We start from the raw sequence: 45,440 nt of genomic DNA, 5'->3' as shown, positions 1-45,440 counted from the left end.
AATCAATCTTATTGTAATTCCCAAACGTGCCGTTTGGGCCGGCAAAACGTGCCGTATTGCAACACAGAACAGGCCGTTTGATGCCGCAAAACGGCACATTCTGAAAAGCCGCCGGCCGGGAAACGCTTGTTGCGGCATATCAGCAAGCACTCAGGCATGGGCATTTTCAGTCAATAAGAACCACACCACAGCACTTTTCACATATAACTTTTGGCTAATTGGGAACAAAGGACTAACTTTGCATGGAATAATCAAAAGACAACAATACATGACACCCAACTCCACTGTACGCCACCGCAGACTGGCCTCACTGGCGGCCATGATGCTCGGAGCGTGCGTAGCCCTCGCTCAAGGGCCCAACAACAGCGGCACTTATTACAGGCCGGCCGACGGCAAGTCAGGCAAAAGCCTGAAGACGGCCATGGCCGAAGTGATTGTCGACCACAGCGCAATATCGTATTCGGGCCTGTGGAAATGTTTCTACACAACCGACAGGCGCAGCGACGGCAAGGTGTGGGACATGTACTCAAGCGCCACCAACTACACCATGGGCGGCCCGCAGCAGGGGGCAAACTACAAGAAAGAGGGCGACTCGTACAACCGCGAGCACTCTATGCCAAAGAGCTGGTTCAACGACGCCAGGCCCATGTACACCGACCTGGTGCACATCGTTCCCACCGACGGATACGTCAACAACCGCCGCGGCAACTACCCCTTCGGCGAGACCAACGGCGAGCAATATCAGTCGGCAGGAGGCTTCAGCAAGCTCGGACGCTCAACCACGAGCGGATATTCGGGCACGGTGTTCGAGCCGGCCGACGAGTATAAGGGCGACTTCGCGCGCATCTATTTCTACATGGTGACGTGCTACGAGAAGCGTGTAGCCACCTGGCAGAGCGACATGCTCGACGGAACGGCCTACCCGGCCCTCAGCCGCTGGGCACTCGACCTGCTGCTGCGATGGGCCAAGGAAGACCCCGTGAGCCAGAAAGAGACCGAGCGCAACGAGGCCGTATGGGAGCTGCAGGGCAACCGCAACCCCTTCGTAGACTACCCGGGGCTTGAGCAATACGTGTGGGGAGACAAGACCGCCGTGGCCTTCAGCTACGACCACTACGACAGCGACGGCCCGTCGGCCATCACCGAGGCCACCGGCGGCCGGCCGGCTACGGTGTGCGTCTATACCATCGGGGGCACAATGGTGCGCCGCGACGTCGACAAGGCCGGCGCCCTGCAGGGCCTTCCAAAGGGAATATACATAATAAGCAGCGGCAACAGGGGCGGCATGGAGAAATCAATAGTCAGGTAAGGCCGCACGAAGCCCCACCAACAACAGGTGCAAACACAAGACAACAATAATCCCAAAACAAGGACTGACACTATGAACATACTACTGTTAGGAAGCGGCGGGCGCGAGCACGCCCTCGCATGGAAGATAGCCCAAAGCCCCAAGGTCGACAAACTGTACATCGCCCCGGGCAATGCCGGAACCACGGGTTGCGGCGAGAACGTGGCCATAGGCGTGAACGAATTTGACAAGCTGAAAGACTTTGCCGTGGCAAATGCCGTCGACATGGTCGTTGTAGGGCCGGAAGACCCGCTCGTAAAGGGCATATACGATGACTTCAAGGCCGACCCCCGCACGGCGGCCATCCCCGTGATAGGCCCGTCGAAGGCCGGTGCCGTGCTCGAAGGCTCAAAGGATTTCGCCAAGGCTTTCATGCAGCGGCACAACATACCGACAGCCCGCTACCGCACGTTCGACGGCACCTCGCTCGACGAAGGGCTGGCCTTCCTTGAGAGCCTCAAGGCTCCCTACGTGCTCAAGGCCGACGGCCTTTGCGCCGGCAAGGGCGTGCTGATACTCCCCACGCTCGAAGAGGCCAAGCGCGAGCTTCGCGAGATGCTCGGCGGGATGTTCGGCGTGGCGTCTGCCCGCGTTGTCATCGAGGAGTTCCTCAGCGGCATCGAGTGCTCGGTGTTCGTGCTCACCGACGGCCGCCACTACAAAATACTGCCCGAGGCCAAGGACTACAAGCGCATTGGCGAGCACGACACGGGCCTGAACACCGGCGGAATGGGCAGCGTGAGCCCCGTGCCGTTTGCCACGAAAGAGTGGATGCAGAAGGTGGAAGACCGCATCATACGCCCCACTGTCGACGGGCTGGCCGCCGAGGGCATAGACTACAAAGGCTTCATATTCTTCGGGCTGATCAACGTCGACGGCGACCCGATGGTCATAGAATACAACTGCCGCATGGGCGACCCGGAGACAGAGACCGTCATGCTGCGCCTTAAGAGCGACATAGTAGACCTGTTTGAGGGCGTGGCAGCCGGCGACCTCGACAAGCGTGGCATCGAGTTTGACGGGCGTTCGGCCGTATGCATGATGATGGTTAGCGGCGGATACCCGCAGGAATACAAGAAAGGCTATCCCATAACCGGCATCGACCAGGTGGAAGGCAGCATTGTGTTCCACGCCGGCACAGCCATCAAAGACGGCAGTGTGGTGACAGCCGGCGGCCGCGTCATAGCCGTAAGCTCATACGGCGCCGACAAGGGCGAGGCCCTTCGCAAGTCGTTCACCGAGGCCGAAAAGATACACTTCACCGACAAGTACTTCCGCCGCGACATTGGCCAAGACCTGTAACAAAACACAGAAGGCAACAACCAATGGCAAGACGACTGCAGAATAACGTGTCGGAGAGCCGCATGACTCTGCCCGCCGCAGCCATCTACGCCACACTCGTGTGGATGGCCGGCGGGCTTGTTTCAGACGGGCTGTGGATGCAGTTCGGCTGTTTCGCCGCGTCGACCTACCTCATGGTCGAGCTTAACAACGCCAACGCACTCATCAGGGTGTACAGCCGCATGGTGTCATGCGCATTCATCGCCCTGTCGTGCGCCGCCGCCTTCCTGTTCACTTCGGCAGGCGGGGCGGCCATGGAGCTGTTTGCCATCGCCGCATACGCAGCTCTGTTCCGCAGCTACCAGGACAGGCAGGCGGCCGGACTCACGTTCTATGCCTTCATGAGCATAAGCACCGGAAGCCTTTTCTACGCCGAGATGCTGTATTTCGCGCCGGTGCTCTGGCTGCTGATGGCGGCCTTTGTGCGCTCCGCCAGCCTGCGCACAGTGGCAGCATCGGTGCTGGGCCTGTGCCTGCCCTACTGGCTGGCAGCTGCCATTGCGCTCTATACAGGCCATCTGCCCATGCTTGCCGACCACCTCGGCCAACTGGCGGCCACCGGCCCGCTGTGCGACTTCAGCCTGCTATCCGCCAACCAAGTGGCCACAATGGCCTTCGTCATGGCAATGGCCGCAACCGGGATAATACACTACCGGCGGCAGAGCATCAACGACAAGATACGCACCAGGATGTTCTACAGCTGCTTCATCACAATGGACATAGCCTCGGCCGCACTTGCCATACTGCAGCCACAACACTACGAACTGGCCCTGCGCATGATGATAGTAAACACAAGTCCGCTGATAGCACATTTCATAACGCTCACCAACACCAAGGTGACCAACGTGGCCTTCTGCGCCATCGTGGTCGCCACATTGGCCCTGACAGCCTTCAACCTATGGATGCCCTCAACGAACTTCTGATAAACTACGGCTATATAGGCATACTCATAGCCTCGTTCCTCGCCGCAAGCATACTGCCGTTCAGCAGCGAGGTTGTGATGGTGGGGCTGCTTGCCGCCGGGCTCGACCCCGCCTGGCTCATAGCCTATGGCACGGTGGGCAACGTGGCCGGCAGCATGTTCAACTACGGCCTGGGCCGACTGGGCAAGCCGGAATGGATAGAGCGATTCCTGCGGATAAAGAAAAGCGACCTCGAACGGGCCGAACGGTTCATGGCCGGGCGCGGCGCACTGATGGGATTCTTTGCTTTCGTACCCGTAATAGGCGACGCCATAACCGTCATGCTGGGCCTGCTTCGGGCCAATGTCGGCGTGACGCTGCTGGCCGTGACGCTGGGCAAGCTGCTCAGATATGTGGCACTGGTATACGGTGCCGATTTCTTTATACACTGAACACAAGATGAAGAGAGTAATATACCTACTGCTTGGCTTGGCAATGCTTGCCGCATGCACAGATGGCACGCCGGAAAAGCCAACGATAACCGTGACTATCGAACCCCTGAGATACTTCGCCGAACAGATTGGCGGCGACAGGTTTGACGTCGTGACTATGGTGCCCAACGGCGCCAGCCCCGAGACTTACGAACCCACGGCACAGCAAATGGCCGCGCTGGCCAAAAGCGAGCTGTACATAAAAGCCGGCAACCTTGGCTTCGAGCGCACATGGATGAAACGCCTCGGAGCCAATGCACAGCACCTTATTGTGGTCGACTCGTCGGAAGGCATCGAACCGCTGCAAGTATCTAAAGGCAGCGCAGCCGACCCGCACACATGGACGTCGCCGGCCAACGCCCTGCGCATTGCCCACAACATCTGCAAGGCCATGAGCCGCATCGACTCGAAAGACTCGGCCTATTTCAGGGCCAACCTCGACTCATTGACATGGAAAATCATCGACCTTGACGCCAAGATAAGCGCCAAGACCGACGAATGCACCAACCGCTCGTTCATCATCTACCATCCGGCACTCACCTATTTCGCCCGCGACTACCGCCTCGAGCAAATGGCAATCGAGGCCAACGGCCACGAGCCATCGGCAGCCTCGCTGGCAAAGCTGATCGACTCGGCCAGGCAAAAAGGCACCAGGATAATGTTCGTGCAAAAGGAGTATGCCAACCGAAACACAGGTGTCGTGGCCAAGGAAACCAACGTCAAGACAATTGAGATAAACCCTCTGAGCTACGACTGGGAGGCCGAGCTACTGAAGATTGCCGACGCCCTATGCACGAAATAATATGCCTCAACGGCGTAACCGCCGGATATGAAGGCCGCGCACAGATAACAGACATGTCCATGAGCGTTGCCGAGCGCGACTTTGTAGGCATCACCGGCCCCAACGGCAGCGGCAAGACAACGCTGCTGAGGGTCATCCTGGGCTTGCTGAAACCTATGTCCGGCACCGTGGAATACTACAGAGGCGGCCACAAGGTGGCACACCTGAGGATGGGATACCTGCCGCAATACAACGCCATCGACCACGATTTCCCAATCTCCGTCTACGACACGGTGCTCTCGGGCCTGTGCGGCACCAAGCCCCTGTGGGGCCGATTCAAGCGCGAACACCGCGACATGGCAGACAGGGCCATAAGCGCCATGGGCATAGACGACATAAGCCAACGGCCCATAAAGGCGCTCAGCGGAGGCCAACTGCAACGGGTGCTGCTGGCAAGGGCTATTGTGGCCAAGCCCGAAGTGCTCGTGCTCGACGAACCCGACACCTACATCGACAGGCAGTTCAAAGACCAGATGCACAGCCTTCTGGCCGGAATCAACAGCGACTGCGCCATTGTCATGGTAAGCCACGACCGCGAATACATAGCCTCGGCAGCCAGGCATGTAATCACGATGAACCGATAGCCGATGCCACGCTGCCCGAAGGCCGACACTCCGGCACACAAGCAGCATGCCGAAAAAGTTTTCTTTACATGGCAGCCACGTCCCCACTGCCCAACAATGCCACCATTGACAAGCGACAAACAGGCCACAATTGCCGTTGTGGCCCTTAGTCGCAAGCATGCCAACCACAATGTGCAACAAGCCCATAGGAAGAAAACCCATGAGTTAAAAAAGACAAAACACACACTATCTACTCATTTTTGTACTAACTTTGCAGCTGTTAAAAACATGAACTTAGAACAACAACACATCAACCAATGAAACAATTCAGGCTTGTGGACAACATCCTCGGATGGCTGGCGTTTGCCATTGCCGCCGTAGTCTATTGCTCCACCATCGAACCGACAGCCAGTTTTTGGGACTGTCCTGAGTTTATAACAACAGGCTACAAACTTGAAATAGGACACCCGCCCGGAGCCCCGTTCTTCATGCTGACAGCCAATCTTTTTTCTCAGTTCGCCAGCGACCCGTCGCAAGTTGCACGCATGGTCAACATAATGAGCGCATTGCTGTCAGCCACAACAATCATGTTCCTGTTCTGGAGCATATCACACCTGACACGCAGGCTGCTCGTTGGCGGCAGCAACGAACTCACCACGGGCAAGCTGATTGCCATCGAAGCGTCTGCAATGGTTGGCGCCCTGATATACACTTTCAGCGACACTTTCTGGTTCAGCGCCGTCGAAGGCGAGGTTTACGCTTACTCCTCGGCATTCACCGCCGTTGTGTTCTGGCTCATACTCAAGTGGGATGAGCACGCCGACGAGCCCCACAGCGACCGCTGGCTGGTGCTCATTGCATACATGACAGGCCTGTCCATAGGTGTCCACCTGCTCAACCTGCTCTGCGTCCCGGCCATAGTGCTCGTATACTATTACCGCCGCTTCCCCAACCGCACGGGCAAAGCCGACCTGCGCGGCTCACTGGCTGCATTGGCAGTGTCCATAGTCATCCTCGCCGCAGTGCTCTACGGAGTGGTTCCCGGCATCGTCCAAGTGGGCGGATGGTTCGAGCTTTTCTTTGTCAACGTGCTTGGATGCCCGTTCAACACCGGAGAGATCATCTACATCTTCCTGCTCATAGCATGCATCATCTGGGCCATCTATGAGACTTACAGCGACCACAACGAGAAGCGAAGCAACATTGCCTTCCTGCTCGCAATTGCCATGCTCGGCATCCCGTTCTACGGCCACGGCATCAGCTCTGTGGTGATTGGCGTGATAATACTCGTTGTGCTGTGGTTCATCATACAGCGGAAGCGCAAAGGACAGCCGCTGGTTTCGTCGCGCATAAAGAACACTTCACTGCTCTGCATGCTCATGCTCATGATAGGCTATTCATCATACGCCGTGATTGTGATACGCTCTTCGGCCAACCCCCCGATGGACCAGAACTCGCCAGAAGACATATTCACGCTTGGCGAATACCTCGGACGCGAGCAGTACGGCGACCGTCCGCTGTTCTACGGGCGCGCCTACACATCGCAAGTGGCCCTCGAGCGCGACGGCAACTACTGCCGCCCGGTGATGAAGACAGGCGACCCTGTATACCAGCGGAAGGAGAAAGCCTCGAAGGACGAGAAAGACTCATACTTCGTGGTGCGCACCAAGGACTCTTACGAATACGCCCAGAACATGCTGTTCCCAAGGATGTACAGCGACCTCCACGCCGGTGCCTACGAGAGCTGGATGGGTGGTGTCGACGGCACCAACGTGCCCTACGACCGCTGCGGAGAAGAGATCATGGTCAAAGTGCCCACACAAATGGAGAACATACGCTTCTTCCTGTCTTACCAATGCAACTTCATGTACTGGCGTTACTTCATGTGGAACTTCGCCGGAAGGCAGAACGACCTGCAGGGCAACGGCGAACTGGAGCATGGCAACTGGATTACCGGCTTCTCGTGGTTTGACAACTGGCGCCTGGGCGACCAGAGCAAGCTGCCCGACGAGCTAAAGAACAACAAGGGGCACAACGTGTTCTACTGCCTGCCGTTGCTGCTGGGCATCATCGGTCTGTTCTGGCAGTCACTGCGCCGCGGGCACAAAGGCATCCGCCAATTCTGGGTTGTGTTCTTCCTCTTCTTCATGACGGGCCTCGCAATCGTGATATACCTCAACCAGACGCCGATGCAACCGCGTGAGCGCGACTATGCCTACGCTGGCTCGTTCTATGCGTTTGCAATATGGTGCGGCATGGGCGTAGCAGCCATAATAGACGAAATCAACCGCAGGCTCAAGGGCCACGAGACCGTGCTGGCAGCCATTGTGAGCGTTGTTTGCCTGCTTGTGCCTATACAAATGGCATCGCAGACATGGGACGACCACGACCGCAGCGGCCGATACACCTGCCGCGACTTCGGCCAGAACTACCTAATGTCGCTTCAGGAAAGCGGCAACCCGATAGTGTTCACCAACGGCGACAACGACACCTTCCCGCTGTGGTACAACCAAGACACCGAAGGAGTGCGCACAGATGCACGCGTATGCAACCTGAGCTACCTGCAGACAGACTGGTATATAGACCAGATGCGCCGCCCGGCCTACGACTCCCCATCGGTGCCGATAAGCTGGAGCCGACTCGAATATTGCAGCGGCACCAACGAGTATGTGCAGGTTGACCCGAGCCTGAAGGCTTCCATCAGGGAGCTTTACAAGACATATCCCGACGAAGCAAAGAAGATGTTCGGCGACAATCCGTTCGAACTGCGCAACATACTTACCTACTGGGTTCGCAACAAGATGAGCAACGAGCAGCGCGAAGTGGTGAAGCTGCTCACCGGAAGCGACAATGTGCACGTCATTCCCACCGATACCGTCTACATGACAATCGACAAGGAGGCGGTGAAGAAGAGCGGCATGATGATGGCAGCCGACAGCATACCCGACCGCATGGTCATCTCGCTCAAGGGGAAGAACGCCCTCTACAAGGGCAACCTGATGATGCTCGAGATGATTGACCGCTGCAACTGGACACGCCCCGTGTATGTTGCCACCACCGTGGGCCAGGAAAACTACATGAACCTCGGCGACAACTTTGTGCAGGAAGGCCTTGCCAACCGCATCACACCGTTCACCACCAACGCTCCCGGAGCCAAGAACTTCGACACGAAGCGCACGTATGACAACATGATGCACAAGTTCAAGTACGGCGGGCTGGACAAGCCGGGCCTCTATCTCGACGAGACCGTGATGCGCATGTGCTACACCCACCGCCGCCTCTTTGTCCAGCTGGCGATGAACCTTATGGGCGAGGGCGACAAGACCAAGGCTGCCGAGGTGCTGGCCTATGCCGACAAGATGATACCCGAGTACAATGTGCCCGTAGACTTCAACTCCGGCTCGCTCGACCAGGCACGCCTGTACATCGAGCTCGGGCAGAAAGCCAAGGGCATGGACATACTCAAGAAACTGTGGACGAAGTCTGAACAGTACCTCAAGTGGTATTGCAGCCTCGGCGGAATGAGGTTTGCCAGCGCCCAGCGCGACTGCATGCTCCACATATTCATATTGCAGCAGGCAGCCATGGACGGCGCTTCGGCCGACCGCGAATGGAGCGAGAAGAAGCTCAAGGAACTCGACGGATTAGTAAATATGTACCGCAGCAAGGGCGGAACATTCCAAGGCCAATAATCGAGATGTTCATAGAGCAACCTTCAATATGGCTCCGCTGGCTGTACCCAAGGGCTACATGGAGAATGGACCGTCATGAGAAGTCGGTTTACCTGACTTTCGACGACGGCCCCATTCCCGAAGCCACACCGTTCATACTCGACACTCTGGCAAACTTCGGAGTGCACGCCACGTTCTTCATGGTGGGCGACAACGTGCGCAAGCACCCCGACCTTTACCGCAAGGTGGTGGCTGCCGGCCACAGGATTGGCAACCACACGTTCAACCACATGGGTGGATTCCGCCACACGGTGGCCACATACAACGCCAACGCACAGAAGGCCGACGAGCTCCTGCACACCAATCTATTCCGCCCGCCGCACGGCTGGATGCGCCCCGACCAGTATTTCTGGCTTGGCCGCCGCTACCGCATCGTGATGTGGGACTTGGTCACCCGCGACTACTCAAAGTGGATGACGGCAGAAGAAGTGCTCAACAATGTGAAGCGTTACACACGCAACGGGTCAATCATAACGTTCCACGACTCGCTACGAAGCATCGACAAGCTGCACTACGCACTGCCTGAAGCCATAAAGTGGCTCAAAGAACAAGGATATGAATTCAAGACTTTCGACTGAACAACAGCTCAGCAGCAGCATCAAAGCCGAGGCGCTAAGCCTCGGCTTTTTTGCTTGCGGCATAGCCAGGGCTACGCCTGTCGACGCCGAAACCGCCTCGGCCTTCCGCTCATGGATTGGCAACGGGTGCCATGCCGGCATGGAATATATGGCCCGCCACACCGACATAAGGCTCAACCCCGACCTGTTGTTGCCCGGGGCAAAAAGCGTGGTGTGCGTTGCCATGGCCTATGCCCCACAGCGCACCATGCCAGCCGACGAATACCAGATAGCCGCCTACGCCTATGGCAAAGACTACCACGACGCTGTGAAAGCAAGGCTCAGGGCGCTTGCCGCCCACATGGAACAGGCCGCGGCCATGGCCGAGCCACAACCGGGCGGCGCAACCGGCGGTGGCGTGGCTGTGACAAGGGTGTGCTGCGACACGGCCCCCGTGCTCGAACGCTACTGGGCCATGCAGGCCGGACTGGGCTGGACGGGGCGCAACCACCAGCTCATCATACCCGGGGCGGGCAGCATGTTCTTCCTCGGCGAGGTGTTCACCACCTTGGCCCTGCAGCCCGATGCCCCCATAGCCGGACATTGCGGCTCGTGCCACGCATGCACCAAGGCATGCCCCACCCACGCCCTGCGACCCGACGGCACGCTCGACGCCCGCCGGTGCCTGTCGTACCAGACCATTGAAAACCGGGGCCCAATACCGCCCGGCATAGCTTCCGCCATGGGCAACAGCATATACGGCTGCGACAGGTGCCAGGCCGCATGCCCCCACAACGCAAGGGCGCCAAAGGCAACTGCCGCCGAACTGCAGCCTGACGACGAGCTGATGGCAATGCGCAAAGCCGACTGGCACGCGCTGACGCCCGACAGATACCGGCGCCTGTTCAAAGGAAGCGCCGTGAAACGCTGCAAATACGAGGGGCTGATGCGCAACATCAAGGCTGCAGCTGGCGAGGACGATGCCAGCGGCCAAGGCGAGTCCAAAGCCCACGGCGCCAACGAACAAGGCCCGACGGGCACGTGACAAAACATGGTGACATGCAGAAAATATCTTTACGCCACCGATGACTCGGCGCCAAACGTGCCGTTCTGCCGTGCGGAACGGCACGTTTGGCCAATCAATACGGCCCGTTTCAGACTGCAAAACGGCACATAGCCCAAACCACCGCTGCCCGGGCCGAGAGCTAAGGCCAATGACGGCATTGACAAAAACCATACATTTTCATCAACAGAAGCCACATCCACGGCAAGCCTGACCATACATGGCGTGGTGCAGGCGAACACCCGCCAAAGCCCAAACTGCCGCCAGGTGGCAAAACAAATAGGCGCCATTGGCAGACAGATTGACCTGAGCCATTGTCAAAGGCCAACAGGGCCAAGCCGAAACAAGGCAGCCGGCACGAGGAATGATAGTCGATCAGGGTGCCTGAAAAGCATTATACAAATATAAGGGATGGCATTCGCCGGGCAAAAGGCTGACTGTGGTGCAAGCCCCCTCGCGGCGGCAACGTAAGCACCGCGCCGGGCCGGCATGACGGCAAGCGGCCCAAAGCCATGAGCAAAAAAAACGCCACAGCCAGCCTGGCTTTGGCAAATAAGCCCACCGGGGACGCAGTTATTCCGGCAATATTTGGTAACTTTGAAATCGCAAACCAACTGGCGGCCCACACGCCAACCGGCCGATGGCGCCCCGAAAGCCATGGACAGCCATAACCACAGACACATTACCATTAACTAAAATTATATATCAATGAAGACAACACCATCAACACGAAGGGCAGCCATGGCAGCCGTGGCAGCCCTGATCAACACCGCCACGCTGGCCGCAGCCAGCGCCAACGGGGTGTTCAACGCCGTTGTGGCAACCAACGGAACGGGCCAGTATGCCACCATACAGCAGGCCATCGACGACGCCCCTGCCGGACGCACGTCGCCATGGCTCATATTCGTGAAAGCCGGGTCGTATGAAGGCTCGGTGAAAATACCTGCGAACAAGCCGTTCATCCACCTGATAGGCCAGGGAAAAGAGCTCACCACAATACACCGTAGCCTCAACGTGGGCGGGCGCCCGGAAGACGGCAAGACGGCCGGCGAAACAGCCTACTGGGCCAGTTCGGTGCACAACCCGCAGGCAAGCGTATACAAGGCTGAAGGCAGCGTGGTGACAGTAGAGGCTTCCGACTTCTACACCACAGGCATATCCTACGTCAACGACTACGGCGTAGAAGCCCAGAAGGGGCCGCAGGCACTGGCCATGAAGTCGCGCGGCGACCGCGCCGCTTTCTTCGACTGCGCCTTCCGCTCATTCCAAGACACATGGATGACAACACAAGAGGACGCCTACCGCCACTATGTGAAGGACTGCTACATTGAGGGCGCCGTAGACTATTTCTATGGAGGAGGCAACGTGCTGCTCGAAAACTGCACCCTATACAATGTCAGGCGCGGCTCGGTGATAGTGGCGCCGAGCCACGACAAGGCACCGTGGGGATATGTATTCCGAAACTGCACCGTGGACGGCAACGCCGAGGCACGCCGCGACGCCAAGACCAAGCTGGGGCGGCCGTGGCACAACTCGCCCAAGGCTGTGTTCATACACACCACCATGAACATACCCATAGCCCCCGAAGGATGGACAGACATGGGGGCCATACCGGCTCTGTTTGCCGAATACGACAGCCGCGACGCGCAGGGCAACCCCGTCGACCTGAGCCGGCGCAAGAGCACATACAAGGGGCGTGGCGACAACCCGCCTACGGGCAGTTGTCCTACAACGGTGACAAAAGCCGAGGCCGACCGCATGACCTACGACAACATAATACCCGGAAAAGACAATTGGAACCCAAAGGCCATGATGGAGCGGCTGCCCGAACCGGAGGGAGCTAAGGCCGACGGGGGCACCATAACGTGGCAGCCTGTAGACGGGGCCATAGGCTATCTGGTGATGTCGGGCGACAGGGTGATAGGCATCACTGCCGACACTAAGCTGCAAACCGGCAAGACAGACGGAGCTGCCAACCTGCGCATACGCGCCGTCAACAAGTATGGCACGCCGGGCAAATGACCAGCCTTGCCTGACGATGCGCGCCGCACGGGCAGTGCCGTGCGGCGCGCAACCGTTTCGCCTGCGGCCCGCCATGCCGGCACAGAAGCCAGGCAGCAGCCTGTCAGCGGTGCTTGCGGGCACACTCGGGGCAAATGCCCTTGATCATGTAGTTGACCGAAACGGCCTCATATCCACCCGGCAGCTCCACCTGCGGCACGGCAATGTCTTCCAGGCAAAATGTCTGCCTGCAACGTTCGCAATAGAAGTGAGCGTGCAAATCGTCGTCGGCATCGTCGCTGTGGCTCCGGCAGAACTCGTAGCGCACGCCGTCGCCGCCATCCTCGAGCACGTGCACGAGATGGTGCTCCTTGAAAACAGACAGTGCCCTGAATATTCCCGACTTGTCGATAGACAGTATCTTGTACTCAAGCTCAGTCAACGACATTGGCCTCTCGGCGCTTGTCAGCTCGCGGAGCACAACAATGCGGTTTGACGTGGGCTTTATGCCGTGGCCCTGCAATATCTCTTCTATCTTACTTACATCCATACTCTCTGGTAATGCTTTACGCCGTGGCTCACAGCCTGCCCGTCTCGCGGAAGCGCTCGTAACACTTGTCCTTGATGCGCTTCTCTACCTCGGCAGACGACTTGGCGCCCGCTGTGACCGACTTTATCCATACGCACAACACAAACACCGCCACCACCACGGCCGCGCAAGCCAGCCATCGCAGCAGCTCGTGCTCTATCGGCGCCATGTCCATGAACACCACACCGACCAGCAGCGGAATGCCAAACAGCAGGAAATCGGCACCGGTAGTCATCTTGTAACTATCGGACAGCTGCCTGTATTCCTCATCCTCGCGCAACAGGCGGTAGCCTTGCTCGCGCCAAAGCGCCTCGAAACGCTCACGGCTTCTGTCTTCCATAATTTAATGTACTAATATGTTGCAAAATTAACCACGATGCCGCAAACATCAAAATAAAACGGCTTCCGATCGGCTTTGTTTACATATTTTTTGCTATTTTTGTAACCGAATATGGACAAAATAGACAAATACAAAGTGGTGGCAGCCTTGGTGCGCAGCTTCTTCGAAGCGTTCTCGTCGGGCATCGTCGACTGCCACATAAAGACAGAAGCCGACAGGTTCCGCCCGCTATCGGTGAAAAAAGCCATGCTCAACCACTATGAGGCTGTGGGCGAGGTGTTCAACGACACCCTGTTTTACCCCCTCTCTTGCATCAACTACACCATGGACGAGATTGAGGGCGAGCTCCGCAAGGCCGACATGCGCCACGCCACAATGACCGACCTGGTGAAGCTGGCCTGCCGCTCAGACGCCGTCTACGCCGCCATGGTGGCCGAATACAAGCGCAACTTCATGGCCCTGCTGGGCGGACGGGTGCCGGCCATTGCCGACCACCTGCGACTGTACACACGCGGCGAGGGCGCCGGCAGCGTAGACACCGACACGGCCATCTCGCTGACGGTGCGCACGGTGATGCTCGCCTACGCCAGGGGCATACGCCAAGCCGGCACGGGCAAGGCATCGCTACACCAGGCCACGGTGTTCAGGCTGTTGCTCGAGGCAATGACGGTGCTGCTGCACGACAGGCAGATGTCGCTCACAGGAATCGACGAGACAGACGGCCTCGACGCAATATTCGTAAAGGCGTGCCGCTCTGAACACAACTTCCACGTACTTACCCGCGAAATGGACCGCACATACGGAGAGCTGGTTGAAAGCGAAGGCATCATATCGCAAGACGACAAGGCCAACTGAAGGCCACTCACCAAACCACAACAGCAGGGAGGGAACTCCATGCGGCAATATGTGACAAGTAGTTGCATGGCTACTAAAAACTTACTGACAGACCAGAAAAAATTAAGACTATGACTACCATAAACAACTATCGCAAACAGCCAACCCTACACCGTAGAAGGTTGGGGATGGGCCTTATGCTCGTCTTTTTCTTCATCTTTTCGCTTGCTGCCTCTGCCCAGTTCTCAAAGCCCAGGCGCCAATACGTGGAATACTTGGTAACGGCCAGCCATCCCGACCGAAACTACAAGACCGGCGAGCACGCCTCGCTAACCATCGAAGCCTACAAAGGCGGCAATGCGCTCGAAGGCGTAACGGTATACTACCGATGCGGCGACGAGATGTTTCTGCCCTCTGCCGAAGACTCGGTGACGTTCAGCAAGGGCAAGGCCGTAATACCCGTCGGCACACGCCGCCAACCGGGTTTCATGGCCTGCAGCCTCAGGTTCTCGGTTTACGGCAGTGAATACAAAGACTTGGTCAAGGTGGCGTTCAGCCCCGAGAGCATAGAGCCGTTCACTGTAATGCCCAAAGACTTCGACAGTTTCTGGCAGAAGACGCTTGAAAATGCAAAGTCTGCCGACCTGCAACCGGTGATAACGCCGCTGCCCGGGCGCTCGACCGACCGCGTGGAGGTGGCTTTGGTAAAACTGACCGTAGGGCCCGACGGCCGCAACATGTACGGATACCTTACCAAACCCAAAGACGGCAAGAAGCACCCGGTATTGTTCTGCCCGCCGGGCGCAGGCGCCAAGAAGATAGAACCGACCACTTACTATAGCGAACAGGGCTACATCTACCTAAACATCTGCATCCACAGCGGGTGCAACCCCGAACTGAGCGACGACCTGTATGCCACCGCACGCAAGGTGGCCGACAAGTATGAACGCAACGGCATTGCCGACAAAGAGTCGTTCTATTACCGCAGTGTGTACGCCGGATGCTCGCGGTGCATCGACTTCCTTTGCTCGCTGCCCGAGTGGGACGGCAAGAACGTCGGCGTCACCGGAGGCAGCCAGGGAGGTGCCCTCACCATCGTAACGGCAGCGCTCAACCCAAAGGTTACTTTCTGCGCCCCGTTCTACCCCGCCCTGTGCGACCTGACCGGATTCTGCCACGGGCGGGCCGGAGGCTGGCCCAAGTATTTCCAGAAAGGCAAAGAAGCCGATGGGGCCGAAAAAACACTACAGTATTATGATGTGGTAAACTTCGCACGAAAACTCAAATGCCCGGTTTTTTTCTCCTTCGGGTACAACGATGACACATGCTCACCAACATCGACATACAGCACTTTCAACGAAATAAAGGCGCCAAAAAAACTTGCCGTCACACCGACAAGCGGCCACTGGAGGTTTCCCGAAACCAACGACGAGGCCATGGAATGGATGGGGCAACAGGCCAAACAGTAAACATTTTCATACCTGAAACAGCATGACAAAGTCGAACATGACCAGCAACGCATTGGCAAAAACCAACGACAATGGTCATTTCGGCTTTTTTATAATCCCAGCCATCAGCCATTTCTCGTCACAAGCGTCATTATCTTAAAAAGTTTTCATTATGAACCATTATGGACTTGACAATCATTGCAATTTACATTATCTTTGCACTTGACAAGCAATAGTTAGCGGATCAATGGCCATAATACTCCAAACAAATACCTTGTCTGAAGCGAATGTATTCTATCAATAACAAATTAAAGCATGGTATAATTATGAAAACGAAAGATATTATTAAGCTATTGTTAGCTTCTTCCATTGCATGTGCATGCTCATCAGGAGGCGACGACAATGTGTCCGATGGCCAGGAGCCTACCCCTCCGACCACTCACACGAAGCTACCGATAAACATCAGCACCGAACTCATGGAGCCCAACGGCACCCGTGTGACCGACTACAGCTTTGAATCAGGAGACAAGATAGGCCTCTTCGTGGTAAACCGGACGTCTGACGGTTCTGCCGCGCAACTGAAACCTACCGGCAACCATGTCGACAACATGCCGTTCACTTACAACGGGACGTGGACTCCGGCAACCCCCATCTACTGGCTTGACGACAAGACCCACGCCGATTTCTACCTTTACTATCCCTACACACCAAGCCTGCCTAACGTAGAGAACATGCCGTTCAAGGTGAATTCAGACCAAAGCACAGAGGGCGCATACAAGGCAAGCGACCTGCTTGCCGGCTCATCAAAGGACATTGCCCCGACAGACAAAGCCATCACCATATTGGCAAAGCACTTGCTTAGCCAGATGATAGTGAAGATTGTGCCGGGCAACGGGTTCACCGCCGAGTCGCTGGCGGCAGCAAACGTAAGCGTAAGGATAAACAATGTGAAGACCAACGCCACCGTCAACATAGCCAAGGCCACCGTGAGTGCAAGCGGGGCCACGTCGAACATCACACCGCTCAAGACCGCCCAATTCACTTACAAGGCGCTCATCGTTCCGCAAAGCGTGCCCGACGGCAACCTAATATCGGTGACCGTAGACGGAAGGGAGTTCAACCTGCCAAAGGCTTTCACGTTCATCAGCGGCAAACTGCACCGGTTCACCGTCACCCTGAGCAAGACCAGCAACGGCATCAACGTAAGCATCGGCCAATGGGAAGACGACGGCACTGACAACGGAGGCACTGCAGAATAGGCCCGAAGCCGCCACCGGCCCACACCGCAGGCGCGGCAACATGGCATACGAAGGCAGGCAATGCTTTGCCGGCCCTGCCATTCGAAATATCATTTATGGTAACAACTAAATGAACTTCATCATGAACAGTACTAACAAAAAATACTACATAAGGCATTCAGCCACCACCCTTCCGCCACGGAAGGGAACCGGTGCCGGCCTGACAGCATGCCTGTTGCGCCAAGGACTGATTGGGACAGGCTTCTTGCTCGCACTGTTGCTTACGTCATGCTCCGACGACTTGTTCACCGGAACGGCTGCCGACGAGGCGGCGGGACGCATAAACCTCTCGGGAGAGATAGACCAACTGGCCGTCACCCGGGTAAACGACAACGGCTTCTGCGACGGCGACGTGATGGGCGTATATATCGTTGACTACGACGGAAACACACCCGGCACACTGCAGGTGAGCGGCAACCGTGGCGACAACGTGCGCCACACGTTCGACGAGGCCGCCTATAAGTGGTCGTCGGCCTACGACCTTTACTGGAAAGACAAGCACACCCACATTGATGTCTACGGCTATTATCCGTTCGGTTCTCCCGAAAGCATCGATGCCTATCCGTTCATAGTGCAGCGCGACCAGAGCACCACGACCGACGAGAATGGCATGGGAGGCTATGAGGCCAGCGACTTCCTTTGGGGCAAGGCAGCCGATGTGGCACCGACAAACAGCGTAATCCGCCTGCCCATGCAGCACCGCATGGCCAACGCCCGCGTCACCCTCGTTGAGGGCAGCGGCTTTGCCGAAGGCGAATGGGGGCAGACCGAGAAGATAGTCTTGGCCACCAACCTCATCCGCGAGGCTGCAATCAACCTCTCGACAGGCGAGGTCACACCCACAGGCAAGGTGGAACAGACCGCAACCATGCCCAGCCGCAGGGGCGACGAATGGCGCGCCATCGTGGTGCCACAGACCGTGCAAGGCGGCCAGACGCTATTCAGCATCACCATAGGGGGCGTGCCCTACAAGTTCAAGAAAGACGAAGCGTTCACCTATGTGGCCGGCAAGATGAACAACTTTGCCATCCGCGTAGACAAGAAAGCCGCGTCGGGGCAGTATGCCCTCACCCTTATCAGCGAGAGCATCACGCCATGGGAGAACGACTTAGTGAGCCATGATGCCAACGCCCGCGAGTATATCGTCATCAACTCCACGGCAGGCCATCTCAAAGACTCAATCGTTGCAGCCAACAAAGACTACACCCAGGTGAAGAACTTGAAGCTGACCGGCCGCATCAACACGAAGGACTTTGAGTTTATGCGCGACTCGATGGACAACCTGCAGTCGCTGAACATGAAGGAGGTTCGTGTGAGTGGATTAATGGGGCGCAAGCCTTGGGGAAAAGGAGATGCAGCTAATGACTTCGACGAAAAGGATGACATAATAACTGGTGGCGCTTTCGATGAAAAGAAATCGCTGCTCCGCGTTGTGCTTCCCGACACTTTGAAAGGAATCGGCGAACGCGCTTTCAGAAACTGCGTCAACCTTACTGGGTCTATCATCATACCAGAAGGAGTGACCGAGATTGGCCCGAGTGCTTTCCTTTGGTGCAATTCTCTGACCGGCACTCTGTCCTTGCCAAGCACACTCGAATATATAGGAGGAGGTGGTGCGGTTGATATCGGAGGCGCATTCAACGGATGCAACTTCACTTGTGAATTAAAACTGCCCAACAAACTGAAGTATATCGGACATCAGGTCTTTAGCAGCAATACCGGTTATTACGGTAATCTCATACTTCCGGAAAACCTTGAATTCATCGGCGATGCCGCTTTTGCAGGGTGCAAGAACCTGACGGGCGACTTGAAAATACCACAGGGTGTGACTTTCATATCACAGGGAGCGTTTGAAAATACCGGGCTGAACGGCACCTTGCAGCTACATGATGGAATAACGGGAATACTAACAAATGCCTTTGCCTACACGCAACTGAAAGGTGAGTTGATACTCCCCAAGAATCTGACGACACTGGGTGAAGGGGCATTTAACGGGTGTGATTTCTCTGGCGAACTTAAGCTTCCGAAAGACATTGCGTCCATAGGCAACAACGCATTTGCAGGCAACTGGCGAATGATGGGAATAATAGAATTCCCCGAAGGGCTGCAAACCATTGGCGCAGGAGCCTTTGCCAACTGCCGAAGCATTGAAGGGCTGGTATTCCCCGAAAGCCTCGAAAACATACGCTATGAAGCTACCTGGGGCGACAACGGTGGGGCTTTTGCCAATTGTTTCGGCATAGGCAGCATCGTCTGCAAAGGCTCTGTGCCTGCAAATGTACAGGAAGGCGCATTCAACGGCGTGGCCAAGGACAACTTCACGCTCGAAGTGCCTGAATCATCCATTGCCCAATACCAAGTAGCAACGGGCTGGAAAGACTTCAAGCGCATTGCCGCCCACCACGAACTGGTGTGCCGCCCGTCGGTGGCCTGTGCCCTTAACACAGAGCACAAGCAGACGCTTGTGGTGGATGCCGAGGGAGAATGGGAGGTAGCGAGCAAGCCCGACTGGTGCGAACTGTCGCAGACAAGCGGCGGAAACAAGGCCGAGGTGACGTTGACCATAAAGGCGATGGCCAAGGGTTCGGCCGACCGCACAGGCGAGATTGTGTTCCGTCTGAAGAGCAAAGACTACACCCACAAGTGCACCGTGACGCAGTATGACTACCAGTATGGCGAAGACGAGTGGCTCACGCTGCAGAAAGCCAAGCGCGGCAACAACGGCGGCATAAACATAGTGATACTCGGCGACGGCTACGACGGCAAGAACATATCCGACGGCGACTACCTTGCCAACATCAAGCAAGAGGTGGAATACTTCTTCGGCATAGAGCCTTACACCACCTACCGCGACTATTTCAACGTCTACACCGCATTCCCGCTCTCCACGGAAACGGGCGTAGGAACAATCAACACCATACGCTACAACCGCTTCAACACCACCTTCACGGGCGGAGTGGGCCTCAGGGCCGACTACGACGAGATATTCAAGTATGCGCTCAACGCCCCCACGGTGACAAAGGAGAACCTCAACCAGACGCTCATCATCATAGTGCCAAACAGCACCGACTACGGCGGCATCTGCCAGATGTGGGAAGACGGCTCGGCCATAGCCTTCTGTCCGCAGAGCACCTACGGCTATCCGCTCGACTCGCGCGGCGTGATACAGCATGAGGCCGGCGGCCACGGCTTCGCCAAGCTGGGCGACGAGTACATCTACCACAACGAGTTCATCGACTTCTGCCAATGCACCTGCTGCGGCCACGTGCGCGAGTTCAACTGGGCCAAGGGCCTCGGCTGGTACGACAACCTGTCGCTCACGGGCAAGATGCACGAGGTGCCATGGAGCCACCTCATCTTCGACGACCGCTACAGCGACATTGTCGACATCTTCGAAGGCGGCTTCATGCACAACCGCGGCGTGTTCCGCTCGGAGCAAAACTCATGTATGAACAACGACATACCGTATTACAGCACCATCAGCCGCGAGAGCATAGTGAAGCGCATCAAGCGTTATGCCGGCGAGACTTACTCGTTTGAGGAGTTTGTGGCCAACGACAAGCGCGACGCAGGCAACGTGACCCGCAGTGCCGACGTGCCCTCGAGCACTGTGCGCAGCTTCCAGATGCCGCCCAGGATACACAAAGGCAGCCCGCTGAAGTGACACCCCAAGCGACATGAAACGAAATAAAGACAACAACCAACCGCCCCGCCCAACGTGCAGCGCCCCGTCAGGGGGCACTGCCGCAGGGGCACTAAAACCGATAGGAAGATGAAACGACATACATTTATCTGCGCAAGCCTGGCACTGGCAATGGCCGTGCCAATGGCTTGCTCACAAGACGACAACGCCGGAACAGGGCCCGCCAGCCCTGCCGACGCCAAGCACACCCCGATGACGTTCAGCGTGGCCCATCCGGCCGACAGGACGCGGGCCACCGACGCGGGGTTTGAGACGGGCGACACCATAGGGCTGTTTGTGGCTGCTACCGACGCCCCGCTGGAGATAGGCGGCAACCTCGTGAACAACGAACCGCTGACGCTCGCCGCCGGCACATGGACGCCACGGCGCTCTCTCTACTGGGATGACGGCACCTACAACGCCTACGCCTACTATCCGTACACCACGCCGGTGAGCTCCATCGACAACATGCCCTTCAGCGTGAGCCGCAACCAGGGCGCCATGGCAACCGACGGGATGGACGGCTACGAGGCCAGCGACCTGCTCTATGCCCGCACTTCTGGCGTGAGCGCATCGGCATCGCCGATAAGGCTCACGTTCCGCCACATCATGAGCAAGATAACCGTCAGGCTCATAAAAGGCGAGGACTTTGAGGGCGAGATGCCCACCGATGCCAAGGTATACGTGCACAACACCGTGCCAACGGCCACCATCGACCTGGGCGTAGGGGTGGCCACCCGCGATGTATACGGCAAGCGCGCCACCATCACCGCCAAGCAACAGGGTGCTTACACCTATTCGGCCATCATCGTGCCACAGCGCATCGACAACCGCACTCCGCTCATAGAGGTGATAATGAAAGGCGTGTCTTACATCTTCGAGAGCAAGTTCCAGTTCAAGCCCGGCACCGAGCACCTTGTCAACCTGGTCATATCCGACAACCCGGACAAGGTGAAGATAGAGGTTGGAGGCGAGATACAAGATTGGCAATGACTATTAACCGATGAATAATGACAGATTACGAATCTGAGTAAATGACATGAGTGATGGCAGGCCGCTTGCCCGCGGCCTGGCATGGTCGCACAAAAGACTGCTGACAACAATGACGAAAGGACTGATCATATTATCTACATTGACTCTCATACTCGGGGGCGTGGCGTTGGCTTTGAGGCTGACACCCGCCCCCGTTCTGTCTGGCGGCCACGGCATGGCGGGCTACGGCGTGCATGAAGGGCGCCAGCTGGTGGTCATGGCCGACGGCAGCGGCAACAGCCATTTCGCCGTATGCGACGCCGCCGGCAACCACCTGTTCAACATACCGCTGCGCGACTGCACGCTCGACGTGAGGTTCAGGGGCGGCCGGCTGCGCTTCCGCGAGAACGCCACCGGGCGCGAGGGCTACATAGACAGGCTGGGACAGGTGTGTTTTGAAGCCGGCGGCAAGGCCGAGCCGATGCCCGACGAACGCGCGGGCAGGGCTGCCGAGCCAACGGAGACGGCTCAAGGCCAACAGGCAACAGCCGGCGACGGCCCCACCAACAGCAGCCAGGAACAAAGCGACCAGGCCTCCGACCTCAGGCGCATGGCCCGCAGCAACCCTTTTTACGCCGAGGCCGCCAAGGTGCTGTCGGGCAAGCTCACCGAAGAAGACGCAGGCCGCAGGAGCATGATATTGAGATACTGCGAGCACCTGCGCACGGCATACACCACCAAAGACATCGACTTCATAAGCCAAGTGTTCAGCGACCGGGCGCTCATCATCGTGGGCAACGTGGTCAGGACGGGGCCCAACGACACCAAGGCCGCCCTGCCGCGGCAACGCACCGAATACTTCATACGCACAAAAAAAGAATATATCATCAGGCTGAAGCGAGCTTTCGATGCCTCGCGAACCATCGACGTGAGCTTTTCGGCCTTCAGAATAATGCGCCACCCCACCGTCGACGGAATATACGGCGTGAGCCTCAGGCAGGGCTACCGCAGCGACCGCTATTCCGACGACGGCTACCTCTTCTTGCTTTGGGACTTCAGAAACCCGTCGATGCCGCTCATCCACGTGCGCACATGGCAGCCGGCGGCATCGGTTGAAGCCCCCGACGACGTAATGGACATAACCGACTTCAACCTCAACTAATGGCAAACAGAACCCTCAAGATGCGCATTGCAGCCTTGGCGCTGCTATTCATCGCGGCACAGGCGGCACGGCTGTCTGTGGCCGAAGCACAAGACTTCGCGGTCAAACAGTTCCGACAGCTGCCCAACGACGTGAGCGCTTTCATCGCCCCCGTGCGCGACCTCAACGACGAGCCATGCGCCCTCATCAAGGTGGCTGCACCCGAGGAGTTTGCCTTCTCGTCGCCGCTGGGCATAGTGGTGCGCCGCGACGAGGTGGGCGAGATATGGCTCTACATGCCGCGCGGGTCGAAGATGCTCACCATAAAGCACCCGCGATGGGGCGTGCTGCGCGACTACAGGTTTCCCCAACCTCTCGAAAGCCACGTCACCTACGAGCTGACGCTCGACCTTCCGCGCCAAGACGACACGCTGCGGACAGACACCATAATACTCACCCAGACCATAGTAGACACCGTGACCATTGGCCGCCGCAAGCCCAGGCTGCCCCTGGCGGCAAGCGCCCTGCTCACGGCGTCATTCCACGACAACGGCCCCTCGTGGGGCATCATGGCCGTGGCAATGCGACGCCACGGCGCGTTTGTGCATGCGCGGACCGACTTTCGGCACACAGACCCCACCAACGCCGAATGCAACGAGGAGGGCCTGATAGGCAACAGCGGCGTCATGCCCTATTACACCGGGGCCACGCGCCACTCGAGCTATGCCGTCACGGCAGGGCCCATCCACCGCCTGTGGCCGGGCATCAACCTGTTTTACGGAGCTGGCTACGGCCGCACGGCCACGGCATGGCAACTGGCCGAGAGCGAGGGCGGCGGGTATGCCCTCAACAGCGGACTGACCCACAGCGGCGTGGCTGCCGAGGCGGGTGTCATGGTGAGCCTTGGGCGCATCTGCCTTTCGGCTTCTGCCATTACCATTGCCGGCAAAGCATGGCAGGGTAGCGTAGGCATAGGCATACGTCTGTATAAAAGCCACAAATGAGCCGCCACGCCGCCGACGGGGCGCAAGCGCCGCGTTGCGGCACACCGGGTGTAAAGAAAAAACGGCCAACGGCGCCCGGCGTGCAACAGCCTCTGGCCCAGCCGATTGCACAACGGGCCGGATGGCACTGCAAAAAGAGCCGTTTCGCAGCCCCGAAAGGGCCGTTTGGCCATGCAACGAGGGCCGTTTGGCAGGACAATGGCCACACTGGGCCGCAACGACAACGGCCGTGTAAGAATATTTCACGGCAACGGCAGCATACTGCCACAAATATTTAACAACAACCGAATATGGACAAAAAGACAATGACCATGCTGATGATGGCTGCCGCCACGGCTTGCGCTTGCACCACCGACGACATGCCGGGCAGCTTCGAACCGAGCCTGAGCGTGGGCGAAGCCACCGGCGTGATGCACACTGAAGCCACGCTGCACGGCGCGGTGGGGCTGAGGGGCAACACCGCCATGCCCAGGCTGAACTTCACACTGGCCACTGGCGGCGGTGCCGACAGCATAATAAGCGACATCACTCTCGACGGCAACGAGGCCAGCCGGAGAATAACCGGACTGACACCCGGCACGACATACCGCTACAGGCTGCAAGCCACCAACGGCAGGGTGACGCTGACAAGCAGCACCATGAGCTTCACCACCGTTCCCAGCAGCGTGCCGGCCGTGGGCGAGGCCACCGACATCACGCGCACCGAAGCCACCCTGCACGGCCAGGCATCACCCCTCGACAACGGCAGCCTGCCCGAGCTGGAATTCCTCATTGGCACGGGAGGCAAGATGGCGGCTGCAAGGCAGCCTTTGACCCTGGGGGCCGACAACGTGACGACAAGGCTCGACAGCCTGACGCCGGGCACGGCCTACAGCTACTGCCTCAAAGCCTTCGACGGCCACAACAACACCTACAGCGACACCATGACATTTGTCACCCTGCCAAACAACAAGCCGTCAGTGACGCAACCTAAGCTGTACAGCCAAGGGCCGACAAGCATGATTGCCAGCTACAGCGTCACCGACAATGGCGGCGAACCGCTCACGGCCACGGGCTTCTGCGTGACCAACACCGCAACGGGAGGCCAAAGGCGCATCGAGGCCGACGGCGACATCAACGCCGACACCACATTCACCCTGCACATCAGCGGACTGCAACAGAACACCGAATATGAAATCAGGGCCTACGCGGCCAACACCGTGGGCGAAAGCCAAGGCCCGGAGTTAGAGATAACCACCGGCAACGCCGTCACGCTGACCGTAGCGGGCTCGCTTGAATACACCCTGGGCGAAGACATTTACTCATTTACCACCCTGTCGATAAAGGGGCCGCTCAACGGCGACGACCTGAAATGCCTGCGCAAAATGCTGGGCATAGGCGCCGACGGCAAACCCACCCGGGGGCAACTGGCACGGCTCAACATGGCCGAGGCGCACATAGTGGAAGGCGGAGGGGCCTACGACAACTCTCACTTCACCCGCAACGGTGTTGTGGGCCAGGGGCTTTTCGCCCTCTGCACCGGGCTGGTTGAACTGAAACTGCCCGACGATGCCACTGTCATCGAGAAGGATGCGCTGAAGGGATGCACCGGACTGAAGCAACTGCAAATACCGTCGGCCACGACAGACGTCACCCCGTCTGACGGATGCACCGCGCTGTCGGCCATCAGTGTGCCGCCGAACAACAGTGCCTACACTGCCGACAACGGAGTGCTGCTGTCTGCCGACGGCAGTCAGATAGTATGGTTCCCGATGGGCAAGACAGGCGACTACGCCCTGCCGGCCACCGTAACGTCGATAGGCGACTATGCCTTCCAGGGATGCTCCATAACCCGCTTCACACTGCCCGACGGGCTCAAGGAAATCGGACAGGCGGCATTTTTCGGCAGCATGGTCGAAGAAGTGACCATGCCCGACAAGCTGAGGCTCATACCCACGGCCACCTTCCAGCAGTGCAGCCGCCTGCGCATACTGCGACTGGGAAGCATGACCGAACTGATATCCGACTATGCCTTCGACGGCTGCCCGCTGCAGCACATTTACTTGGACGCCCAATACCCGCCAGTGTGCAACGACAAGGCGTTTGCCACATCATACGCCGAACTGCTGCAGTCGTGCACGCTACACGTGCCGGCGGGGCGCTCAGGCTTCTACAAGGCCGACAGGAACTGGGGCAAATTCAAGCACATCACCGAGAAATAACAACCAGAATAAAAACATAACAGACAACAGCCAAGGCGGCCGCCAACCAACAGTCATGAAGCGGCCCCAGGCAAAACAAGACACAACGACTATGACAACTCCTGAAATAGAAGAACTGAAAATCCTGCTCGAACAAGACTTCGGCAAGACACTGAGTACAACAACCGACTTCGAGGTGTTCTCCTTGTACATACAGAAGAAGACCAACGAAAGGGTGTCGCCATCAACGCTCAAACGCCTTTGGGGCTACGTAAGCGACAAGCACAAGCCCCGCATAGAGACATTAGACCACCTGTCGATGTGCCTGGGCCACAAGAACTATGCAAAGTTCATACAGTGGCTCAAGACAAGCACGCGCTACAACTCGTCGTTCTTTGCCGCCGAGCAACTGGCAAGCAACGAAATCCAGAAGGGGTGCACGGTGGAAATAGGGTGGTCGCCCAACCGCATTGTCACGCTGAGCTATCTCGGCGAGAGCCAATACGAAGTGGTCAGCTCGGCAAACAGCAAGATGCAGAAGGGCGACAGGTTCACTACCGGGTGCTTCATCAAGCAGCAACCGCTCTACCTGCCGTTCATAGAGCGCAATGGCAAACGCACGGCGCCATTCGTGGCCGGGCGCAACGGCGGACTGACCATCATCAACATGAAATAGGAAAGCAGCTACATGACATGAACCAACGGCCGACAACAAACACTGAACACGAAGCCGCCGACGCCTCGTCGGGATATACCGAGGACATAAACGACGAGATGGCCGCGGCTAACACCGGCAGCATGGACAAAAGCTTCAGCAACATACGCGAGCGCTATGTGTCGGCGTCGGGCCACACGCGGCTGCTCACCGCCACACGCTATGGCAAGGTTTACATGCTGAAGTGCCTGAAGCCCGACTACCTGTACACGCCGGTCTACCGCCAGGCGCTGGCCAAGGAGTTTGAGATAGGGCTGCTGCTCGACCACCCGAACATCTGCCGCACCATCGACATGGAGTATATCGAGGGGCTGGGACAGACCATAGTGATGGACTACATCGACGGCGACACGCTGCAGCAGCTCATCAACAACGGCACGCTCACTGCCGAAATGGCCCACAAGGCCATACGCCAACTGGCTTCGGCGCTCGACTATATGCACAGCAAACAGATTGTGCACCGCGACCTTAAGCCGGCCAACATCATGGTGACCCACCATGGCAGCAACATAAAGCTGATTGATTTCGGGCTGGCCGACAGCGACTCGTTCAACGTGCTCAAGCTGCCCGCCGGCACGTCGGGCTACATAGCGCCCGAGCTTCTCTTGCCGGGAGCAACGGCAGACGAGCGCGCCGACACTTACTCGCTGGGCATGGTGATGCGCGACATGGCCGAGGCCACCGGTGACAAGCAGCTGATGCGCATGGCCAACGCTTGCACCCGGCACAACGCCGACGAACGCCCCACGCAGCTGTCAAGCCTGCTCGGCAAGCAGAAGCCACGGCCATGGCAGCATGTGGCCTTAGTGGTGATGGCCCTGACAGCGCTGGCCCTGGCGGCATACATAGCCAAAGAACTGGCCGTACGCTACGGCGCTGAAAGCGGCAACAGCATACAGGCGCCTGCGCAAGGCACCGCCGGAGACGGCAACAGGGCCATCGACTACAGCCAATGGCCCCGCTGACGGGCGCCGGCGACATGACTGCCGGCGCCGAAAAGTGACACCCCTGCCCTACTGCCCAAGCTTGAACACAAGCACACCAGCCGTGGGCAGGTCTTCGCTGCCTATCAGTATGCGGCTCCCCCGGGGCACCGTGAAATGGTAAACGCTGTCTGAGTAGTTTAACACTATGCCGAACCCGTTGCGGTATTCGAGCGTGATGCCGTAAAGCAATGACATCACCCCTATGCCAAGGCGGGCGTAGAGCTTGTCGAGAACACGCCGCTCCAGCAGCCCGTCTTCAGTGTCCACGCCCACGTAAGTGACCGTTCCCTTGCCCAGGCGCCTGAAAGTCACGGCCGGTTTCCCCGCATAAAACTCGTCTTTATAAGTAGCCCAGACCTCGCTGTCGGCCCCCGGCGACAACACATCGCCCCACGTGCACCACCTGTAGTCGGCGCCGTCCATGGCCACTATGCCGGGTTCTGCCGGCAACAGCAGGTCGTAGAACTCGAGCTTGTTGCCCGTCAGCGGCTCAATCATCGAACCGAAAGGCAGCTCAGGAAACCTTCCGTTGCGGTCTTTGTTGCCCGTGCGGCAGGTCAGCACCAGGTTGCCGCCGTTCTCAACGTATTCCTTCCAGCGCCCCACGAGCACGCTGTCAACAAGCTCATAGGCCGGGGCTATCACCACCGGGTAGCTGCCGAGGTCCTTGTCTTCGCCAATGAAGTCGACCGGAGCGCCGTAGGCCTTGAGCGAACGGTAGTAATGGCCGAGGTGGCGGAACGTATCCCACGCCCGGTTTTGCTTCTGGCGGTCAATGCTCCAGTAGTTTTCTGGGTTCCACATTATTGCCGTCGTGCGCTTGAGATATTCGTCAGGCTTGCTGTCGAAGGGGCGGGCTTCCTTCCGCAGCATCCTTATCTCACCCATGAATTGCTCATATTCACGGCCTCCGGGGGTAAGCGTCACACCGTCTGTGCCCACTATGCCATAGTGATACTGCTCCATTCCAAACAAGGGCTGGCGGTAACGGTAGGTGCAAATGAAGTCGGCACCGCCCGCAAACACGCTCCACAGCCACAGGCGTACGGCCCCGGGCATCGGCTGCGGGTTTACCGCGCCCCAGTTGACCTGGCCGGGTTGCAGCTCCATCACGCCGTAGGTGTCGCCCAGCGGCCTGAAATAGTCGTTTGCCATGGGTATCCTCAACGGGTTGCCCACGCGGTATCCGCGGCGCCCTATGCCCTCGTTGTCGCCATAAACCATATACCTTGTGTAGCTCACAAAGTCAAGTTCCTTGCTGCCACCTATTATGCCACGGTCGTAATCAGGTATGTAATTGGTGGTAATCCACTGGTTGCGCGCATGCTTTCTTATCAAACGGCACTGCTCATCCATAAAATCGTTGGTCACCTTTGCGGCATAACGCCTGTAATCGAGTATCTGGTGAGGGTTCATAAACTGCTGCCTTGTCTTCGGGAGCGTTATCTCTTCGAATGAGGAATACACCTCGCTCCAAAACGAAGTGCCCCATGCCCTGTTCAAGGCAGCTATGTCTCCGCCGTACTTGCCGCGCAGATAGTCGCGGAAGCCGGCCTCGGCGGCATCGCCATAATCATACTGCACGTTGGGCTCATTGTCGAGTTGCCACCCCACTATGCGCGAGTCTGCACCATAGTGGCTGGCCAACGCCTCTATCATCCTGGCCGCAAGCCTGCGGTATACGGGCGAAGCAAACGAGGCATGTTGCCGCGCCCCATGGTCGAGCACGGTGCCATCCTCTTCCCGAACGAGTATTTCGGGGTACTTGCGGCTCAGCCACACGGGCGGGGTGGCGGTCGATGTGCACATGACAACCTTCATTCCGTACTTCGCCGCGAGCGCCACGGCACGGTCGAGCCATGCAAAGTCGTAGACACCCTCGCGCGGTTCTATCTGCGCCCAGGCAAATTCGCCGAAGTGAGTAAACTCAAAGCCCAGCTCGTGCATGCGCTTGAGGTCGCGCTCCCACTGGCTCTCATCCCAGTGCTCCGGGTAATAGTAGGCGCCGGTCAGCGTCAGGTCTTTATCCTGGAACCACTGCGATTTGGCTTCGGCAGAGCCCAACGAGAGCATACAACCCAACAGTCCGGCAATCAATCGTTTATTCATCATAATCAGTCGTTAATGGTTTTGCATCGATGCAAAGCTAAAAATAAAATCCGCAAAAGCGCGTCATGCCCCGTCAAGTTAACATTATTTTCATGACAAAACTCAAATATTGCATGCTGCAAACGCCATAAAACCATTACTTTTGCATCACGACAGCCATAATGAACAACTTTAACAACAACATGAAAGGAATGACAATAGCCATAGCCTGTGCAGTGCTCAGCATCTCGATGCACGTCTACGGGCAGACACCGAGGGCCTTTGCGCCGGCCGAGGGGGCCGGTGGCGTGCTGATAGGCGTGGCCGGAGGCGGCACAGACCAATGGGTGTGCCCCGGCGGCGACAATGCTTTTGACGGACAAATAGCCGTAAGACACATACAGACGGAGGACAAACGGAGCCTTGCAATAGAGGTTACAAACCTCTCGCTCCCCGACAGCACGCGCCTCATCTGGGTGATTGGAGGGTTCGACGCCCCCGCCCCGGCCGCGCACATCGAGCCTGAACACTGCGCCGACAACGTGTTCAGCGTGGAAGGAAACCAAGTGGCCATATACCACGGAAAGGTGATGCACCTTCGATTCTCGAAGGCATTGGTACCCCCCGGCTCCGACGTGAGACTGTGTGACGGCAAGAAACAGGACAGCCCCACGGCCACATTCAACTCCGGGAAGAAAACCGACGCACCCGTACTGGGCGGTTCTGTGACCATGGAACGCGGCAAGCCGGTATACATAAGCATCGGGCGACCACGCCAAAAGGAAAGCTACACATACTCGGAACTGCCAAGACTGTTTGGCCGGAAAAACAACACTGCACGATGAAAAAGCTCGCAACAATCATTTTAATGGCCATCGCCGCACTGGCAACGACGCCATCGCTGGCCGACACTTACAACGTCAGGGACTTCGGCGCCACCGGCGACGGGGTGCACATCGACTCTGAAGCCATAAACAAAGCCATAAGGGCAGCCGCCGGGAAAGGCGGAGGCACGGTCTATGTGCCCGCCGGTCGCTACGCATGCTACTCAATCAGGATGGCAAGCCACGTTGAACTGCACCTCGAACAGGGTGCTGCCATCATTGCGGAGTTTTCCACCGACTCTGCCGGATACGACCCGCCAGAGCCCAATCCGCACAGCAAATACCAAGACTTCGGCCACAGCCACTGGCAGAACTCATTGATATGGGGCATAGGGCTCAACGACATCACCATCAGCGGGCCGGGCTACATCATAGGCAAAGGGCTGACCCGAGAAGGCGACCGGCGCCCTGGCATAGGCAACAAAGCCATCGCCCTGAAGGAGTGCAGCAACGTTGTGATCCGCGACTTGGGCATGGTTCAATGCGGACACTTTGCGTTGCTGGCCACTGGGGTGGACAACCTGACCATCAGCAACGTTAAAGTAGACACCAACCGCGACGGCTTCGACATTGACTGCTGCAAGAATGTGCGCATCAACTCGTGCAGCGTCAACTCGCCATGGGACGATGCCATCGTGCTGAAAGCATCGTTTGCGCTGGGCTACTTCAAGGACACTGAGAACGTGACCATATCCGACTGCTTCGTAAGCGGGTACGACCGGTACACCATGACAGACGCCTCGTGGCAGCTCGACGAGCCCCAAGCGCCCGACCACGGAGGGCGGACAGGGCGCATAAAGATTGGAACAGAATCGAGCGGTGGCTTCAAGAACATTGCCATAACCAACTGCCTGTTCGAGCACTGCCGCGGCCTGGCCATCGAAAGCGTTGACGGCGGTGATGTAGAAGACGTGGTGATAAGCAACATAACCATGCGCGACATTGTGAACGCGGGCATATTCTTGAGGCTGGGGGCGCGGATGCGGAGCCCCGAAGGCACCCCGGTAGGAAGCATGAAACGCATACACATAAGCCACGTCAATGCCTTTGGGGTTGACTCGCGCTACTCTTCCATCATCAGCGGCGTGCCGGGCCACAAGATTGAAGACGTGAGCCTGAGCGACATCTCGCTGCATTACAAAGGGGGATTCAAGCCTGAAGACGCCTCAAACCCGGTGCCGGAACAGGAAAAAGCCTACCCCGAACCATGGATGTTCGGCACTGTTCCGGCCAAGGGATTCTATGTGCGACATGCAGAAGGGATAAGGTTTGACAACATAAGTTTCCATTTCGAGAAACCCGACTCACGCCCGCTGTTCGTCACCGACGACGCCGACGGACTGACATTCAGCGGGATTAGCGAAGACGGCAAGCCCGCAGTGGCGGCAGGCAACAGCCACCCCGCCAGATAAGCCCCGGCAGACAGGGATGCAAGCAACCACTCTGACTACTGCCGGAAAAGACATGGGCCGCGGCGACGCCAGCCACACAACAGACAGCCGGCTACGCCACGGCCCACGGCCATGCACCAGGCAGAGACTGCCCGAGGCACAGGCAGAGGCCTGTCAGATTCTTACCGCCGTGCCACTGCACGACACCATGATCATCGAGTTGCCCTCGCCTATGGTCTCATAGTCTATGTCTATGCCAACGATGGCGTTGGCCCCGATGTTGCGGGCGCGCTCCTCCATCTCGCGCAACGACGTGTCCTTGGCTTCACGCAACACCTTCTCGTAGCTGCCGGAGCGCCCTCCGAAGAAGTCGCGCATGCCCGCAAGAAAGTCTTTGAACACGTTTGCACCAATGATTGTCTCTCCCGTGACCACCCCCAAGTATTCCCTTACAGGCTGGCCTTCAATGACTGATGTTGTTGTAAGTAACATATTTTCCAATAATTAAGTATGTACGAATGAGCATGAAAAACGCCACAGCCACCGCCAATCAGCGCCATCTGCTGACCACAGCCGCGGTTAGTGCCGACGGCAAGCCAGCAATGGCGGCATGCAACGGCACAATAGGCAGTGGCGCGTGGTCAGTTGGCGCTTACGCCGATGTCGTGGGTGCCCGGCGAAAGCTCCACCACCCAGAACTCTCCCGAACGCCTTGCCCTCACGGCCCTGCCGTCAACAGTAGGCCGTTTGCCCAGCCTTGGCACCCACACCTCGGCCGTGGTATTGGCCGGAACGCCTACGTGAAGACTGAAACTGCTGCCGGGCTCGTTTTCAAACGCCACTGCCACATCGCCGCGTATGGTCGGCACGGTGAGCGATGCACTCTTCAGAGATGCCGGCTGCGGCTTTATGCGGAAACGCCCGAAGCCCGGCTCCAACGGCTCTACGCCCATCAGCTTGCGCACTATGACGTTGGCCGGAGCCGCTCCCCACGGATGGTTCCAGTCTTGGTTGGGCTTATACACATTGTCCCAGGCCTCGGTGGTGATTGTCGACCCTATGCGCAGCATGTTGTACCAGCTGCGGCGGGCTGTCGACGTGAGCAGGCTCAGGGCGTAGCCGGCCTCGCCCGCGTCGTAGAGCGCATCGAGCAGGAACTGAGCGCCATAGACGCTGCAGCCCATGCGGCGGCTCTTTATGAAGTCGACCACGCCCTTGCGGTCGCCGTCGGCCACCAAACCGAAGTCAAGCGCAAACATGTTTGAATGCAGCGACTTGTGGTCTGTGCCTACGCCGTCGCGGAAAAGCCCGTCGGCCTTGTCGCGGAGCAGGGCGCTGAAAGCCCCGGCCACCCTTTCGGCCTCGGCCTCATAGCTGCGGGCGTCGCTGTCTTTGCCCAGCACGCCGGCTATTTTCGCCATCAGCACGAGGGCCTCGTAATGGTATGCGTTGACCACAGCGTTGTAGTCGGTGAACACAAACCCGTCGGCCTCGCCGCCGTCTTCCTTCTCCACCCCGGCCGCCCCGGTCTGCGGCCAGTCCACAATATCCTTAATCCTTTCGCCCTTGAAGTGTATCGACTCATACACTTCGCGTGTGGCCTTGCCCGTGCGCGTGCTTATCAGTCCGTTGCCTTCGCGCAGCGCGAGCAGCGTCTTTGCCTGCAGGTCGGTGTAGGCCGAAGCCAGCAGACGGCTGTCGCCGGTGTACATATAGTCGTTCCAGGCCATGATTACCGACTGCAATATCCACTCCGTGGGCCACGTAGGGTTGTATATAAGGTGGCGCACGCTGTGGCGGGCGATGGAGTATTCGCGGTCGACGGCATAGTGGCTGAGCTGGTTGATGATGGCGTCGGCCTCGTAGGGTATGCGCTCCCTGTCGCCGTCGACGTATGTTCCGCAGAACGACGTGGCCCTGACGGTGTGCTTGCATAGCTGCCACACGCGGTTGAGCACGCTGTCTGACGACTCAAAGCTCGACGCGAAGGCGTCGAAGGGATAGCTGGCCACATGGCGCACCAGGGCCTTCACCTCGACGTCGCCGCCTATTCCCTCGACCTCGCAATAACGGAACGGGAACACCTCGCCTATGTATGGCGGCATCAGTATGGGGTCGACACGGCTCTCGTTGCGCCTTGGCGTGGTGTTGCGCCGGTCTTTGCGCAGCTTGACGCGGTAGGTGTGCGTGCCCCTGAGCAGCGGCAGCACATACCTGGCATAGCGTTGCGACCCTTCGGGCTTGCGGTTGACGCGCCCTTCCAGCTGCTGTTCGCCGAGGTGTATGGTCAGTGTGTCGCCTTCGGCCCTGGCCGTGACCGTGAGCGACAGCTGCCCGAAGGCATCGGCGGCGAAGTCGGCCATCAGCATGCCGGGCGTAATGCTGCGCACCGCCGCCGGCTCTTCGTCGGTCAGTGTGAGCGGGTATCGCGACGGCTGCCCGTCGAGCGAGGCGGCTGTGCGAAACGCCTTGACTGCCGACGTGGCCTCGCGCCCGTTGCTGTCCCACGTGCGCACCCGCCAGTAATATGTGGTCGAAGGCTTCAGGTCGGGCCCGCCGTAGTCCATGGCCCATGCCCCGCGCCCGGCCCTGCGGCCGCTCGTCCATACCACCCCCGGCTGTCGGCCGCCCAAGTCGGGGCTTGTGCCAACGGTCACCTCGCAGGCCACGACACAGGCCCCCGGCTCCGGCGAGCTGTAAGCCCACGTGAGCCGCGGTCGCGGCGTGCGCACCTCGGCCACCTGCCACGGCTCGATGGCCGAGCCCACCTCGCCGAGGGTAAGCGTCGACGGGCGCCCGCCTATAAACACTCTGTCCGTATGCTCAATGAGGTCTGTCATGAGATGCACCGGCTTCTGGGCCGTTGCCAACGATGGCAGTGCCATTGCCACGGCCACCAACCAACGTGATACTATCATCCTTTCCATTGTTTTGTCTGTCGTTGTCAGCATGTTATCTCGCCCGAGCCGTAGCAGCGGTGGTGGCTTTCGTCGTAAACCACGCAGAACTGGCCGGGCGCCACGCCCTGGATAAGCTCCTCGGCGTGGACGGTGAAGCAGCCCGGCGCGGTCTGTTCGAGCGTTGCCGGGTGGTATTCGGGGGTGTGGCGAATCTTGAACGTCACCCTTTGCGGCAGCTCGCCTACGGTGAGGAAGTGGAAGTCGCGCACGGGGAAGTCGCGCTTGTAGGCCGTCAGCGGCTCGAATCCGTGGCTCACGTAGAGCACGTTGGCAGCCACGTCTTTCTTCACCGCATACCACGGGCCGCCGCCGAAGCCCAGTCCGTGGCGCTGGCCTATGGTGTGGAACCACAGCCCGCGGTGCCGCCCTATCTTCTTGCCCGTCTCGAGCTCGACCACGTCGCCGGGGTTTTCGCCCAGATACCGGCGTATGTATTCATTGTAGTTTACCTTGCCCAGGAAGCAGATGCCCTGCGAATCCTTGCGCCGGGCGTTCACAAGATGCTCGCGCTCGGCTATCTGCCGCACCTCGCCTTTCATGTAGTGCCCTATCGGGAAGAGCGCCTTGCGCAGCTGCCAGTCGTATATCTGGGCCAGGAAGTCGGTCTGGTCTTTCACCGGGTCGGGGCTCGTGGTGAGCCACTTCAGCCCGTCGATGATTTCGGTGCAGGCATAATGGCCCGTGGCTATGAGGTCGTAGTCGTGGCCCCGCTTCTCGTCGAAGGCGCCAAACTTTATCAGCCGGTTGCACATCACGTCGGGGTTGGGCGTCAGCCCGGCGCGCACCTTGTCCATGGTGTAGCTCGTCACCTTGTCCCAGTATTCGCGGTGGCAGTCAACCACCTCGAGCCTGCACCCGTAACGGGCCGCCACGGCAGTGGCCATCTCCAAGTCTTCTTCCGACGAACAATCCCACTCTGACTCTTCCTCGGGCCCTATCTTGATGTAGAAGCAGTCGGGGTGCAGCCCCATTCGGGCCAGTTCGTAAACCACGACCGAGCTGTCTACTCCGCCGGACAGCAAAACGGCTATTCTCTTGTCTGTCAGATTTGTCTCCATACCGTATGCAAAGATAGTGCAAACAAAACACAATGCAAAATAAAACGGTGACAAAACGCCATTTTATATATATGCCCCGACGAGTGGGCCCCGTGCCCGCCGGGCAAGCCAGCGGCCCGCACAGCCACGCCTTAAGCCTGCGGCCGGGCAACAGCAACGGCCCTGCAGCCCATCCGGACGGCACCGCCCGGCAACAGTTTTTGTAAAACAATCGCAACGCCCTGCCCACGCCACGCAACAGCCTGGCTTGCAGCACATTGCAGCCAGGCCGATGCAGCGGCGCGAAACGGGCCGTTTCAGACTCCAGAATGGGCCGTATTGGCAGGCAGGACGGCACGTTTTGCACTGCCATACGGCCGCAATGGGGCTGCAAAGGGGATAGTGTAAACAATAATTACCACGCCCGGCCCGCGCCCGCCACGCCGCGCCGGGCGTGCAGCAAGGCTGTGGCAAACGGTTGGAAGGGCTTTGCCAAAATGTGCTTTCCTGGTCGCCGGATGCAGTTGCCTGCCCTCATACCATGACTATGCAAGCCATTTCAAGCCCCTGCCGCCACCCAGCCTGTGGCCTTGCGTGGCCGCAACAAGCCGCGCCCAAGGCAAGGGCTAAGGCCTGGCGGCACGGCGACGGCAGGTGGCCGCTTGGGCACTGGCCTACAATTTTGGCTAAATAATTTTGGTATATCGGAATAATAGCCGTACCTTTGCACCGCAATTACGGGACAAAGAGTTTTGTAATCCTCATCGGAGGGCATCAGAGCCGGATAAGATGACTGGGTAAAACCAATCAGCTTAGCCGGCTTTTTTAGGCTCGGCACACAAACAACAAACTGCTATATGGAAAGACTTGAGAAAGACTCTATCGACCTCAGCAAGGTCAACGTGTTCAAACTGTTCTGGAAATACTTCATACCGACGCTGCTCGGCATGCTCGGCATGTCGGCAGTGACGGCCATCGACGGCATCTGCGTGGGCCACGGCGTGGGCAGCGACGGCATTGCCGCCATCAACATCTACGTGCCTGTGTTCACCATAGCCACCGGCCTCGGCCTCATGATAGGCGCCGGCTGCTCGGTTGTGGCGTCGATACACCTGTCGAGGGGCAAGGTCAAGGCGGCACGGCTCAACGTGACCCAGGCCATGGCCATAGCCACGGTGGCCACGCTGGTGCCCACGGCAGCCATCATGTCGATGCCCGAGCAGACGGCGCTGGCCCTTGGCTCGTCGGCCCACTTGCTGCCGCTGGTTGTCGACTACCTTCTATGGTTCACCCCGGCACTGGTGTTCCAGGCCTGGGAAGCCATCGCGCTGTTCATCATAAGGCTCGACGGCTCGCCCAAATATGCCATGTCGTGCAGCCTCGTCACGGCCGTGGCCAACGCCGTGCTCGACGTGATTTTCATCTTCCCGCTGGGATGGGGAGTGATGGGGGCGGCCTTCGCCACGGCCATAAGCCTGGCCCTGGGCGGACTGATGGCCATGGGCTACCTGCTCTTCGGCGCACGCACACTGCGCCTGCTGAGCCCCAAGCTGAGCCGCCGCAGCCTGATGTACTCGCTGCGCAACGTGGGCTACCAGTGCCACATTGGCTCGCCGGGCCTAGTGGGCGAGCTCACCCTGGCCGTGCTTACGTTTGTTGGCAACTTTGTTTTCATGCGCCATCTGGGCGACGACGGCGTGGGGGCCTTCGGCATTGCGTGCTATTACACCCCCTTCATATTCATGGTGGGCAACGCCACGGCACAGTCGGCACAGCCCATAATAAGCTATAACTTCGGCATGGGGCTGTGGACGCGCGTCAGGCAGACGCTGCGGGTGGCCATAGCGACCGCCGTGGCATGCGGATTGGTGGTGACAGGCGTGTTTGCCGCGGCACCGCAGCTGCTCACCGGACTGTTCATCAGCCTCGACACCAACGCCGCCCGCATTGCCGTCGGCGGCCTGCCGCTCTTCGCCATGGCCTTTGTGTTCTACGTGGTCAACCTGACTTGCATAGGCTACTTCCAGAGTGTGGAGCGCGTAAAGCCCGCCATGACGTTTGCGCTGCTGCGCGGCTTTGTCTATCTCGTGCCGTCGTTCCTCATCCTGCCGGGCATCATGGGCAACGCAGGTATATGGCTCTCGCTGGCCATGTCGGAGATGCTGACCACCCTGTCGATAGCCGTCTTCATGGCCACAAGGCACAGGCGGTCGCCTGTCAGGGCCTGACCACCGGCGGAAACGGCAACGCCCGGTGGCCCTTGCGGGGTTAAAGATACTTAAAACTCGGCGACATGGCTATGCAATACGGCAGGATTTCGCTATCTTTGTGATATCAATATAATATCAAAACACCAAAAACAAAGCGTATGAGTAACAAGGAAAGAAAATTCAGCGGACTGATAGCAAACGGCTTTCTGATGCTAACGGTCAACTTGCTCGTAATTGCCGGCTGCATTGCCATGGCCGTGTTGACAACCGACACCGACGGCAACCCCGACGGGGTATGCATCTCGCTGGCTGTGATATTGACCATCGCGGCCCTTTTCAACTTCAAGGGCATCATGCAACTTGAGCCTAACGAGGCCATGGTGATAATGTTTTTCGGCAAGTACAAGGGCACGTTCACCGACACGGGATACTACTGGGTGAACCCTTTCCTGACCAAGAAAAGGCTGTCGATGCGCGCCCGCAACCTCGACTCGGAGCCCATCAAGGTCAACGACAAGGCCGGCAACCCTATAATGATTGGGCTGATGCTGGTGTGGAAACTGAAGGATACGTATAAGGCAATGTTCGAGATCGACGCGCAAACCGTGGCGCAGACCGGCGGCAACACGTCGATAGGGGCCGCTGCCGTGGCCGGGGTGATGAGGGCGTTTGAGAACTTTGTCAAGATTCAGAGCGACGCCGCCCTGCGCCAGGTGGCCGGTCTCTATGCCTACGACGACAACGGCAACGAGACTGAGGCGCTGACGCTGCGCGAGGGAGGCGACGAGATAAACCAGCAACTGGAAGACAAACTGAACGAGAGACTGAGCATGGCAGGCATTGAAATAGTGGAAGCGCGCATCAACTACCTGGCCTACGCGCCTGAGATTGCGGCCGTGATGCTGCGCCGCCAGCAGGCCGAGGCCATCATATCGGCACGCGAGAAGATTGTGGAGGGGGCTGTGTCGATGGTGAAGATGGCCCTCGACAAACTGTCTGACGAACAGGTTGTCGAGCTCGACGACGACAAGAAGGCTGCCATGGTGAGCAACCTCATGGTGGTGCTATGTGCCGACGAGCCGGCACAGCCGGTGATGAACACCGGCACCCTGAACCATTAAAGACTATAGGAATGGCCGAAAAGAAAGACAGCAAGACAAAAAACTTCGTGCTAAGGATTGACGGCGACTCGATGAAAGCCATCGAAGCATGGGCTGCCGACGAGTTCCGCTCTGTCAACGGACAGCTGCAATGGATTATCGCCGAAGCGCTGCGCAAAGCCGGCCGCCTGCCTAAGAAAGGGCACAAAGAACCTCAAGCAGACAACTGACGGGGCTTATGGCCATGACGGAGCGCAGACATGGGCATGGCCGCAACACGCCACGGCTTGCAGAAGCCGGCTGCGGCCACCGGCCGCAACACGCATACCGCGGGGCTCAGAAGGCCTCGCGGTATTTGCTTTCGTCCTTGTCTTCAAGCATGCTCAGGTATGACTGGTACCTGCTCTGGGCTATATAATGCTCTTCTACGGCCCGGAGCACGGCGCAACCGGGCTCGTGGGTGTGGGTGCAGTTGCTGAAACGGCAGTCTTTTGAGAACATGAATATCTCCTTGAAATAGCCCGTGAGCTCGGCCGGCTCGATGTCGAACGTGCCAAAGCCCTTTATCCCGGGGGTGTCGATGAGGTAGCCCCCACCCGGCAACTCAAGCATCTCGCTGAACGTCGTGGTGTGGATGCCTTGGTTGTGGGCATCGCTTATCTCGGCCGTACGCAGGTTGACGCCCGGCAGTATGCGGTTGATGAGCGTCGACTTGCCCACCCCGCTGTTGCCGCTGAGCACCGATATGCGCCCGGCAAGCATCTGCGCGAGCTCTCCGACGCCCTGTCCGGTCTCGGCGGATATGGCGCGGCACTCATAGCCGATGTTCTCGTACAGCCCGATCATCATCTCCTGGTAATGCAACTCCTCGGCAGTGAGCAGGTCGGTCTTGTTGAACACGAGCACCACGGGCACGCGGTAAGCCTCGGCCGAAGCCAGGAAGCGGTCGATGAATGTGGTCGACGTCTGCGGGTAATTCACCGTCACGACAAGCAGGGCCATGTCGACGTTGGCCGCAATGATGTGGCTTTGCTTCGAGAGATTGGACGACTTGCGTATGATGTAATTGCGGCGGTCGGCTATCTCGGTGATAAACGCGGTGCCCTCGGCGTTGACCGCAATCTCCACACGGTCGCCCACAGCCACGGGATTGGTGCTGCGTATGCCCTTGAGTCGGAAGTTGCCCTTTATCTTGCTGTTCACAAGGCGGCCGTCATCGGTCTTCACCGTATACCAGCTGCCGGTGTTCTTTACTACTAAACCAAACATCTTATAATGGTAAAAAGGTAAAAAGGCAATAAAGCTGAAGGCTGCCCGCGGGGCTCTGGCGGCCCTGCGGCCCAACCGCAACAGGCGTAGCGGCAGGAGCCGACGGCAAAAAGAAAAGGCAAAGCACATCAAAGCCGCACACAGTACGGCAGAAATGCAACTTCACCTTCCTACTTTATATACCTTGATAACACTCTTTCAGACTGTCATTATCTCCTTGTCCTTTGCGGCGAGCAGGTCGTCCACGCGCTTGATCATCTTGTCGTGGATTTTCTGGAGCTCGGCCTCGGCATCCTTCTCGTTGTCCTCCGAAAGGCCGTCCTTGATAGCTTTCTTCAACTTGTCCTTCACCTCGGCACGCACGTTGCGTATCTGCACCTTGGTGCCCTCGCCCATTTTGTTGCACTGCTTGGCCAGTTCCCGGCGGCGTTCCTCCGTGGGCTGCGGTATGCCCAGGCGTATTACCTCGCCATTGTTCTCGGGGGTGATTCCCACTTCAGAGTCCATTATGGCCTTCTCGATGGCCTTTATCTGCTTCTTGTCCCACGGGCGGATGGCTATTGTGCGCGCATCGGGGGTGGAAACATTGGCCACTTGGTTCAAAGGAACCATCGAACCGTAGGAGTCAACCTTTATGCCGTCGAGTATTGCCACGTTGGCGCGGCCGGCGCGCACGCGCGACAGCTGCTCCTCAAGGTACATCGCAGCCATCTCCATCTTCTCTTCGGCAGAACTCAATGTTGCTTTTACGTCTATCATAAATATTGGGTTAAATTTTGTTCTGAGATACAAATTTAGGCGTTTTTGCCCAATCCGGCAAGCAATTAATTTTTTTTTTGATTTCAACCCGCTCAAAATGCCGGGCCATGACGCGGCGAATGGCCCGGCAGAGCCAAGCCCACATAGTGGCAACGGCTTTCTCACGGCAGCCACGACCCTTGTTTTTCAGCCTCGGATTTGCTGCGAACAATCTTTACAACAAGCCTCGCGAGAATCGCGTCGGCGCAGCCGTCATGCCACAAGGCGGCAAATGCGCGATTCTCGGGCGAGATATTGCAACCGCCTGCAAGAAAGCCACTTAACAGCGGCCGAAGGCGAAAACCGGAGGCAAACACGCGGAAAAAGACACCGGAAACCACCCGAAACGGCATCTTTTGCACAACAGACGCCACCCAAAACCACCTTTACAGCTTGCCGAAACGGGCCGAACGGCATCGCAATACGGCCCATTTGGCATTGCGGCAACTGCCGTTCGGCCACTCAGCATGGCCGGAATGAACAGATAAAAACTATTTAAAACACTTAACATAACTATCCGGCCACCAACAGGAAGGCGCATTTCTGACAAAATAACGCGACAAACAGCACAGCAAGGCCGGCCATCAGGGCATGCAACCCGGCAAGGCCCGTCACGAAAAAGCCATGGCCTACATTGCCGTTCGGAATATTTTTCATAACTTTGCATTGAACGAACGGCGGCAGTCGGCAACCAACACCATTGATGAATCGCCGCCGGTTTATTCACCAAACATAATATAACTCAAACTAAACAAACAAAGACATGACAGAAACAACCAACAAACTGACTGAACTCATCGGCAAGACCCCGTTGCTAAGGCTAAGCAGATTCTCGGCCGCATGCGGGCTGGCCAAACCCATATCAGCCAAAGTGGAATTCTTCAACCCCGGCGGAAGCGTCAAAGACCGCATAGCGCTGGCTATGATTGACGACGCCGAGAGGAGCGGACTGCTCACACCCGGGGCAACCATAGTGGAGCCCACAAGCGGAAACACCGGCGTGGGCCTTGCCCTGGTGGCCGCCACCCGCGGCTACCACCTGGTGCTTACCATGCCCGACACCATGAGCGTTGAGCGTCAGCGGCTGGCACGGGCCTACGGGGCCGAGGTGGTGCTGACCCCCGGAGCCGAAGGAATGGGCGGTGCAATACGCCGCGCCGAAGAGCTGCGCAAGGCCACGCCCGGAGCAGTGACGCTCGGGCAGTTCACCAACCCGGCCAACCCTAAGTGCCACTATGAGACCACAGGCATGGAGATATGGCAACAGACCGATGGTGCCGTAGATGTGTTTGTGGCCGGAGTGGGCACCGGCGGAACGCTTAGCGGCACCGGACGGCGCCTGAAGGAGCTAAAGCCAAGCGTGCGCGTGGTGGCCGTAGAGCCGTCGGCATCGCCCGTGCTTAGCGGAGGCAAGCCCGGCCCGCACAAGATACAGGGCATCGGGGCCGGGTTCGTGCCCGACACTTACGACGCAAGCATCGCCGACGAGGTGATGACGGTAGACAACGATGACGCCATACGCACGGCACGGCTGCTGGCACGCACCGAGGGCCTGCTCGTGGGAATATCGTCGGGGGCGGCCGCTTGGGCGGCTGTCACGGCTGCAAAACGGGCCGGGAACGAAGGCAAGGAGGTGGTGACGCTGCTGCCCGACACGGGCGAACGCTACCTGTCGACCGTGCTATTCGACTTCGACGGATATCCTCTCTAATCACACATCGACCAAGGCGGCGCAGCGGCAATTATCCCACTGCGCCGCCATTGTAACCGAAATGTAACCATTTCTATGCGGCATTGTAGAAAATAATGCCTACTTTTGCAAAAAGTTTTGATATGGCTATGGCAAAAAAGAACCATCGGATACTCGTCGTAGACGACGAACAAGACCTGTGTGAGATACTTAAATTCAATCTCGAAACCGAGGGCTACGAAGTGGAAACAGCCGGTTCGGCCGAAGAGGCGCTGACTCTCGACCTCACTTCCTTCGACCTGTTGTTGCTCGATGTGATGATGGGCGAGATGTCGGGCTTCGCTCTCGCCAGGAAACTGAAGTCTGAAGAATCTACCAAAGACATACCTATTATATTCCTTACAGCACGCGACACAGAAAACGACACGGTGACGGGATTCAACCTCGGAGCCGACGACTACATCTCAAAACCGTTCTCCATACGCGAAGTGCTGGTCAGGGTGAGGGCCGTGCTGCGCCGCACTGCCGACAGCCAAGGCCAGTCGCAGCCTTCGGTATTGAAGTACCAGGGGCTGGAACTCAACCTCGACAACAAGACGGTGAGCATAGACGGCGAGCAAGTGCCGTTCACCAAGACCGAGTTTGAGCTGCTCAGGACACTGCTCGAAGAGAAAGGCCGCGTGTTCTCAAGGCAGGAACTGATAAACAGGATATGGCCGCAAGACGTGCTGGTGCTCGACCGCACAGTCGACGTAAACATCACAAGGCTGCGCAAAAAGATAGGCCGCTTCTCCAAATGTATCATAACCCGCCTCGGCTTCGGATACTTCTTCGACGCCTGAGGCGCCAAGGCCGGCATGCAGGCGGCCGCCACAACCACAACGAATGATGAACAACCTCACCGTAGGCAGGCGGCTCTTCTGGAGCGTGCTGTCGCTTTTCACAATCTTTGCAGTGCTGTTCATAGCCTTCCATCAGGTGCGCGAGAACGAATACAAGATAAACACGCTCAACCTGAAGCTGCAAGACTACAACGTGCGGATGCACGAGACGCTGCACAACACCGGCATGCTCGACGACCGGAAACTGGAGCAATACGTCAGCAGGCACGACGTGCCGGGGCTGCGTGTCACCATGATGACGCGCAGCGGGCGGGTGTTCTTCGACAGCAGCACGAAGGACTACAACAACATGGAAAACCACATCAACCGGCCGGAAGTGCGCGACGCCATCAAAAACGGCTCAGGTTACGACATCAACCGGAAAAGTTCAATAAAGGAGGGCGACTACTTCTACTCTGCAACATACTTCAAGGAAGACGGCTACATCATACGCTCGGCGCTGCCATACGACAACGACCTGACCGACTCACTGCAGGCAGACATGCACTATATATGGTTTACGGTCATCATGGTTGCGCTGCTCACCTTCGTGCTATACCGCTTCATAAGCCGGCTCGACGACAACATCACCAAGCTGAGGATATTCGCCAGGAGAGCCGACCACAACGAAAGCCTCGACACCGAAGACCTTATCGAGTTCCCGGCCGACGAGTTGGGAGAGATATCTGAGCACATCATAAAGATATACAAGCGCCTGCAGCACACCAAGGAGGAGCAAAACGTGCTGAAAAGGCAGCTCACCCAGAACATAGCCCACGAGCTGAAGACGCCCGTGGCGAGCATACAGGGATACTTGGAGACCATCATCGGCAACCCGGAAATGAACGAAGACACCAAGAAACAGTTCCTCGACCGATGCTATGCGCAAAGCCAGAGGCTGGCAAGCCTGCTCACCGACATCTCGACGCTGAACAGACTGGACGATGCCCCCGAACTCATGCCGTTTGAAGACGTTGACATCGCCAAGACCGTAACACAGATAATGAAAGAGACGGCGCTTGAGATGGAACACCGACGCATGGCATTCGACAACCGCCTGCCGGCCACGCTGGTGGTGCACGGCAACCCTTCGATGATATACAGC

At 58.1% G+C, this 45,440-nt stretch carries 38 protein-coding genes; 29 read left to right on the top strand and 9 right to left on the bottom strand.

Features of this window, described 5'->3' with window-relative positions; translation table 11 throughout:
• Positions 1-268: 268 nt before the first annotated feature.
• The 11 genes from M3089_RS13370 to M3089_RS13320 all read left to right on the top strand — a co-directional run bounded on the left by M3089_RS13370 (position 269) and on the right by M3089_RS13320 (position 12,859).
• Positions 269-1,309 (top strand): HNH endonuclease signature motif containing protein, encoded by a 1,041-nt coding sequence (locus tag M3089_RS13370; RefSeq protein ID WP_249084595.1) that lies wholly within the window; start codon positions 269-271, stop codon positions 1,307-1,309.
• A gap of 72 nt (positions 1,310-1,381) precedes the next feature.
• Positions 1,382-2,650 carry a phosphoribosylamine--glycine ligase gene (gene purD / locus M3089_RS13365; RefSeq protein ID WP_249084593.1) on the top strand — a complete coding sequence of 423 codons (1,269 nt, stop codon included), beginning with the start codon at positions 1,382-1,384 and terminating at the stop codon, positions 2,648-2,650.
• 23 nt (positions 2,651-2,673) lie between these two features.
• Complete coding sequence (locus tag M3089_RS13360; RefSeq protein WP_249084592.1) at positions 2,674-3,612, top strand: hypothetical protein; 939 nt, start codon at positions 2,674-2,676, stop codon at positions 3,610-3,612.
• On the top strand, positions 3,588-4,043 hold the full coding sequence (locus tag M3089_RS13355; RefSeq protein WP_249084591.1) for a YqaA family protein: 456 nt from the start codon (positions 3,588-3,590) through the stop codon (positions 4,041-4,043). The genes M3089_RS13360 and M3089_RS13355 overlap by 25 nt, the downstream gene beginning before the upstream one ends.
• A gap of 7 nt (positions 4,044-4,050) precedes the next feature.
• Positions 4,051-4,884 carry a metal ABC transporter solute-binding protein, Zn/Mn family gene (locus tag M3089_RS13350; protein ID WP_249084590.1) on the top strand — a complete coding sequence of 278 codons (834 nt, stop codon included), beginning with the start codon at positions 4,051-4,053 and terminating at the stop codon, positions 4,882-4,884.
• Positions 4,872-5,507 carry a metal ABC transporter ATP-binding protein gene (locus tag M3089_RS13345; RefSeq protein WP_249084589.1) on the top strand — a complete coding sequence of 212 codons (636 nt, stop codon included), beginning with the start codon at positions 4,872-4,874 and terminating at the stop codon, positions 5,505-5,507. The genes M3089_RS13350 and M3089_RS13345 overlap by 13 nt, the downstream gene beginning before the upstream one ends.
• A gap of 105 nt (positions 5,508-5,612) precedes the next feature.
• On the top strand, positions 5,613-5,807 hold the full coding sequence (locus tag M3089_RS13340; protein WP_249084588.1) for a hypothetical protein: 195 nt from the start codon (positions 5,613-5,615) through the stop codon (positions 5,805-5,807).
• Positions 5,804-9,178: a glycosyltransferase family 117 protein gene (locus tag M3089_RS13335; protein ID WP_249084587.1), complete on the top strand. Its 3,375-nt coding sequence runs from the start codon at positions 5,804-5,806 to the stop codon at positions 9,176-9,178. The genes M3089_RS13340 and M3089_RS13335 overlap by 4 nt, the downstream gene beginning before the upstream one ends.
• A gap of 5 nt (positions 9,179-9,183) precedes the next feature.
• Positions 9,184-9,795 (top strand): polysaccharide deacetylase family protein, encoded by a 612-nt coding sequence (locus M3089_RS13330; protein WP_205108339.1) that lies wholly within the window; start codon positions 9,184-9,186, stop codon positions 9,793-9,795.
• A complete protein-coding gene (queG, locus tag M3089_RS13325; RefSeq protein ID WP_249084586.1) occupies positions 9,773-10,819 on the top strand; it encodes a tRNA epoxyqueuosine(34) reductase QueG in 1,047 nt (348 codons plus the stop codon). The genes M3089_RS13330 and queG overlap by 23 nt, the downstream gene beginning before the upstream one ends.
• A 726-nt stretch (positions 10,820-11,545) precedes the next feature.
• Positions 11,546-12,859 carry a pectinesterase family protein gene (locus M3089_RS13320; protein WP_249084585.1) on the top strand — a complete coding sequence of 438 codons (1,314 nt, stop codon included), beginning with the start codon at positions 11,546-11,548 and terminating at the stop codon, positions 12,857-12,859.
• 103 nt (positions 12,860-12,962) lie between these two features.
• Here the strand turns inward: M3089_RS13320 and M3089_RS13315 are convergent, their stop codons facing one another.
• The gene (locus tag M3089_RS13315; RefSeq protein WP_205108343.1) at positions 12,963-13,388 is read right to left on the bottom strand and encodes a Fur family transcriptional regulator; all 426 of its coding nucleotides are present in this window, start codon (positions 13,386-13,388) and stop codon (positions 12,963-12,965) included.
• Between the two features lie 28 nt (positions 13,389-13,416).
• Positions 13,417-13,767, bottom strand: a complete 351-nt coding sequence (locus tag M3089_RS13310) for a hypothetical protein (protein WP_249084584.1) — start codon at positions 13,765-13,767, stop codon at positions 13,417-13,419.
• A 111-nt stretch (positions 13,768-13,878) separates the two neighbouring features.
• Between M3089_RS13310 and M3089_RS13305 the strand changes: the two genes are divergently transcribed.
• From M3089_RS13305 to M3089_RS13260, 10 genes are all read left to right on the top strand, one after another.
• Positions 13,879-14,622, top strand: a complete 744-nt coding sequence (locus tag M3089_RS13305) for a hypothetical protein (protein ID WP_205108347.1) — start codon at positions 13,879-13,881, stop codon at positions 14,620-14,622.
• A gap of 110 nt (positions 14,623-14,732) precedes the next feature.
• Positions 14,733-16,070, top strand: a complete 1,338-nt coding sequence (locus M3089_RS13300; RefSeq protein ID WP_249084583.1) for an acetylxylan esterase — start codon at positions 14,733-14,735, stop codon at positions 16,068-16,070.
• A gap of 305 nt (positions 16,071-16,375) precedes the next feature.
• Positions 16,376-17,308 (top strand): fimbrillin family protein, encoded by a 933-nt coding sequence (locus M3089_RS13295; RefSeq protein WP_205108351.1) that lies wholly within the window; start codon positions 16,376-16,378, stop codon positions 17,306-17,308.
• Positions 17,309-17,429: 121 nt separating this feature from the next.
• A complete protein-coding gene (locus M3089_RS13290; protein ID WP_249084581.1) occupies positions 17,430-21,011 on the top strand; it encodes a fimbrillin family protein in 3,582 nt (1,193 codons plus the stop codon).
• A gap of 108 nt (positions 21,012-21,119) precedes the next feature.
• A complete protein-coding gene (locus M3089_RS13285; protein ID WP_249084580.1) occupies positions 21,120-22,022 on the top strand; it encodes a fimbrillin family protein in 903 nt (300 codons plus the stop codon).
• Between the two features lie 109 nt (positions 22,023-22,131).
• A complete protein-coding gene (locus tag M3089_RS13280) occupies positions 22,132-23,163 on the top strand; it encodes a hypothetical protein (protein ID WP_249084579.1) in 1,032 nt (343 codons plus the stop codon).
• The gene (locus tag M3089_RS13275; protein WP_249084578.1) at positions 23,163-24,146 is read left to right on the top strand and encodes a hypothetical protein; all 984 of its coding nucleotides are present in this window, start codon (positions 23,163-23,165) and stop codon (positions 24,144-24,146) included. The genes M3089_RS13280 and M3089_RS13275 overlap by 1 nt, the downstream gene beginning before the upstream one ends.
• Positions 24,147-24,436: 290 nt before the next feature.
• Positions 24,437-26,347 (top strand): leucine-rich repeat protein, encoded by a 1,911-nt coding sequence (locus M3089_RS13270; protein WP_249084577.1) that lies wholly within the window; start codon positions 24,437-24,439, stop codon positions 26,345-26,347.
• A gap of 91 nt (positions 26,348-26,438) precedes the next feature.
• On the top strand, positions 26,439-27,002 hold the full coding sequence (locus tag M3089_RS13265; RefSeq protein ID WP_205108363.1) for a hypothetical protein: 564 nt from the start codon (positions 26,439-26,441) through the stop codon (positions 27,000-27,002).
• Between the two features lie 17 nt (positions 27,003-27,019).
• Positions 27,020-28,006 (top strand): protein kinase family protein, encoded by a 987-nt coding sequence (locus M3089_RS13260; protein WP_249084575.1) that lies wholly within the window; start codon positions 27,020-27,022, stop codon positions 28,004-28,006.
• A gap of 48 nt (positions 28,007-28,054) precedes the next feature.
• Here M3089_RS13260 and M3089_RS13255 read toward each other — a convergent pair whose 3' ends face one another.
• Positions 28,055-30,136, bottom strand: coding sequence for a beta-galactosidase (locus M3089_RS13255; protein ID WP_249084599.1), 2,082 nt, complete (start codon positions 30,134-30,136; stop codon positions 28,055-28,057).
• Positions 30,137-30,297: 161 nt separating this feature from the next.
• Between M3089_RS13255 and M3089_RS13250 the strand changes: the two genes are divergently transcribed.
• Both M3089_RS13250 and M3089_RS13245 read left to right on the top strand, forming a co-directional pair.
• Positions 30,298-30,960 (top strand): DUF4450 domain-containing protein, encoded by a 663-nt coding sequence (locus M3089_RS13250; protein WP_249084573.1) that lies wholly within the window; start codon positions 30,298-30,300, stop codon positions 30,958-30,960.
• Between the two features lie 23 nt (positions 30,961-30,983).
• Positions 30,984-32,411, top strand: a complete 1,428-nt coding sequence (locus tag M3089_RS13245) for a rhamnogalacturonidase (protein WP_249084597.1) — start codon at positions 30,984-30,986, stop codon at positions 32,409-32,411.
• A gap of 153 nt (positions 32,412-32,564) precedes the next feature.
• Here the strand turns inward: M3089_RS13245 and M3089_RS13240 are convergent, their stop codons facing one another.
• The 3 genes from M3089_RS13240 to mnmA all read right to left on the bottom strand — a co-directional run bounded on the left by M3089_RS13240 (position 32,565) and on the right by mnmA (position 36,408).
• Entirely contained in the window at positions 32,565-32,882 is a 318-nt protein-coding gene (locus tag M3089_RS13240; protein WP_205108370.1) for a heavy metal-binding domain-containing protein, read from the bottom strand.
• Positions 32,883-33,031: 149 nt separating this feature from the next.
• Complete coding sequence (locus tag M3089_RS13235; RefSeq protein ID WP_249084571.1) at positions 33,032-35,308, bottom strand: alpha-L-rhamnosidase-related protein; 2,277 nt, start codon at positions 35,306-35,308, stop codon at positions 33,032-33,034.
• Positions 35,309-35,334: 26 nt separating this feature from the next.
• On the bottom strand, positions 35,335-36,408 hold the full coding sequence (gene mnmA, locus M3089_RS13230; RefSeq protein WP_249084569.1) for a tRNA 2-thiouridine(34) synthase MnmA: 1,074 nt from the start codon (positions 36,406-36,408) through the stop codon (positions 35,335-35,337).
• A gap of 836 nt (positions 36,409-37,244) precedes the next feature.
• On the opposite strand from mnmA, the gene M3089_RS13225 reads away from it, so the two are divergent.
• From M3089_RS13225 to M3089_RS13215, 3 genes are all read left to right on the top strand, one after another.
• The gene (locus M3089_RS13225; protein WP_249084567.1) at positions 37,245-38,615 is read left to right on the top strand and encodes an MATE family efflux transporter; all 1,371 of its coding nucleotides are present in this window, start codon (positions 37,245-37,247) and stop codon (positions 38,613-38,615) included.
• 140 nt (positions 38,616-38,755) lie between these two features.
• Complete coding sequence (locus M3089_RS13220) at positions 38,756-39,718, top strand: SPFH domain-containing protein (protein ID WP_249084564.1); 963 nt, start codon at positions 38,756-38,758, stop codon at positions 39,716-39,718.
• Between the two features lie 11 nt (positions 39,719-39,729).
• Positions 39,730-39,927 carry a hypothetical protein gene (locus tag M3089_RS13215; protein WP_205108376.1) on the top strand — a complete coding sequence of 66 codons (198 nt, stop codon included), beginning with the start codon at positions 39,730-39,732 and terminating at the stop codon, positions 39,925-39,927.
• 106 nt (positions 39,928-40,033) lie between these two features.
• On the opposite strand, the gene rsgA is transcribed toward M3089_RS13215, so the two are convergent.
• From rsgA to M3089_RS13200, 3 genes are all read right to left on the bottom strand, one after another.
• Positions 40,034-40,966: a ribosome small subunit-dependent GTPase A gene (gene rsgA / locus M3089_RS13210; RefSeq protein ID WP_249084562.1), complete on the bottom strand. Its 933-nt coding sequence runs from the start codon at positions 40,964-40,966 to the stop codon at positions 40,034-40,036.
• Between the two features lie 198 nt (positions 40,967-41,164).
• Complete coding sequence (gene frr / locus M3089_RS13205) at positions 41,165-41,725, bottom strand: ribosome recycling factor (RefSeq protein WP_205108380.1); 561 nt, start codon at positions 41,723-41,725, stop codon at positions 41,165-41,167.
• 552 nt (positions 41,726-42,277) lie between these two features.
• A complete protein-coding gene (locus M3089_RS13200) occupies positions 42,278-42,421 on the bottom strand; it encodes a hypothetical protein (protein WP_249084561.1) in 144 nt (47 codons plus the stop codon).
• A 106-nt stretch (positions 42,422-42,527) separates the two neighbouring features.
• Here M3089_RS13200 and cysK point away from each other — a divergent pair, with 106 nt between their 5' ends.
• The 3 genes from cysK to M3089_RS13185 form a co-directional block, all read left to right on the top strand.
• Entirely contained in the window at positions 42,528-43,475 is a 948-nt protein-coding gene (cysK, locus tag M3089_RS13195; protein WP_205108386.1) for a cysteine synthase A, read from the top strand.
• 128 nt (positions 43,476-43,603) lie between these two features.
• Positions 43,604-44,296, top strand: a complete 693-nt coding sequence (locus M3089_RS13190) for a response regulator transcription factor (protein ID WP_205108431.1) — start codon at positions 43,604-43,606, stop codon at positions 44,294-44,296.
• Between the two features lie 43 nt (positions 44,297-44,339).
• On the top strand, positions 44,340-45,440 hold a 1,101-nt coding region (locus M3089_RS13185; RefSeq protein WP_249084559.1), incomplete at its 3' end, for a histidine kinase dimerization/phospho-acceptor domain-containing protein.

This window comes from Marseilla massiliensis (assembly GCF_023336985.1).
Lineage (GTDB): Bacteria > Bacteroidota > Bacteroidia > Bacteroidales > Bacteroidaceae > Prevotella > Prevotella intestinigallinarum.
Note: the sequence above shows the minus strand (reverse complement) of the source record. Positions and strands in the feature narration are given on the sequence as shown.

Bases quoted from the DNA above. Each gene is read 5' to 3' on its own strand.
- purD (WP_249084593.1), top strand. From the start codon at position 1,382: ATGAACATACTACTGTTAGGAAGCGGCGGGCGCGAGCACGCCCTCGCA.
- M3089_RS13245 (WP_249084597.1), top strand. From the start codon at position 30,984: ATGGCCATCGCCGCACTGGCAACGACGCCATCGCTGGCCGACACTTAC.
- M3089_RS13320 (WP_249084585.1), top strand. From the start codon at position 11,546: ATGAAGACAACACCATCAACACGAAGGGCAGCCATGGCAGCCGTGGCA.
- M3089_RS13270 (WP_249084577.1), top strand. From the start codon at position 24,437: ATGGACAAAAAGACAATGACCATGCTGATGATGGCTGCCGCCACGGCT.
- M3089_RS13330 (WP_205108339.1), top strand. From the start codon at position 9,184: ATGTTCATAGAGCAACCTTCAATATGGCTCCGCTGGCTGTACCCAAGG.
- M3089_RS13290 (WP_249084581.1), top strand. From the start codon at position 17,430: ATGAACAGTACTAACAAAAAATACTACATAAGGCATTCAGCCACCACC.
- M3089_RS13370 (WP_249084595.1), top strand. From the start codon at position 269: ATGACACCCAACTCCACTGTACGCCACCGCAGACTGGCCTCACTGGCG.
- M3089_RS13255 (WP_249084599.1), bottom strand. From the start codon at position 30,136: ATGAATAAACGATTGATTGCCGGACTGTTGGGTTGTATGCTCTCGTTG.
- M3089_RS13250 (WP_249084573.1), top strand. From the start codon at position 30,298: ATGAACAACTTTAACAACAACATGAAAGGAATGACAATAGCCATAGCC.
- M3089_RS13225 (WP_249084567.1), top strand. From the start codon at position 37,245: ATGGAAAGACTTGAGAAAGACTCTATCGACCTCAGCAAGGTCAACGTG.
- cysK (WP_205108386.1), top strand. From the start codon at position 42,528: ATGACAGAAACAACCAACAAACTGACTGAACTCATCGGCAAGACCCCG.
- queG (WP_249084586.1), top strand. From the start codon at position 9,773: ATGAATTCAAGACTTTCGACTGAACAACAGCTCAGCAGCAGCATCAAA.
- M3089_RS13305 (WP_205108347.1), top strand. From the start codon at position 13,879: ATGGACAAAATAGACAAATACAAAGTGGTGGCAGCCTTGGTGCGCAGC.
- M3089_RS13265 (WP_205108363.1), top strand. From the start codon at position 26,439: ATGACAACTCCTGAAATAGAAGAACTGAAAATCCTGCTCGAACAAGAC.
- M3089_RS13345 (WP_249084589.1), top strand. From the start codon at position 4,872: ATGCACGAAATAATATGCCTCAACGGCGTAACCGCCGGATATGAAGGC.
- M3089_RS13220 (WP_249084564.1), top strand. From the start codon at position 38,756: ATGAGTAACAAGGAAAGAAAATTCAGCGGACTGATAGCAAACGGCTTT.
- M3089_RS13190 (WP_205108431.1), top strand. From the start codon at position 43,604: ATGGCAAAAAAGAACCATCGGATACTCGTCGTAGACGACGAACAAGAC.
- M3089_RS13355 (WP_249084591.1), top strand. From the start codon at position 3,588: ATGGATGCCCTCAACGAACTTCTGATAAACTACGGCTATATAGGCATA.
- M3089_RS13275 (WP_249084578.1), top strand. From the start codon at position 23,163: ATGGCAAACAGAACCCTCAAGATGCGCATTGCAGCCTTGGCGCTGCTA.
- M3089_RS13350 (WP_249084590.1), top strand. From the start codon at position 4,051: ATGAAGAGAGTAATATACCTACTGCTTGGCTTGGCAATGCTTGCCGCA.
- M3089_RS13260 (WP_249084575.1), top strand. From the start codon at position 27,020: ATGAACCAACGGCCGACAACAAACACTGAACACGAAGCCGCCGACGCC.
- M3089_RS13300 (WP_249084583.1), top strand. From the start codon at position 14,733: ATGACTACCATAAACAACTATCGCAAACAGCCAACCCTACACCGTAGA.
- M3089_RS13295 (WP_205108351.1), top strand. From the start codon at position 16,376: ATGAAAACGAAAGATATTATTAAGCTATTGTTAGCTTCTTCCATTGCA.
- M3089_RS13215 (WP_205108376.1), top strand. From the start codon at position 39,730: ATGGCCGAAAAGAAAGACAGCAAGACAAAAAACTTCGTGCTAAGGATT.
- mnmA (WP_249084569.1), bottom strand. From the start codon at position 36,408: ATGGAGACAAATCTGACAGACAAGAGAATAGCCGTTTTGCTGTCCGGC.
- M3089_RS13310 (WP_249084584.1), bottom strand. From the start codon at position 13,767: ATGGAAGACAGAAGCCGTGAGCGTTTCGAGGCGCTTTGGCGCGAGCAA.
- M3089_RS13240 (WP_205108370.1), bottom strand. From the start codon at position 32,882: ATGTTACTTACAACAACATCAGTCATTGAAGGCCAGCCTGTAAGGGAA.
- M3089_RS13315 (WP_205108343.1), bottom strand. From the start codon at position 13,388: ATGGATGTAAGTAAGATAGAAGAGATATTGCAGGGCCACGGCATAAAG.
- M3089_RS13280 (WP_249084579.1), top strand. From the start codon at position 22,132: ATGACGAAAGGACTGATCATATTATCTACATTGACTCTCATACTCGGG.
- M3089_RS13235 (WP_249084571.1), bottom strand. From the start codon at position 35,308: ATGATAGTATCACGTTGGTTGGTGGCCGTGGCAATGGCACTGCCATCG.
- M3089_RS13360 (WP_249084592.1), top strand. From the start codon at position 2,674: ATGGCAAGACGACTGCAGAATAACGTGTCGGAGAGCCGCATGACTCTG.
- frr (WP_205108380.1), bottom strand. From the start codon at position 41,725: ATGATAGACGTAAAAGCAACATTGAGTTCTGCCGAAGAGAAGATGGAG.
- M3089_RS13285 (WP_249084580.1), top strand. From the start codon at position 21,120: ATGAAACGACATACATTTATCTGCGCAAGCCTGGCACTGGCAATGGCC.
- M3089_RS13200 (WP_249084561.1), bottom strand. From the start codon at position 42,421: ATGAAAAATATTCCGAACGGCAATGTAGGCCATGGCTTTTTCGTGACG.
- M3089_RS13335 (WP_249084587.1), top strand. From the start codon at position 5,804: ATGAAACAATTCAGGCTTGTGGACAACATCCTCGGATGGCTGGCGTTT.
- rsgA (WP_249084562.1), bottom strand. From the start codon at position 40,966: ATGTTTGGTTTAGTAGTAAAGAACACCGGCAGCTGGTATACGGTGAAG.